Source organism: Micromonospora sp. NPDC048999, from assembly GCF_040649295.1.
Lineage (GTDB): Bacteria > Actinomycetota > Actinomycetes > Mycobacteriales > Micromonosporaceae > Micromonospora.
Map to the genome: position 1 here is coordinate 155,263 of NZ_JBEZFI010000002.1, position 56,260 is coordinate 211,522.

A 56,260-nucleotide genomic window follows, 5' to 3' on the forward strand; every position below is an offset into this window, starting at 1 on the left:
CTTCTTCACCATCCTGCGGACCTGGGCGGCGGAGAAGAAGAACGGCAACGCCACCACCGCCGAGTTCGTGGCGCTCGCCGAGCGGATCTCGCAGAAGAAGCTCGGCAAGCTCTTCGACGCCTGGCTCTACGGCACCGAACGCCCGGCCGCGCCGAAGCCGTTGTAAGGAAGGGCCCTGTCCTTCGGTAGAGCAGGGCCCCCTCTTGACCGCTGCTCAGGTCTTCACCCGCAGCTTCGGGTGCGCGGTGAGGAAGTCGTCGACGGTGCCGCCGCGTAGCGCGGCGAGAAACTGCCGGCCCATGGGCAGGAGTTGCTCGCCCTGGTAGGAACCGCCGCTGGAGACCGCGTCGCCGGGGAGCCCGACCAGGACGAAGGCGTCCGCGCTCAACCCGCCCAGGGCGTACGCGAATTCCACCAGCCGGCGCCCGCCACCGGCGTACACCAGGGTGTCGCCGAGAGCGTCCGCCACCTGCTCGACCCGCGCCGGGTCCCGGGCCAGCCCCGGGTCGAGGATCTTGCGGGCCAGCGCCCGGATCAGCTGCTGCTGGTGGCGCTGCCGGGTGTAGTCGCCGCCGGCGGTGTAGCGCTGCCGGGCGTAGTCCAGCGCCTGCCAGCCGGTCAGGTGGCGCTCGCCCTTCTCGTAGACCATCTGCGGTCCGGTGTAGCTGTCGCCGACCCGATCCCGGTACCGCCCGTCGGGCCGGCGGTGGATCGACGCGACCCGCTGGTCGACATAGAGGTCCACGCCGTCGAGGGTGTTGACCAGCTTGGTGAGGCCGGCGAAGGTGAGCACCGCGCCGGCGTCGATGCGCAGCCCGGTGTAGCGGCTGACCGTGGTGCGCAGCAGTTCGTACCCCTGGGCGGCACTCGGGTGGGCCTGGTCGCCACGGACCCGGCTGCCGTAGCTCATCGCGTGGGTCAGCTTGGTGCGGCCGCCCGGGTAGCCGGACTTCGGGTAGGCCGGAATGTCGACCACCAGGTCGCGGGGGAGTGAGAAGAGGTACGCCCGGTCCAGCCCGGCCGGCACGTGCAGGATGAGCACCGCGTCGGCGTGCGGTTCCCAACCCGGCACGCTGACCCGGGTGTCCACCCCGACCAGCAGCAGGTTGAGCGGGCCGGTGAGGTCGGCACCCGGCGGTGGGGTGGGGCTGGCCGGGGACGGGGCTGGTGTGCTGGCGGACGGGGAGGGCGTGGCCGGGTCGGCGGTCGGGCCGGGGGAGGCGACCGGGGACGGGCGGGAGACCAGCCGGATGGCGACCACCCCGCCAGCGGCGACCAGCAGCACCGCTGCCAGGGCCGCCAGCGCCAGCGGCCAACGTCGTCTCGGTCTCGTACCGGTCATCGTGGCCCCCTTCTCCCAGCGCTCTGCATGATCTGCGACGAACTCTCACTGGCGCTATGGCTACCCGTTGGTAATGATGCGTTCATGCGGTACGACGTGGTCGTCATCGGGTCCGGCTTCGGCGGCAGCGTCACCGCGCTCCGGCTCGCCGAGAAGGGCTACACGGTCGGCGTCCTGGAGGCCGGCCGGCGCTTCGCCGACGACGAATTTCCGGAGACGTCCTGGCGGGTGCGGCGTTTCCTGTGGGCCCCGAGGCTCGGCTGCTACGGCCTGCAACGGCTCGACCTGCTGCGCTCGGCCGGCCGGAAGGCCGGCGGCGCGGTCCTGGTGCTCTCCGGCGCGGGGGTGGGGGGCGGCTCCCTGGTCTACGCGAACACCCTCTACGAGCCCCTCGACGCGTTCTACAACGATCCGCAGTGGCGGGACATCACCGACTGGCGCGACGAACTGGCCCGCCACTACGACCAGGCGAAGCGGATGCTCGGGGTCACCGCGTACCCGGTGGTCACCAGGGCGGACCGGGCGATGCGGGCGGTGGCCGAGCGGATGGGGGTGGGGCACACCTTTCACGCCACCCCCGTCGGGGTGCACATCGGCCGGCCCGGCGAGCGGGCGGCCGACCCGTACTTCGGCGGGGCCGGGCCGGACCGCACCGGGTGCACCCACTGCGGCTCCTGCCTGACCGGCTGCCGGCAGGGCGCGAAGAACACCCTGGTCAAGAACTACCTCTGGCTGGCCGAGCGGCTGGGCGTCGAGGTGCACCCGCTGACCACGGTGACCGCCGTCCGGCCGGCCACCGGCGGCGGGTACGCGGTGCACACCGAGCGCACCGGGACCTGGCTGCGCCGGCACCGCCAGGTGATCCACGCCGACCAGGTGGTTTTCGCGGCGGGCGCGCTGGGCACCCAGCGGCTCCTGCACACGATGCGGGCCAGCGGGGCGTTGCCCGGGCTCTCGCCCCGTCTGGGCGAGCTGACCCGGACCAACTCGGAGGCGATCCTCGGCGCCTCGGTCGGCGCCCGCGAGGCCCGGCGGCGTGGGCTCGACTTCACCGAGGGGGCGGCGATCACCAGTTCGTTCCACCCGGACCCGCAGACCCACATTGAGCCGGTCCGCTACGGCCGGGGCTCCAACGCGATGGGCCTGCTCCAGTCGCTGCTGGTCGACGGTGGCCCGCGCCGGGCCCGGCGCTGGTTGGGCAGCATGGTCCGGCAGCCCGGGCTCGCCGTGCGCATGCTCTCCGTCCGCCGCTGGTCCGAGCGGACCGTGATCGCCCTGGTCATGCAGTCGGCGGACAACTCGCTCACCACCCGGCTCCGCCGGGGCGTGTTCGGCCGGCGGCTGGTCTCCGGCCCCGGGCACGGCGCTCCCAACCCGACCTGGATCCCGGCCGGCAACGAGGCCGTCCGGCTGCTCGCCGAGGAGATCGACGGTACGCCCGGCGGCGCGGTCACCGAGCCGTTCGACATCCCGATGACCGCGCACATCCTCGGCGGGGTGGTGATCGGGGCCACCCCTGAGCGTGGGGTGATCGACCCGTACCACCGGGTCTTCGGGCACCCGGGGCTGCACGTGGTGGACGGCGCGGCAGTCTCGGCCAACCTCGGGGTCAACCCGTCGTTGACCATCACGGCGCAGGCCGAGCGGGCCATGTCGTTCTGGCCCAACAGGGGCGAGGCGGATCCGCGCCCGCCGCTCGGCTCGGCGTACCGCCGGCTGGACCCGGTCCCGCCGCGGGAGCCGGCGGTCCCCGCCCACGCCCCCGCCGCGCTGAGGTAGGGAGGGGCCCCGGTTAACGCCTCCGGTAGGGCCGCGGCCCCCTGTTAACAACCTCGCAGCCGGGGCGCGTCCGGATCGCCGGTGACTGTCGGTAGGCTTTCTGCACATGAGCACGCCTCGCCCCGTCCTCGTGGTGGACTTCGGAGCCCAGTACGCCCAGCTCATCGCGCGCCGCGTACGCGAGGCGAGGGTCTACTCGGAGATCGTCCCGCACTCCATGCCGGTCGCCGAGATGCTGGCGAAGAACCCGGCCGCGATCATCCTGTCCGGCGGCCCGGCCAGCGTCTACGCCCCGGATGCCCCGCAGATCGACGCCGGCATGTTCGACGCCGGGGTGCCGGTCTTCGGCATCTGCTACGGCTTCCAGGCGATGGCCCAGGCGCTCGGCGGCACGGTTTCCCGGACCGGCAACCGGGAGTACGGCGGCACCCCGCTGCACGCCCGCGCCGACGCCGGCGTGCTGCTCCGCGACCTCCCGGACGACGTGCCGGTCTGGATGAGCCACGGCGACTGCGTCACCGAGGCGCCGGCCGGTTTCACGGTCACCGCCGAGTCGGCGGGCGCGCCGGTCGCCGCGTTCGAGGATCTGGCCGGCCGGCGGGCCGGCGTGCAGTTCCACCCGGAGGTCGGGCACACCGCCCACGGGCAGGAGATGCTCACCCGCTTCCTCTACGACATCGCCGGCATCGAGCCGACCTGGACGCCCGAGAACATCATCGACGAGCAGGTCGCCCGGATCCGCGAGCAGGTCGGCGACAAGGAGGTCATCTGCGGCCTGAGCGGCGGCGTCGACTCGGCGGTCGCCGCGGCGCTGGTGCACAAGGCCGTCGGTGACCAGCTCACCTGCGTCTTCGTCGACCACGGCCTGCTGCGCGCCGGTGAGGCCGAGCAGGTGGAGAAGGACTACGTCGCGGCCACCGGCATCAAGCTCAAGGTGGTCGACGCCCGGGAGCGGTTCCTCGGGGCCCTCGCCGGAGTGACGGATCCCGAGCAGAAGCGCAAGATCATCGGCCGGGAGTTCATCCGGGTCTTCGAGGCCGCCGCCCGGGAGATCGCCGCGCACGGCGACGTCGAGTTCCTGGTGCAGGGCACGCTCTACCCGGACGTGGTGGAGTCCGGCGGCGGCACCGGCACCGCCAACATCAAGAGCCACCACAACGTCGGTGGCCTGCCGGAGGACCTGAAGTTCGCCCTGGTCGAGCCGCTGCGCACGCTCTTCAAGGACGAGGTCCGCACGCTCGGCCTGCAGTTGGGGCTGCCCGAGGCGATGGTCTGGCGGCACCCGTTCCCGGGCCCGGGCCTGGCCATCCGGATCATCGGCGCGGTCGACGAGGAACGGCTCGCCGTGCTCCGCAAGGCCGACCTGATCGCCCGGCAGGAGTTGTCCGCCGCCGGCCTGGACCGGGATGTCTGGCAGTTCCCGGTGGTGCTCCTGGCCGACGTGCGCAGCGTCGGGGTGCAGGGCGACGGGCGCACCTACGGCCACCCCGTGGTGCTGCGTCCGGTCTCCAGCGAGGACGCGATGACCGCCGACTGGTCCCGGCTGCCCTACGAGGTGCTCGCCCGGATCTCCACCCGGATCACCAACGAGGTCGCCGAGGTCAACCGGGTGGTCCTGGACGTGACCAGCAAGCCGCCGGGCACCATCGAGTGGGAGTGACACCTCCTCACGCGGTGGGCGGCGTCGGCGGCGTCGGCGGCCAGCCCGGGGCGGTGTCCGCCGGGTGCGGCCAGGCGGGAGCGCCGGCCGGCTCCTCCGGCATCAGGAACCACATGACCAGGTACGCCAGCGCGGCGAGGCCGCCGCTGAACAGGGTGGCGACGGCGAAGCCGACCCGGACCAGGGTGGGGTCGACGGCGAAGTAGCGACCGAGGCCGCTGGCCACGCCGGCCACCATGCGGTCGGTGACGGGCCGGCGGAGCTGCTTGTACGGGGCCTGGGAGGGGTTTTGGTAGGTCATGGCTCAACGGTCCCGCACCAGGCGGCCGAAAACCTCGGTGACCGCCCGGACCTCTACCCTGACCAATCCCTGATACGCCAGGCTGGAGTCAGGAATCCGACTCTTCTCGATGGCGGTAACCGGGCCAGGGGAGAATTTGACCCCGTGACCACCACGCTGGAGCCGCTCCGCAGGATCGCGGCATACGCAGTTTGTGCTGATTCAGACGACCGAGTGTTGCTGGTCCGCGCATCGGAGCGCTCCGGCACACCGGGCACCTGGTCACTGCCGGGCGGGGCGGTCGACCACGGTGAGGACCCGAACCACACCGTCGTCCGGGAAACCGCGGCGGAGACCGGTCTCTCGGTCGCCGTCTCCGGCCTCCAGGATGTGATCGCCGACATGCGGGCCCTGCCCGAGCGCGGCATCACCATCCACACCGACCGCCTGCTCTACGAGGTCTCGGTGCGGGGCGGGACGCTGGCCGACCGGGAGGGCCGCCCGACGGACCTGGCCCGCTGGTTCACCCTCGACGAGGCCCGGGAGCTGCCGCTGCGCTCGTTCACCGCGCGCGCCCTGGGCCTGTCCTCCGCCACCGCCGACATCGTGCCGGAGGAGGTTCCGGAGTTCCCCTCGTTCTACGCGGTCCCCGGCCCCGACGGGCTCCACCGTGCGCAGCGCTTCGCCGCGTACGCGGTGGTGACCGATCCGGACGAGCGGGTGCTGCTCACCCGGGTCTCCGACGGCTATCCGGGCGCCGGCTGCTGGCATCTGCCGGGCGGCGGCACCGACTACGGCGAGCAGCCGGGCGCCGCGCTGATCCGCGAGCTGGTGGAGGAGACCGGGCAGACCGGCCGCCTGGTCGAGCTGCTCGGCGTCGCCAGCCACCGGGACGCCGCCTCGCTCGGCCCGGAGGGCTACCCGATCGACTGGCACGGCGTACGCGCCTTCTACCGGGTGGTCGTCGACCAGCCGGCCCCGCCCACGGTGGCCGACGTGGGCGGCTCCACCTGCGAGGCCCGCTGGTTCCGCCGCGAGGAGCTCAACGCCCTCCCCACGGACCGCCTCACAGAGGTAACCGCCGAAGCCGTCCAAGCCGCCCAACTCATCTGACCCGCCCCTCCCGGTTGATCATGAGGTTGACGGTGCGTTATGTCCGTCTCGGTGCCGCTAGCCTCATGATCGACGGGGTGTGAGCGAGCGGGAGGCGGGGCTGGTGGAGGAGCGGCGGCGGATCGGGGCGTACGGGGTTCTGCGGGACGAGTGGGGGCGGGTGCTGCTGGCCCGGGGGGCGGCCGGGTGTCCGTATCCGGGGGTGTGGCAGTTGCCCGGCGGCGTCATCGAGCACGCGGAGCATCCCGAGACCGCAGTGGTGCGCGAGTTCGCCGAGGGGACCGGGCTCGACGTCGAGGTGACCACGATCCGGGCCGCCGTCGCCGACGTGGCCGTCGTCCGGGACGCGGGCGTCGCACTGCACACCGACCGGCTGATCTTCGACATCGAGGCGCGCGGCGGCGCACTCCGCCCGGAGCCGGCCGGCGGCAGCGACGAGCTGGGCTGGTGCACGCCGGACGACGCGGCGGGCCGACCGCTGATGCCATTCACCGCCGAGTTGCTCGGGATTCCCGTCTCCCCCCTGCCGGCCGACCTGCCCCGGGCCCTGCCGCCCGCCCCGGCCGCCGCCCCCACCGCCGACCGGCGGCAGCGCTTCGCCGCGTACGGGCTGGTCACCGATCCGGCCGGGCGGGTGCTGCTCACGATGATCGCCGACGGGTACCCGGGGGCCGGTAGTTGGCACCTGCCCGGCGGCGGCACCGACCACGGCGAGCAGCCGGCGGCCGGGCTGCTGCGCGAACTGGTGGAGGAGGCCGGCCAGCTCGGCCGGGTGGTGGACCTGCTGGCCGTCGACAATCTGCACAATCCCGCCGCGCTCGGCCCCGAGGGGCGACCGCTGGACTGGCACGGTGTTCGGGTGATTTATCGGGTACGCGTCGACGCCCCGACCGATGCGGTGGTGACCGAACTCGCCGGCGGCTCCACCGCGGCGGCCGCCTGGTTCGCTCCCGAGGAGATCGACGGCCTGCCGATGACCGACGTGGCGGTCCTGGCCACCGGGCATCGAAGCGGGTGACGCCCGCTCGTTCGGCCGAGGCGGACGCCTCCGGTACAGTCGGAGGCCGGGGTTGGGCCGACGAAACGGGCGTTGACGCCCGAGATGGGAATGAGTGAGCGGTTCGCGCGGTTAAGTCGGTTACAAGTAGTGCTGACAGCTATCGCCAAGCCCCTGTCCCCTGTGCAATGGTGTACTCCCGCAAACGGGCTGCCGGGCCGGAATGGTCCGGCACGAGACAGCCGGACACCCGCCCGAGGGGCGGCCAGCCGATCCGGTGATGGAGGAAACGTGCCGAGAGCCCTATGGCGCCGGCGTCGTACGACTGACAGTCCGCGCCCCGCAGGGCGTCGCTGGGCGGGCGGCTTGCGCCGCAGCAGCACGTTCGCCCGCCAGGTGCTGCTGGTCCGGGTGGGCCGCCGGGATGGCGCTGCCGCGCCCGCGACCGACCTGATCGCCCCCGACCACCGCCGCACCGACCGCCAGCGCCGTCGCTACGGTCGGCTCGACCCGGAGGCCACCGAGGCAGTGCTGCCGGTCAGCCCGGCGCTCGCGCCGGCGGCGGCGGCCGACGAGGCGCCGGCGATGTCGATTCCGCTCCTGCCGGGTGCCCGCACCGCTGGCCGCCGGGCCAAGTTCGCCCTGGTCAACGCCTGCACCCTGAGCAGCCTGATGCTCGGCATGCTGGCGATCTTCCTGGCCATGCGGGCCGAGGTCCGGCCCGCGGCGCTCTGCCTCATCGCCTGCGTCGGGTTCGACGGCCTGGACGGCGCGTTGGCCCGCAAGCTCGGTGTGGCCAGCCCGTTCGGCGCCCAGATGGACTCGCTGGCCGATATGTGCTCGTTCGGCATCGCCGCGCCGGTGGTGGTCTACGCCTCGCTGGCCGGTTCGGTCCGGCCGGCGGCCGCCGCCGTGGCCTGCGCCCTGGTCGCGGCCTGCGCCGCGATCCGGCTCGCCCGGTTCAACGTATCGCCGAAGGACGGGCGGTTCTTCTGCGGCGTACCGACCACCATGGCGGCGGCCGTGCTGGCCCTGACCGTGGCGATCGGGCTGCCGGTGCCCGGCCTGGTGATGGTCGCCGGGGTGACGCTGCTCGCCTTCGCCATGGTCTCCAGCTTCCCGTACGCGAAGCTCGCCCGGCTGGTGAAGCTGCCGCCGTGGCTCTGGCTGGCTCCGGTGGTCGGCGCGCTGATCGACATCCGGCTCACCTTCGCCCTCGTGGTGGTGGGCTACCTGTTCAGCGGCCCGGTGCTGTGGCTGCACCAGCGCCGTACCGCCTGACCCGTTCCAGCAAAAAGGGGGCGCCGCGACGAGCGGGCGCCCCCTTTTCATGCCCGGGTCAGCTCCAGCGGGCGATCACGGACGAGCCGCCGACCACCTTGTCGCCGGGGCCGACCAGCGGCTCGGCCGCCTCCGCCGGCAGGTAGACGTCGGTACGCGAGCCGAACCGGATCAGACCGAAGCGCTCGCCCCGGGCGAGCAGCGCGCCGACCGGTGCCCGCTGCACGATCCGCCGCGCGATCAGGCCGGTACGCTGCGCGACCACCACCGTGCCGTGCTCGGTGTCGAGCACCGTGTACGCCGCCACGTTGTGCTCGGCGCCCGGCTTCATCGCGTTGACGAACCCGCCGTCCGCGACGAAGTAGTCGACCACCTTGCCGGCCACCGGGGAGCGGTTGACGTGCACGTCCAGCACGGAGAGGAAGACCGCGATCCGCAGCCACTCGCCGTCGCCGAAACGCTCGTCGTGCAGCCGCTGCACCGACAGGACCTGGCCGTCCGCCGCGGCGACCACGGCCGCCGGGTCCTCCGGGACGTCCCGCTCCGGGTCCCGGAAGAACGCGGCCACCGGCGCGGCGGCCAGCGCCGGCAGCAGCCAGAGCTTCGACTTCGGCCGGGCCAGCCGGGTCAGCGCGGCCAGGCCGAGGCTGATGCCGGCCGCCGCCACGCCGTTGGAGTCGATGTGCATGTTCCGGGTCAACGGCACGCTCGACGGCCGGTACGCGGGCGCGAGCCGGGCGGCGAGCGCGACGGGCACCGGGGTGAAGCGGAGGTGGTGCACCCGTACCGGTGGAGAGTTGCGCAGCACCAGGTCGGTGCGGACCCCGTGCAGCAGGCCGTGCCGGTCCAGTTCGGCGCCAGCGCCCTCGCCGCGGAAGAGGGGCGCGGCGACGCTCAGCACGCCGCCCTCGGCGAGGTGTTTCGACAGCCCGTCGACGGCCGCCCGGGTCTCGTCGGCGGTGCCGCCGAACGGTTCGGCGGCGATGACCACATCGGCGGCGTCCGCCTCGGCGAGGGTGTCGTCGACGCGTACCCGGTCAGCGACCCAGCGGCCCTGGGCCGTCACGTGCTCGCGCAGCGCGGCCGGTGAGCAGCCCTCCGCCGGCACGACGGTGAGCCGGTCATCGGGGAGCAGCGCGTCGATCGCGGCGGCCAGCACCGCGGACTCCGGGGTCACGCCGACCAGCAGGGCGGCCTTCGAATCGTTACGCCGGGTGAACTCGGCGACGAGGGTACGGGCGGCGCGCTCGCCGACGCGGACCGGGCCGGACGGGCCGGGGGTGCGTACGGCGGGGGACTGGGTCATGTCGGACGGGCTCCTGACGAGATAGAGACGGGACGCGGCGGGACCGCCACGGCGACCTGGCCGGCCGGGGCCGTGGGACGGTGCCCGGTGACCGGGAGTGCCGGGCGCCACGGGGTGGGCCGGCCGGCGGAGGCGAGATCTCCGCCAGTCAGCATATGCGCCGCCGCTGGTGCCCCGCACCGTCGTGGTCAGCCCGTCACCGCTCGTCGCGGCCCGGTTCGTCCCCATCGGTACGCGGGTCGCCGGTCGCGCTCCGGCCGGCCGGCCACTCGGGACTGTCGACGGTGTCGGTGACCCACTCGTCGGTGGCCGACACGCTGGGCCCGCCGCTGGTCGGGGTGCCGCTCAACCCAGGCGCGGCGACGGTGGCCGCCGACCCGGGGCCGGTCGGCTGCGGATCGGCGTGTCGCGCCGATCGCAGCGCGCCGACCAGGCTCAGCAGCCCCACCAGGATGAGCGCGCCGGCCAGGAACCAGCCCACCGGGGGCAGGACGAGCTCGAGGATCCGGGCGAGCAGCCACCAGACGGCGAGGGCGACGAAGACCAGCCCGAAGGCGAACGACACGACGTCGGTGCGGTGGGCCTTCACCGGGTCACCTCCAGTTCTCCGGCGTTGATATGGATGAGCAGTCGCAGGGTGCCCCCGCCGCGGCCGTCCGGTCCGAGATCGGTGGTCTCCCACTCGGTGCCGTTGAGGCCGCTGGAGCGTTTGCCGAAGACGGTCGCGTCCCCGGCGTTCACGCTGGCCACGGTGGTCACGTCGACCTCCGGCGGCACGTATACCGTCAGTTTGCCGAGGTTTACCTCCACAGTGACCTGCGTGTCCTTCTGGTCGAAGTCCACCGCGCGCAGGTCGAGCACCGCGTCTCCGAAGTTCTTCTTGTAGCGGACGGCCAGGGACTGATAGTCGGGCGGTGCCCAGGTGACGTTGCCGTTGATCCCGCCGACCCGGTCGTAGGACTCGGCCACCGTGGCGATGCCGAGCGCCGCCGCGATGACCAGGCCGAGCGCGATCAGCCAGCGGGCCCGGCCGAACCAGGTGCCCACCAGCAGTCCGATCCCGATGGTGGCCAGCGCCGCGGCGAAGTATCCGGCCGCCCCGATCGGGAAGACGTGCAGCAGGTCGAGCACGGCCACCACGCCGAGCGCCAGGAAGATCAGCGAGAAGGTGACCGCGCCGAGCGCGGAGCGTTCCTTCGGCCGCTTCGGCGGCCGTGTCGGCCGTGGCGGTGCCGGCGGCGGCGGTGGGTACGGACCGGCGTACGGGCCGTGCGGCGCGAAGGGCGGCCGGTACCCGCCGGGCGGCAGCGGCGCACCCACCGGCGACGGGGACGGTGCGGGGATCGGTGGCCCGAGCGGGGCGGTGGTGGGCGTGCCCGGCCAGGCCGGCTGGTGCCCGGCCATGGTCTCGGTGACCGTCGGCTCCGCGGGCATCCGGGCGGTCTGCTCCGCGCCCGGAGCGTCCGCGATCGGCTGCGTGCCCGGTTCGGGGCCGTACCCGGCGGCCGGCTGCGCCGGATTCGACCAGGCCGCGCGCTGCGCGGGTGGCGCTGCCCCGGGCCAGACCGAGCCGGTGGCGGTGCCAGTCGCCGGCCAGGCCGGCTGGGGGGCGGCGCCGGCGGGAGTCCCGCCCCAGCCCGCCGGGGCGCTCGCCGGCCCGGCGGGACCGGACATCGGGCCGCCGCCGGGCCTGCCGGTAGCGGCCGACGGCCAGGCTGCCGGCGGCACCGGACCCGGGGCCGGCCCGGCCCCGGCGGGCTGCCGGTCCGCCGTGGCCCGCGGCTGGCGGTTGAGCAGCAGCGCGCCGCCGATCAGGATCACCGCACCGAGCAGGATCGCCCGGAGCGCGTCGGTGACGATGTAGCCGAAGCCGATCGCGACCACGATGCTGAGCACGATCACGGTGGTCGGCGACATGCTCGACCGGCCTCGGCCGAGCATCGACTCCACCGGGGAGGCGGTGTCCCCCTCGCCGGGAATGATCAACCAGGCGGCGAGGTAGATCAGGATGCCGATGCCTCCGAAGAAGCCCAGCACGGCGAGGAGCACCCGCCACAGCACCGGGTCGGTGTTGGTGGCCCGGCCGATGGCGGCGCAGACGCCAGCCAGGTAGCGACCGTCCCGCGGGCGGACCAGCCCGTACCGGGAGGTGAAGCCGGCGCCGCCGGGCGGTGGGGCGTACCCGGGGGGCGGCGCGCCGAACGGCGCGGAGCCGGTGGTCGGCGCGCCCGGCGGCGGCCCGGCGGGGCCGGTCGGCGGGGGTGGCGGTGGCCCGTCCTGTGCCTCCGCCCCGGGCCGGGGCGGAGGGGCAGCTTCCTCGGTCATGCCTTCGATACTGCGGTGCGCGCCGCCCGAACGTCCTCCGGAGCCGACCCTGACGCCACCCTGAGATCCTGCCACCGTGAATGTCGGGGCCGTCCCGATGGTCGCCTGCGGTGTGGGCATGTGACGATCGAAGCGGCACCGGCACGGCCGGTCGCCAGCACCGTCCGCCCAACCCGGGGAGCCTCCCATCAGCAGCACCGCGACCCCGCATCCGCCGCGGCTCTATCGCGCCACCGAGCACCGGTTGGCCGCGGGGGTGGCCGCCGGCATCGCCGAGCACCTCGGCATGTCGGTGCTCCGCGTCCGGATCGCCTTCATGGTGCTGCTCGGGCTGAACGGTCTCGGGCTGCTGCTGTACGCCGCCTTCTGGGCGGTCGTTCCGCCCCGCCCGGGCGACACCGCCGCCCCGCCCCGCCGTGACCTCGCCCAACTCCTGCCCTTCGTGGCGATCGGGCTGGGCGTGCTGCTGGTGCAGATGATGGCCTTCCACTCGGTCGGCGCCGCCGGCACCGCCGGTTGGCTGGTCGCGATCATCGCGGTCGGCGCCGGTGTGATCTGGCACCAGTCCGCGCCGGAACGCCGCCAGCAACGGAGCGGGTCGATGGCGGTGCCGTGGCTGGGCGCGGTGGTGGAGGAGAGCGACCGGCGCTCGTTCGTGCTGCGCTTCGTCGGCGGCGGGGTGCTCGTCGCCGTCGGCATCATCGGCGTGGCCGCGGTCTACTCGCCGGTGCAGAACTTCGACGCCGTGCTCAACGGCGTGATCTTCGCGCTGGTCGGGCTGGCCGGCGTCGGCGTGGTGACGGGGCCGATGCTCTGGCGTACCTGGAACCAACTGCGCTCGGAGCGCGAGGGGCGCATCCGGGAGCAGGAACGCGCCGAGCTGGCGGCGATGGTGCACGACCAGGTGCTGCACACCCTCGCCCTGATCCAGCGCAATGCCAGCGACGTCAAGACCGTCCAACGGCTGGCCCGTGGCCAGGAGCGGTCGCTGCGGAACTGGCTCTACAAGCCGACCGCCTCGCCGACGGAGCGGTTCGCCGCCGCCCTGGAGCAGGCCGCCGCCGAGGTGGAGGACACCTTCGCCATCACGGTCGAGACGGTGGTGGTCGGCGACCGGGAGACCGACGAGCGGGTGGGCGCGCTGGTCGCCGCCGCCCGGGAGGCGTTGGTCAACGCGGCGCGGCACGCCGGGGTGCAGACGGTGTCGCTCTACGCCGAGGTGGAGCCGGACCAGGTCAGCGTCTTCGTACGGGACCGGGGCAAGGGCTTCGACCCGGCTACCGTGGAGGATCACCGGCACGGCGTCCGGGGCTCGATCATCGGGCGGATGAGGCGGCACGGCGGCCGGGCCGAGATCCGGTCCGGGCCGGGAGAGGGGACCGAGGTCCGGCTGATCCTGCCGATCAGCGGCTCCGGCTCCAACGCGGAAAGGGACAGGTGACCATGGCCGAGCAGGGACCGGTCGAGGCGGCGGCACCCCGGGACGGGCGACTGCGGGTGTTCCTCGTCGACGACCACGCCATGTTCCGGGCGGGCGTACGCGCCGAGCTCGGCGGGCACGTCGAGGTGGTGGGTGAGGCCAGCACGGTGGCCGAGGCGGTCAGCCGGATCGCGGCGACCCAGCCCGACGTGGTGTTGCTCGACGTGCACATGCCGGACGGCGGTGGCCGGGCGGTGCTGGAGGCGATGCGGCGTACCCACCCGCAGGTGCGGTTCCTGGCGTTGAGCGTCTCCGACGCGGCCGAGGACGTGATCGGGCTGATCCGGGCCGGCGCCCGGGGCTACGTCACCAAGACCATTTCCCCGGACGAGCTGACCGACGCCATCCGCCGGGTGGCCGACGGGGACGCGGTGTTCAGCCCTCGGCTGGCCGGGTTCGTGCTGGACGCGTTCGCGGCCCGGCCGGACGCGCCGGTCTCCGACCCGGAGCTGGACCAGCTCACCAACCGCGAGCGGGAGGTGCTCCGGCTGCTGGCCCGGGGGTACGCGTACAAGGAGATCGCCAAGGAGCTGTTCATCTCGATCAAGACGGTCGAGACGCACGTCTCCAACGTGCTGCGCAAGCTCCAGATGTCCAACCGGTACGAGCTGTCCCGCTGGGCGGCTGACCGCCGGCTGGTCTGACCGCCCGCTCGGCCGGCCCCGCGACCATTCTCGCCCAGGCCGCCGGGCCGGCGCGCCGCCGGCTCACTCGGTGCGCAGCACGGTGAACGCCTCGGCGAGCCGCCCGGCGGGCAGCCCGGCGTTGCCGGCGATCCCGCCGAGCAGGTCGCGCACCCAGGCCTCGACGTCCAGGTGCGCGGTCTGCGAGTGGTGCGCCCGCATCGCGGCGATCTTCTGGTCGACCCGGTCGGTCACGTCCACGACATGGTCCGGCCCGGGGCCGCCCGCGTACCAGATCTCCCGGACCACCCACGGCTCGAGGCCCTCGGCGAGCAGTTCGGGGAAGGCGAACCGGTTGCGCGAGTCGGGATAGACCGCGCAGGTGGTGGCCTCGCCGACGGCCAGGTGGTCGGGGTGGCTCGGACCGGTGAGGATCTCCCAGCGGCGCAGCGGGGAGCTGGTGAGGACCCGGTCCGGCCGGAACCGGCGGATCGCGGCGGCGATCTGGCGGCGCAGCTCCGGGCCGGAGGCGAGCAGGCCGTCGGGGTGGCCGTCGAGGAAGTCGACCCGGTGGACGCCGACCACGGCGGCTGCGGCCCGCTGCTCCGCCTCGCGCTGGGCGGGCAGTTCCTCGCGCGGGGTGTCGTCGAACCCGCCGGTGTCGCCCCGGGTCACGATCAGGTACGCCACGTCGATGCCCTCGTCCACCCAGCCGGCAATCGTGCCCGCGCAGCCGAAGTCGACATCGTCCGGATGGGCAAATACGGCCAGGGCCCGACGGACATCGGGGAGCACCGGAGCCGAGGCGGGGAAGCTCACAGCCCGAGCCTACGCGGGGTGCGCGACCGTGTCGTACCTGTTCAGAGTGGTACGACCCGCCCCTATCACGATCTTTTCTCAAGTATCGGCAACGTGGCAACCAACTAACGGCTTGATAACGGCACCTTCACGGAACGGGCCGGTGGGTGTCACAGTGGCAGCACCTCACCCCTGGTGTGTGACACCTCAGTCGGGCCTGCCGATCACACGATGTCGCCTCGATGTGACGTCGAGTGTCTGCCGGCCCTGCGTGGTGTTGTGCGCCCGGTGTGCGGTGCCCGGCGGAACGGTGCCCCTGGGGTGTGCCGACTTCCTCTGCGGTAGACCGCCGAACTGTGGTTCGGGTCGGCGGTTGGCGACACACCCCCCAGACGTGCGTGAAACTCACGACGGAACCAGGTTAGAAAGAGGAGGCCCCTCGGAATGAGAGTCTCGAAGCGGGCGAGCGGCGCGCTCGCGGTGGGCGCGGCGTTCGCGCTCGTCGCGTCCGGCTGCTCCAGCGGTGGCGGCAACGGCGACGACACCAGCGCCAGCAAGGACGGCGCGATCACCATCGGCGGCACCCAGCCGCAGAACCCCCTGGTTCCGGCGAACACCACCGAGACCGGTGGCGGCAGGATCATCGACTACCTGTGGACCGCCCTGGTCGAGTACCCGAACAACGGTGGCGCCCCGCAGAACGCCCTTGCCGAGTCGATCGAAACCAACGACTCCAAGGTCTTCACGATCAAGATCAAGCCGAACACCAAGTTCCACGACGGCACCACCGTCAAGGCCGAGAACTTCGTCAAGGCCTGGAACTGGGGCGCGTACGGCCCGAACGGCGCGCAGGGCGCGAGCTTCTTCGCCGACATCCAGGGCTTCGACGACGTCTTCTCCGAGCCGGAGAAGGAGGGCGACCCGATTCCGGAGCCGAAGGCCAAGGAGATGTCCGGCCTGAAGGTCATCGACGACAACACCTTCGAGGTCACCCTCAACGCGCCGACCGCGGTCTTCCCGACCAAGCTCGGCTACAGCGCCTTCGTGCCGCTGCCGGACGTCTTCTTCACCGAGGGCGTGGAGAAGTTCGGTCGGAACCCGATCGGTAACGGCCCGGTCAGCTTCGTCTCGTGGACTGACGACGTCGAGATCAAGCTCACCCGCTTCGACGACTACAGCCTGCGCAACAAGATGAAGATCAAGGACGTCGACGTCAAGATCTACCAGGACGACCTGGCGGAGTACAACGACCTCGTCTCCGGCAACATCGACTTCCAGCAGCAGGTCCCGGTCAGCATGCTGGCCGGTGACAAGTGGAAGAGCGACCTGGGCGAGCGGGCGATCCCCAGCGTCACCCCGTCGACGGGCATCATCGCCTTCCCGCTCTACGACAAGCGCTTCCAGGACCCGAAGCTGCGTCGGGCGATCTCGCTCTCCATCGACCGGCAGGCGATCACCGACAAGATCTTCTTCGGTAACCGCAAGCCGGCCGACAGCTGGGCCAACCCGCTGACCCCGGGCGCCCAGCCGGGCAACTGCACCGCCTGCAAGTACGACCCGGACGAGGCCAAGAAGCTCTTCGCGGAATCCAGCGGCTTCACCGGCAAGCTGACCCTGTCGTACAACGCGGACGCCAGCCACAAGGAGTGGATGGAGGCCGTCGCCCAGCAGATCAAGACCAACCTGGGCATCGACGCGGTCGCCGTCGGCGTGCCGACCTTCGCGGTCTTCCGCCAGAACATCACCGCCCACAAGATGACCGGTGCCTACCGGGCCGGCTGGCAGCAGGACTACCCCGACGTCGAGAACTGGATCATGCCGCTCTACGTGACCGGTGGCTCCTCGAACGACGGTCAGTACAGCAACCCCGAGGTCGACGCCCTCGCCAAGGCGGCCCAGGCGGCCCCCAGCATCGAGGAGTCGCACGCGAAGTTCGCTCAGGCCGTCCAGCTCATCGACCAGGACGTTCCGTCGATGCCGATCTACTTCGGTGGCCAGCAGTCCGGCCACTCCGAGAAGATCAAGAAGATGGAGCTGACCAACGTCGGCGAGCTCGACATCACCTCGGTCGAGCTCTGATCCGAACGGTCTGACCCCGGGCCGGGCTCGCCTACCGGTGGGCCCGGCCCGGGGCCGTTCCGCGAGAGGGTGTACAACATAAATCCCCTCGCACGTTGTCGCCACCGTGTCGGCCGTCCGACGCGCGCCCCTGTCTGGAGGACCACCCCATGGGCCGTTATCTCTTGAGACGGCTGCTGCAACTCGTGCCGGTGTTCATCGGCACGACGTTCCTGATCTATTGGCTCGTCTGGTCGGTGCCCGGCGACCCGTTCGCCGGCAAGTGTGGCGACCGCGCCTGCCCGCCGAACTACGTGGCCATGATGACTGAGAAATACCATCTCAACGATTCGATCTGGGTGCAGTACGCCAGCTACATGAAGAACCTTTTCCAGGGTGATTTCGGCGCCACGTTCGGTGGTCGGCCGATCAGCGACATCATCGCGACGTCGTACCCCAACACCCTGAAGCTGGCGGTGGTCGCGCTCGCCATCGAGGCCCTCATCGGTCTCGGCGCGGGCGTCCTGACCGGTCTCCGGCGCAACGGCTTCCTGGACAACCTGGTCCTGGTCTCCACCCTCTTCCTGATCGCGCTGCCGGTCTTCGTCATCGGCTTCGTGCTCCAGTGGTTCTTCGGCGTCAAGTGGGGCCTCGTCACCCCCACCGTCTCCGCCGAGATGCGGATCCACGAGCTGATCCTGCCGGGCTTCGTGCTCGGTAGCGCCTCGATGGCGTACATCGCCCGGGTGGCACGCACCAGCATCGCGGAGAACCGCCGCGCCGACTACGTCCGTACCGCCATCGCCAAGGGCCTCCCCATGCGTCGGGTGGTGGGCGTGCACCTGCTGCGCAACTCGCTCATTCCGGTTGTCACCCTGCTCGGCACCGACCTCGGTGCCCTGATGGGTGGCGCGATCGTGACCGAGGGCATCTTCGGCATCAACGGCATCGGCCGGCAGGTGCTCCGCGCCATCGTCACCAAGGAGAGCGCTACCGTTGTCGGCATCGTGGTGATCCTGGTGCTCGTCTACCTGCTGATGAACCTGCTGGTGGACCTGCTCTACGCCGCCCTGGACCCGAGGATTCGCTATGAGTGACCCGAGTGCCGCTTCGCTCGTCAACACCCCCCGCACCGAGCAGCCGGCCGAGGCCGGCGGCCCGGCCGACGCCGGCCTGCCGGAGAACGCGCCGAAGCAGCTGAAGCCGCGCGGCCTGCTCGGCGACGCCTGGTTCGACCTGCGCCGGAAGCCGCTGTTCTGGATCTCCGCCACGTTCATCGTGCTCTTCGTGCTGATGGCGGCCTTCCCGTGGCTGTTCGCCTCCGGCGACCCGGTGAACGGCTCGCTCGACAACAGCCAGGTGCGGCCGTCGGCCGACCACTGGTTCGGCTTTGACCTGCAGGGCCGGGACGTCTACGCCCGTACGATCTACGGCGCCCGCGCCTCGATCGTGGTGGCGCTGCTCTCCGTGATCGGCACCCTGCTGGTCGGCGGGACCATGGGCATCATCGCCGGCTACCGCGGTGGCTGGGTGGACGCGCTGCTCTCCCGGATCGCGGACATCTTCTTCGGTCTGCCGTTCGTGCTCGGCGCGATCGTCATCCTGACCACCTTCAACGGGGCCGGGACGGACAACAGCGAGTGGGCGATCATGGGCCTGGTGATCATGTCGCTGACCGTGCTGAGCTGGCCGGTCGTGATGCGGCTGATGCGCTCCTCGGTGCTGGCCACCAAGGAGGCCGACTACATCGTCGCGGCCCGGGCACTGGGCGCCGGCACCGGTCGGATCATCCTCAAGCACCTGCTGCCGAACTGCCTGGCCCCGCTGCTGGTCTACGGCACGATCCTGGTCGGCTCCTTCATCGGCGCCGAGGCCACGCTGTCCTTCCTGGGCATCGGCCTGAAGCACCCGGTCGTGTCCTGGGGAATCATGATCAGTGAATCGCAGAACCTGCTCCGGGTCTCGCCCTATCTGCTCTTCTTCCCCGCCGCGTTCCTCGTCACGGCCGTGCTGAGCTTCGTCATGCTCGGCGAGACGGTTCGCGAGGCCCTCGACCCGAAGCTTCGATAGGGGAACTGAGTTGTCTGACATTCTCGTGTCCGAGCAGTCCGCGTCGAGCGCCGACGGATCCGGCCGCCCCTCGGGCCGGCTGCTCGAGGTCGACGACCTGCGGGTCGAGTTCCGTACCCGGGACGGCGTCGCCAAGGTCATCAACGGCGTGACGTACCACGTCGACGCCGGGGAGACCCTCGCCGTGCTCGGCGAGTCCGGTTCCGGCAAGAGCGTCACCGCGCAGACGATCATGGGCATCCTCGACACCCCGCCCGGCTTCGTCACCGGTGGGCAGGTCCGCTTCCACGGCAAGGACATGCTCACGATGTCCCCCGAGCAGCGGCGTCGGATCCGGGGCGAAGGCATTGCGATGATCTTCCAGGACTCGCTCTCCGCCCTCAACCCGGTTTTCACCGTCGGCTTCCAGATCGCCGAGCAGTTCCGCATCCGGCGCGGCATGAGCCGCGCGGACGCCAAGAAGCGCGCGATCGAGATGCTCGACCAGGTGAAGATCCCGAACGCCAAGGGCCGGTACAGCAACTACCCGCACCAGTTCTCGGGCGGTATGCGGCAGCGCGCCATGATCGCCATGTCGCTGGCGCTGGACCCCGAGGTGCTGATCGCCGACGAGCCGACCACCGCGCTGGACGTGACCGTGCAGGCCCAGATCATGGACCTGCTCGGCGAACTCCAGCGGGAGCGGCAGATGGGCATGATCCTGATCACCCACGACCTCGGCGTGGTCGCCGACGTCGCGGACCGGATCGCGGTCATGTACGCCGGCCGGATCGTCGAGGAAGCCGACGTGTACGACCTGTACGCCAAGCCGGCGCACCCGTACACTCTCGGCCTGCTCAACTCGATCCCGCGGATGGACGAGAAGGGGCAGGAGCTCCGTACCATCAAGGGGCTTCCGCCGAACCTCATGAACATCCCGTCGGGCTGCGCGTTCAACCCGCGCTGCCCGATGGCACAGCCGGTGTGCCGGGAGAAGCTGCCCACGCTGCTGCAGCTCGGCAGCAGCCGGGCCAGTGCCTGCCACTTCGCCGAGGAGCTCGTGAACCGTGACTGAGAACATCATCGAGGTCCGTGACCTGGTCAAGCACTACCCGGTCACCCGCGGCATCGTGTTCAAGAAGACCATCGGTCACGTCAAGGCGGTCGACGGCGTCTCGTTCGACCTGAAGGCCGGCGAGACCCTCGGCGTGGTGGGCGAGTCCGGCTGCGGCAAGTCGACGCTGGCCCGGGTCCTGATGAACCTGGAGCGGCCGACCTCCGGCCAGGTGCTCTACAAGGGGCAGGACATCTCCCGGCTCTCCGGCGGGGCGCTGCGGCGCCTGCGCCGGCAGATCCAGCTGGTGATGCAGGACCCGTACACCTCGCTGAACCCGCGGATGACGGTCGGTGACCTGATCGGCGAGCCGTTCGAGATCCACCCCGACGTGGCCCCGCGCGGCAGCCGCCGGACCAAGGTCAAGGAGCTGCTCGACCTGGTCGGCCTGAACCCGGAGCACATCAACCGGTATCCGCACCAGTTCTCCGGCGGCCAGCGGCAGCGCATCGGCATCGCCCGGGCGCTCGCCCTGCGGCCCGAGGTCATCGTCTGTGACGAGCCGGTGTCGGCCCTGGACGTGTCGATCCAGGCGCAGGTCATGAACCTGCTGGAGAAGCTCCAGGCCGAGTTCGGTCTGTCGTACGTCTTCATCGCCCACGACCTGTCGGTCGTGCGCCACCTCTCCGACCGGGTCGCCGTGATGTACCTGGGCAAGATGGTGGAGGTCGGCACCGAGGACGAGATCTACGAGCGGCCGACGCACCCGTACACCCAGGCGCTGCTCTCGGCGGTGCCGGTGCCGGACCCGACGGTGCGGGAGAGCAAGGCGATCATCCGGCTCACCGGTGACGTCCCCTCCCCGATCAGCCCGCCCTCGGGCTGCCGGTTCCGGACCCGGTGCTGGAAGGCGCAGGACGTGTGCGCCCAGGAGATGCCGCTGCTGGAGATCCAGCGGGGCTCGGACCACCCGAGCGCCTGCCACTTCGCCGAGCAGCGGGAGATTGTCGCCACCCACGAGGCGTGATCCGTCCGGGCCGCCTGCCGGTGTCGATCCGACGCCGGCAGGCGGCCCGTCATTTTTGCGGGCCGTTCGACCACGGGCCGTTCGCTGCGGGGGCCGGGTCACAGCGGTCCGCGGCCGGCGCGCAGCAACAGCAGGGCGAGCTGGGTGCCGTCCGCGCCGAGCTCCGCGCGGAACCGCTCCAGGATCTCCCGCTCCCGGGAGAGCACGAGCCGGGTCCCGCCGGCGGCCAGCCGGGTGGCCCCGACCTCCTGGGACAGGGCGGCCCGCTCCTGCCAGAGCGCGATGATCGTGCGGTCTATCTCGTCGATCCGCTCCCGGATGGCCACGATCCGCTCGGCGGCCGTCGAGTCGTCGGTGCCCGTCCGGGCCGCCGCTGCCTCGGTCGGGTTCGCGTCGCCGGGCCGGCCGTGCCGTGCCGGGCCGCCGCTGGACTCCACCACGTCAGTCATCATCGTCGTACCTCTCGGGTCTCGGGTCGGGTGCCCGGATCCCGGGACGAAAAAGCCCCGGGCTCCAGGAGCCCGGGGCTTTTCGCAGGTCTTGTGCTCAGGCGCGACCTACGGCTGCCGGACTCCCGGTGCCGTAGTAAAAGTAGAAGCGCTGCTCGAACACGTCGTCGAGTATGCCGACCCGCGGGCGGGCCGCGCAAGGAAACCGCCAACCTGTGGGATGTGACGCCGGTGTCTCGTTCGGGCCGGCGCGGGCGGATGTTGTCCGACCGGCGGCATAGACTCGCCGTGCGATGCATCCTCTCTTCGACATTCCCGTGCCCCCGCCCGCGCCGGAGTCCCGGCCGACCCCGCCGTACCGGCCGTCGGCGGCCCGGTCGGACCCGCAGGCCCTCCTCGCCGGGCTGAACGGCCCGCAGCGCGACGCGGTCGCCCACGCCGGTTCCCCGCTCCTGATCGTGGCCGGCGCGGGCTCCGGCAAGACCCGGGTGCTGACCAACCGGATCGCCTACCTGCTCGCCGCGCGGGACGTGCACCCGGGCGAGATCATCGCGATCACCTTCACCAACAAGGCCGCCGGCGAGATGAAGGAGCGGGTGGCCGCGCTGGTCGGTCCGCGTGCCCGGCTGATGTGGGTGTCGACCTTCCACTCGGCCTGCGTCCGCATCCTGCGCGCCGAGCACGAGCACGCCGGTCTGAAGTCCACCTTCTCGATCTACGACGCGGACGACTCGCGCCGGTTGATGCAACTGGTCGCCCGGGAGCTGGACCTCGATCCCAAGCGCTACCCGGCGCGCGGGCTGGCGGCCCAGGTCTCCAACCTCAAGAACGAGTTGGTCGACCCGGAGGAGTTCGCCGCCCGGGCCAAGGGGCCGAACGAGCGGGCCCTGTCGGAGGCGTACCGGCTCTACCAGCGGCGGCTGCGCGAGGCGCACGCGCTGGACTTCGACGACCTGATCATGACGACGGTGCACCTGCTCCAGTCGCACCCGCACGTCGCCGAGAGCTGCCGGCGCCGGTTCCGGCACGTCCTCGTCGACGAGTACCAGGACACCAACCACGCGCAGTACGTGCTGATCAAGGAGCTGGTCTCCGGCACCGAGGGGGTCGAGCCGGCGGAGCTGTGCGTGGTCGGCGACGCCGATCAGTCGATCTACGCGTTCCGGGGCGCGACCATCCGCAACATCCTGGAGTTCGAGCGCGACTTCACCAGCGCCCGGACGATCCTGCTGGAGCAGAACTACCGCTCCACGCAGACCATCCTCAACGCCGCCAACGCGGTGATCGACCGGAACACGTCCCGCAAGCCCAAGCGGCTGTGGAGCGAGGCCGGGGCCGGCGAGCAGATCGTCGGCTACGTGGCCGACACCGAGCACGCGGAGGCGGACTGGGTGGCCCGCGAGATCGACCGGCTGGTCGACTCCGGCGACACCCGCCCGGGTGACGTGGCGGTCTTCTACCGCACCAACGCCATGTCCCGGGTCTTCGAAGAGGTATTCATCCGGGTCGGCCTGCCCTACAAGGTGGTCGGCGGGGTGCGCTTCTACGAGCGCAAGGAGGTCCGCGACGCGCTGGCCTACCTGCGCGCGGTGGTCAACGACGACGACACGGTCAGCCTGCGCCGGGTCCTCAACACCCCGCGCCGGGGCATCGGTGAGCGGGCCGAGGCGTGCCTGGAGGCGCTGGCCAGCCGCGACCGGATCTCCTTCGGGGCAGCGCTGCGCCGGGCCAAGGATGCACCCGGCATCTCCACCCGGGCCGCCAACGGCATCGCCGAGTTCGTCGCGCTCCTCGACTCCGCGCGGGAGTTGGCCACGACCGGCACCCCGGAGGAGGTGCTGGAGGCACTGCTGACCCGCTCGGGCTACCTGACCGAGCTGGAAGAGAGCCTGGACCCGCAGGACGCCGGCCGGGTGGACAACCTCCAGGAGTTGGTAAGCGTCGCCCGCGAGTACACCGAGCGGATCGAGGCGCTGGGGGCGGAGGGGGAGCGGGCCACCGTGGCCGGCTTCCTGGAGCAGGTGGCGCTGGTCGCCGACGCCGACCAGATCCCCGCCGACGACCCCGACCACCAGGGCGTGGTCACCCTGATGACGCTGCACACGGCGAAGGGCCTGGAGTTCCCGGTGGTCTTCCTGACCGGCCTGGAGGACGGCGTCTTCCCGCACCTGCGCTCGCTGGGCGACAACCGCGAGCTGGAGGAGGAGCGGCGACTGGCGTACGTGGGGATCACCCGGGCCCGGCAGCGCCTCTACCTGTCCCGCGCGGTCACCCGGTCGGCGTGGGGCCAGCCGGCCTACAACCCACCGTCACGGTTCCTTGAGGAGCTGCCGCCGGAGCTGGTCCGCTGGGAGCGCGTCGAGGGCTCGTACACCTCGTGGGCCGGCGGGGGTGGGGGCGTGGGCGGCCGCGCGGACCGCGCGCCCGGCGGGCGTGGCGGCTTCACCGGGGGTACGCCCAGGGCGACCCAGTTGGCGAAGCGGCTCGGGGTGGACGCCAGCCGGCTGTCCACCGCCAGCGAGCTGAAGCAGGCGCCGAAGGTGTCGGTGGGGGACCGGGTGAACCACCAGCGCTACGGCCTCGGCCGGGTGTTGGCCGTGGAGGGGCACGGCCCGGGTGCCCGGGCGCAGATCGACTTCGGCGACCAGTCCCTGTGGCTGGTGCTCCGGCACGCCCCGATCGACAAGCTGTGAGGCGGGCCGGCCCGGCGCGCGCTGCCGGGCCGGCCTCACCGCATTCCGTGGCGCTCTGGTAGCGCCTCAAATCTGTGAGCTCGACTTGATGGGCCTCGACCAGCCACGCGTCTTGACATGCAGCCTTTCGGCTGCCTAAATTTCATGCAGCCGGAAGGCTGCATATCGACAGGCGGCAACCCGGGTGCGAGGGCGGGCATGGACGAGGTGTTCAAGGCGCTGGCCGATCCGAGCCGGCGCGCGCTGCTCGACTCGCTCAACGCCCGCAACGGGCAGACGCTGCGCGAGCTGTGCGCCGGACTCGAGATGGCCAGGCAGTCCGTCAGCAAGCACCTCGCGGTGTTGGAGGAGGCCGGCCTAGTCGCCACCGTGCGGCGGGGCCGGGAGAAGCTGCACTACCTCAACGCCGCGCCCGTGCATGAGATCGCCCACCGGTGGATCAGCCGCTACGACCGGGCCAGGGTCCAAGCCCTGGCAGACCTGAAACTCGCCTTGGAGGAGACCCCGATGGACGCGCCGACCTTCGTCTACACCACCTATATCCGCACCACCCCGCAGAAGCTCTGGCAGGCGCTGACCGAGCCCGCCTTCACCCGCCGCTACTGGGCCATGGAGTTCACCACGGACTGGTCCGTCGGTTCGCCGATGACCTGGGACCACCACGGCGTGCTGATCAGCGACCCGGAGCAGGTCGTGCTGGAGGCCGAACCTTACAGTCGGCTCTCCTACACCTGGCACGCCATCACCCCGGAGCTCGCCAAGCGCTTCGGCTGGGACGAGGAGCTGCTCGCCCGGCTGTCCGGCGAGGCCCGCTCGAAGGTCACCTTCACGATCGAGGAGACCGCGCAGGTCGTGAAGCTCACCGTCGTGCATGACGGCTTCGAGCCCGGATCGAGCATGGCCGAGATGGTCAGCCACGGCTGGCCGAATGTGGTGGCGAGCCTGAAGACGCTGCTGGAGACCGGCGAACCGCTGCCGGACGACGCCTGACCGCCGGGATCAGGGCTCGGCGAGAACCTATTCGTCAGCAGGCCACGTCGATGCCCCGGGCGCGCAGGAAGGGCGCAGGGTCGATCTGGTTCCACATCGCGCCCTGGTGCACCTCGAAGTGCAGGTGCGGACCGGTCGCGTCCCCGGTGGCGCCCTCGTAGCCGATGATCTGGCCGGCGCTCACCTGGTCACCGACGCTCACGATCAGGCGGCTCTGGTGGGCGTAGTGGGTCAGGTAGCCGTTGTGGTGGTCGATGAAGACCGAGTTGCCGTAGCCGTCGCTCGCGTCGCCGGCTTTGACCACCGTGCCCGCCGCTGCGGCGTGGATCGGCGTGCCTTCGGGCATCGCGAAGTCGATGCCGGCGTGCAGGGTGCCCCACCGCTGCCCGTAGCAGGAGGTGATCGTGGCGCCGGCCATCGGGATGACCCACGCGGGCTTCGGCGTGGCGCTCTTGGTCACCTTCGGCTTCGGCTTGGCGGTAGCGGTCTTCGTCGGCTTCGGGCTCGCCGTGGTCGCGCCCGGCGACGGGCTGACCGGGGCGGCGGACGAGGCGACCGGTGCGGCGGACGGGCTGACCGGGTCGGCCGACGGGGTGACCGGCGCGGCGGAGTCCCGGGTCGAGCGGTCGGCGCGAGCGGCTGCCTCGGCGCGGGCCCGCGCCTCGAAGTCGACGGCGACCGGGTCGGCGGGCGGGACGCCGTGCTCGGCGGTGGCGACGGAGACGCCGCCGAGGCCGAGACCGACCAGGGCGACCGCACCGATGACGAGGTATGTGGTGCGCCGACCCGTCCGCTTGCCCAGCCGGTGCCGGCCGGGGGCGTCCGCGGTGTTCTCGTTCTGGATGGAGCTGTCTTCCTGCACGGGGACCTTCATCAGTCGAGGGGCACGTGGACCCTCGAAATACTGGTTTCGGCCCGGGCCGCGGCGGGCACTGACTCCGGGGTGACGGGTGCCGCCTCGGTGCCTGCTGGCCGGCTTCGTCCTGCCGTGAGCGGTTTTGCGATAGAAAGGATCATGGTCTTGCGTGCTGCCGGTCACAACTGGGGGTGTGACGCGGCAGACTTTTACGCCACGAAAACCGCCCGGATCGATTGATCCGGGCGGTCAATGGGCGATACGCAGCGTCAGGATGCGGCTACGTCGCTGTAGATTGCCTCGATCTGCAGCTGAATGTCCACTCCGCGGTCCTTGAGCCACGGCACCGGGTCCAACGGCTGCCCGTTGACATGCACCTCGAGATGCAGTTGGGGGCCGTAGGCGTGGCCGGTGTTTCCGACCAGGCCGAGCTGGTCGCCGGCCTTGACCTGCTGCCCCTCCTGGACGGTGACCTCGGAGGAGTGACCGTAGATCGCCTCGCTGCCGTCCGGGTGCTGGACGATCACGGCGTAGCCGTAGCCGCCGAACCAGCCGGCCTTGGTGACCGTGCCGTCGTGGATCGCGATGTACGGGGTGCCCTCCGGGGCGACCAGGTCGATGCCGGTGTGCAGCTTGCCCCAGCGCACGCCGTAGGGCGTGTTGAATTCGTAGCCGTGCAGGGGGAGCAGCCAGACATCCTGCTCGGTGGCGGCCTTGCTGTCCGTGCGGCTGTCCCGGGAGGCGCGGTCGGCGCTGTCGGCGCGGGCCGACGCGTCCTGGCTGGTGACCGAGGCCTGCTTGAGCTGGTCGAGGACCGACGGGCTGACGCTCTTGGCGTCGGGGAGGGCGTTCGCGCCGAGAGCGACGATGCCGGCACCCACGAAGGCGGTGGTGACGACCGCGGCGTAGCGGCTGCGGGGAGGGGTGGGTACGCGGCGGCGACCGCGATATCTATCGGGCTCAGACGACAGGCGCTGGCGCACGCACACCCTCCGTTGTCGGGGATCCGATGCGACCGCCAACCGTTCGGCGCAGCTCCGTCGAGCGTCCGGCGACCGCGTCGTCACCCGTCCGTAGACCTGATGACAACCGTGGACACGGTAGCCAACAGCCACTCGTGTCACAAGCCAAAGCGCCGAAATGGCGTTTCGTTATGTCCGTTTACATGCGCTCTTGTCATAGCTCATGCCGCCGGTCGGATGGCCCTGCAACTGGCCGTTCGTGGCGCAGAGTGACCGTTCGGCGGAGGTGTCCGGCTTCCAGTGTGCGTGGCCGGACGGTAGAAGCGCCGCCCGGGTACCCGGCCCCCGGCCGGCCGGGTTACCGTTCGTTCAGCTGACAGTTCCGGAGCCGGCGAAAGGTGTGCGCTGATGAGCTCTCGTATTCGGGTAGTCGTCGCGAAGCCTGGCCTGGACGGTCATGACCGGGGCGCGAAGGTTGTCGCGCGAGCCCTGCGCGACGCCGGTATGGAGGTCATCTACACGGGCCTGCACCAGACCCCGGAGCAGATCGTGGAGACCGCGATCCAGGAAGACGCCGACGCGGTCGGCCTCTCCGTGCTGTCCGGCGCGCACATGACCCTGTTCAAGCGGGTGCTGGAGCTGCTCGCTGAGCGCGACGCGGCCGACATCGTGGTCTTCGGAGGCGGCATCATTCCGGACGCCGACATCCCCGAGCTGGAGCGGCTCGGCGTCGCGAAGATCTTCACCCCCGGTGCCACCACCCAGTCCATCGTCGAGTGGGTCCGGGGGAACGTCGCCCAGCCGGTCGGCTGACCAGCGCGCCCGGTTTCCTGAGAGCAGGCAGGGGGAGGGGCCGGACGCACCCCTCACACGCCCGGCCCCTCTATGCACGATGCCCCGCCGCCACCCCTCGACCGACAGGGCATCGGCCGTCTCCCGCCATCGCGCCTGACCAGCGCTCCGACATCAGACTCAACGACGCCCCCACCGGGGGGTTACGCCCGTCCGCCAACATCCCCCGGACGACTGACATCCGGCCTGCGGGGCCCGTGGCGCGTGCGCCGGGAGGGCGGGTGGGGCGCGCGCCGGGAACGGCCGGCAGTTCGCCGGGACGGTACGGCCGGGGCAAGGGCCGTATCGTGTGCCTGCCCACACCGCGTTCCCGCGGTCGACGACTTTCAGCCGGGAGCCCGCCGTGACCCAGCCCTCCCCGCAGCCGGATCCCACCGGCGGATGGACGCCGCCGTCGGGCCAGCCGGACGCCGCCGCAGCCCCCGGCTGGGGCCAGGCCCCTCCGCAACCGCCCGCCGGCTGGCCCCCGCCCCAGCAGCCGGGCCAGGGTTGGCCCGCGCCGCCGCAGCAGGCGTATCCGGCGGGGCCGGCGTACCCCGGCGGGTTCGGCCCGGCGCCGCTGCCGCCACCGTGGCAGTCGCCCCCGACGGCCAAGCGGATTCCGGCGGACCTGCCGTTCGTGGTCCGGCCGAACCTGCGCAAGCGGGCGCTGCTCTTCGGCGGCCTGTTCCTGTTCATCGGCCTGGTGATGGCCTGCCCGCTGGGCCTAGCCGCGTCGTCCGCGGGCGACGCCGGGCTGCTGTTCGTCGTCGTCCCGATGGTCATGCTGTTCGTCGCGGTGCCGGTGGGCCTCCAGCTCTGGCTCATCTCCTCCGGCGGCCCGGTGCTCGCGGTCGGGCCGGACGGGCTCTGGATCAAGACCCGGCCGACCCGGGGGCAGGCGATCTGGCTCCCCTGGACGGCAATCGACCGGATTTACCTGCGACGCTGGTCGCTGGAGAAGATGCTCTGCGTCAAGCCGCGCGACCCACGCGTCGGCACCGGCCTGGGCGCCTTCACCGCGCTGGACTCGGGGCTGCAGCAGGCGTTCTTCGGCACCGGCTTCACCGCCACCGTCAATTTCGCCGACCGCTCAGAGGAGGAGATCATGCGGGCGGTCGTCGGGTATGCGGCCGGCCGCTGCCGGGTGGGCTGACCCGACGCGCCGGGTGGCTGTGCATTACCACACACGCCGCACCCGCTTGATTGCCGCCGGTGGCCGCCTCGTTAGGCTGCGGCAAATGGCCTGTCTCATCTGATGACAGGCGTCAAACTGATTTTCCAACGCTGGTGGCGGCGCGACGGCGCGCCGCGGAGACGGGACGGGACGCGCAAACGTGGACCTGTACGAGTACCAGGGGCGGGACCTGTTCGAGCGGCACGGGTTGCCCGTGCTCGCCGGCGGCGTCGCCACTACCCCGGAGGAGGCCCGCGCGATCGCCGAACGCCTCGGCGGCCGAGTGGTCGTCAAGGCGCAGGTGAAGGTCGGCGGCCGTGGCAAGGCGGGCGGCGTGAAGCTGGCCGAGGGCGCGGAGGAGACGGTGGCCCGGGCCACCGACATCCTCGGCATGGACATCAAGGGCCACACGGTTCACAAGGTCATGATCACCGTGACCGCGGACGTGGCCGAGGAGTACTACTTCTCGTACCTGCTCGACCGGGCGAACCGCACCTTCCTCTGCATCGCCAGCGTCGCCGGCGGCATGGACATCGAGCAGGTCGCCGCCGAGACCCCGGAGAAGGTCGTCAAGGCCCCGATCGACGCCAACATCGGCGTGGACGAGGCGAAGGCGCGCGAGATCGTGACCGCTGCCGCCTTCCCGGCCGAGGTGGCCGACCAGGTCGTCGACGTCGCGGTGAAGCTGTGGCAGGCGTTCCTCGCCGAGGACGCCACGCTGGTCGAGGTGAACCCGCTGGCCAAGACCAAGGACGGCAAGCTGCTGCTGCTGGACGCGAAGGTCAGCCTCGACGAGAACGCCGGGTTCCGGCACCCGGACCACGAGGCCCTGGTCGACCAGGCCGCGGTCGACCCGCTGGAGCAGGCCGCCAAGGAGAAGGACCTCAACTACGTCAAGCTCGACGGCGAGGTCGGCATCATCGGCAACGGCGCGGGCCTGGTCATGTCCACCCTCGACGTGGTGGCGTACGCGGGCGAGCGGCACGGCGGCGTCAAGCCGGCCAACTTCCTCGACATCGGCGGTGGCGCGAGCGCCGCGGTGATGGCGAACGGCCTGGAGATCGTCCTCTCCGACCCCTCGGTCAAGAGCGTCTTCGTCAACGTTTTCGGCGGCATCACCGCCTGTGACGCTGTCGCCAACGGCATCGTGCAGGCGCTCGCCCTGCTCGGGCAGCGCGGCGAGCAGGTCACCAAGCCGCTCGTCGTCCGTCTCGACGGCAACAACGCCGAGGCCGGTCGGGCGATCCTCGACGGCGCGAACAACCCGTTGATCGAGCGGGTCGACACCATGGACGGCGCGGCCGAGCGGGCCGCTGAGCTGGCAGCTGCGGGGGTCTGACAATGGCTATCTGGCTGACCAAGGACTCCAAGGTCATCGTGCAGGGGATGACCGGTTCCGAGGGTTCCAAGCACACCCGGCGGATGCTGGCCGCCGGCACCAACGTGGTCGGCGGCGTCAACCCGCGTAAGGCGGGCCAGACGGTCGACTTCGACGGCACCGAGCTGCCGGTCTTCGCGACCGTCGCCGACGCCATGAAGGAGACCGGGGCCGACGTCACGGTCATCTTCGTGCCGCCGCAGTTCACCAAGGCCGCGGCCGTCGAGGCGATCGACGCCGGCATCGACCTGGCCGTGGTGATCACCGAGGGCGTGCCGGTGCACGACACCGCCGCGCTCTGGGCGTACAACGTGGCGAAGGGCGAGCGGACCCGGATCATCGGCCCGAACTGCCCGGGTATCGCCTCGCCGGGCGCCTCCAACGCCGGCATCATCCCGGCCGACATCACCGGCAGCGGCCGGATCGGCCTGGTCAGCAAGAGCGGCACGCTGACCTACCAGATGATGTACGAGCTGCGCGACATCGGCTTCTCGACCTGCGTGGGCATCGGCGGTGACCCGATCATCGGCACCACCCACATCGATGCCCTGGCCGCGTTCGAGGCGGACCCGGAGACCGACGCCATCGTGATGATCGGCGAGATCGGCGGCGACGCCGAGGAGCGGGCGGCCGAGTTCATCAAGGCCAACGTCACCAAGCCGGTCGTCGGCTACATCGCCGGCTTCACCGCCCCGCCCGGCAAGACCATGGGTCACGCCGGCGCGATCATCTCCGGCTCGGCGGGCACCGCCGACGCGAAGAAGGCGGCGCTGGAGGCGGTCGGCGTCAAGGTCGGCAAGACCCCGACCGAGACCGCCAAGCTGATGCGGGAGATCATGTCCGGCCGCTGAGCGGTCGTGTGTGTGGTGCCGAGGGGGTCGACCGGATCCGGTCGACCCCCTCGTTGTCTCAGCGGTACCAGTACGGGTACCAGTAGGTGCCCCGGGCCCGGGCGATCGCGCTGCCGATGAGGTTGATGACGCCGAACGCGATGGCCAGCCAGCCGGCCAACTGGGATCGCTGGAAGCGCCGCGCGTCCCGGATCGACAGGTAGCCGAAGACGATGCCGAGGACGCCGCAGCAGAACAGGCCGAGGATGATCCCCACGATGCCCCAGAAGACGGTCCGGTCCCGGCCGGCGGGCGGTGGCGGCGGATACGGAGCGTTCACGGCTTCCTCCGAGCGGTCGCTGCCGCGACAAGACGGTCGCGCCTCCTCGGCCGAGGCTAGACCGTTACGGGGCCGCCGGCCGCGTGATCACGCAACTCGCCGCGGCGCGAGGCGGTATCGGACTGCCGCCGTTCGCGCGGCATGCCAGAGTAGAGCCGATGCCACCCGTCACCCCTGACCAGCCCCGCCTGCCCGCCGCCGATGTCGTCGACGGCCGGCCGATCGGCCGTGCCGGTCCCCGGGTGCCCGCGCCCCGGTCGGGGGAGGCGCCCCGCAGCCGGGCCCCGCTGCCCGTCGCCGCCGGGGTGGCGGCCACCTGGGCCGCCGTGACGTCCTGGCTACCGGTGACCCTGGTGCTCGGCCTGGCGCAGCTCAGCGCGGATGCCGGCTCGCTTTCCGGCGCGCTGCGTGCCGGCCTCGCCGGCTGGCTGCTCGGCCACGGGGTGCCGCTGCAGACCGCCGCCGGGCCGCTCGGCCTGGCGCCGCTCGCCCTGACCGCGCTCGCCGTCTGGCGGCTCACCCGCGCCGGTGTGCACGCCACCCGGGCCATCGGCGCCCGCGGTGGTCGCTCGCCCCGGCAGGCGCTCACCGTCGCGATCGCCGTCGGCATCGGGTACGCGCTGCTCGGCGCACTCGCCGCAGTCGCGGTCAGCGCCGGCGGGCCGCGGGTGTCCCCGGTCCGGGCCGGGCTGACCTTCGCGCTGCTGGGCACCCTCGCCGCGCTGGTCGGGGCGGCGCGTACCACCGGTGTGTCGGTGCTGCTGGCCCGGCGCTCCCCGCCGCCGTTGCGGGACGGGCTGCGGACCGGGCTGGTCGCCGGGCTGCTGCTGCTCGGCGCGGGCGCCGGGGCGGCCGGGCTCGCCGTGGCGACCGGGGGCGGCGACGCGGCCGACATGATCGGGGCGTACCGGACCGGGGTGGCCGGCCAGGCGGGCATCACCCTGGTCAGCCTCGCCTACGCCCCGAACGCCACCATCTGGTCGGCCAGTTACCTGCTCGGGCCCGGGTTCGCCGTTGGCACCGACACAGCCGTACGCACCAGCGAGGTGTCCGTCGGCGCGCTGCCGGCCGTACCGCTGCTGGCCGGACTGCCGCGTGGGCCGATGGACGGGCTCGGCGCGGGACTGCTCGCGGTGCCGGTGCTGGCCGGGATGACCGCCGGCTGGCTGCTGGCCCGGCGGCTGGCCCGGGTCGCGGCCGAGGACCGGGCGAGGGCCGGCTGGCCGGCGCTGCTTGTCCCGGCGCTGCTCGCCGGCCCGGTTGCCGGGGCGGTGCTCGGCGTGGCCGCCGCGATCTCCGGTGGGCCGCTCGGTGGTGGCCGGCTGGCCGAGATCGGCCCGGTGTGGTGGCAGGTGGCCGGGGTGGCCGCGGCGGTCGTCGCCGTCGGCGCGCTGCTCGGGGCCGCCGCCACCAGGATCCTCACCCGTGAGGCCGGCGGCGGCCGGGGGCGGATGCGGGCGGAAACGGCGAGGGGCGCCCCGGATGCTTCGGGGCGCCCCTGAGCTGCCGATGGATCAGGGGGAGGTCGGCAGGGCGACGTTGGCCACCATCCCCAGGATGAACAGCACGATGCCCAGCCCGGCCCCGATGCTGCCGCAGATCAGGCCGGCCTTCGCCTGGCCGTCGTTGTTGGCCAGCCCCTGCGCGGCCTTCTGCCGGCCCAGGTAGCCGGTGACCGCTCCGGCGATGCCGATCGGGATGCCGATGTACAGGCAGCAGATCAGCGGGATCGACGCGATACCGAGGATCATCGACACCAGGCCCAGCGTGTTCTGCTGGCCCTGCGGCTGCGGGTAGCCGGCGTTCGGGTACGTCGGCGCGCCGTACGCCGGCTGCTGCTGCGCGTACGGGTCCTGGTAGGGCTGCTGCCCGTACGGCTGGCCGGCGGTGGGCTGCTGCCCGTACTGCGGTGCCGCGGGCGGCTGGGCGTACGGGTCCTGGGGCTGCTGCGGGGCGGTCGGGTCCTGCGGCGGCTGCTGGCCGTACGGGTCCTGACCGGGGTAACCGGGCTGCATTGCGGGGTGCTCCTTGGACTGGAGGTCGGTTGTCAGTGGTTAGTTCGTGGTGCTGGTGAAGAAACTTCCCAGGGCGCCGAAGAGGCAGCACACCACGACGATGCCGATCCAGACGAGGCCGATGATCAGGGCCAGCTTGGACCACTTCTTCGACTCGGCGGCGGCGGCCTGGGCGCCGGCGTAGTCACCCTGCTGGAGCAGCGGGTTGACCTTGGATGCGTTGATGATCGCCGGGATGGCGAGCGGCCAGAACAGGAAGATCGCAACGATTGACATGGTCATGTTGTTGTCGATCTGCGGCTGCTGCTGGGGGTATCCGGGCTGCATCGGACGTCCTCCTCATTCCAAGCACCGCTGCGGTGCTCACTCGCTTAAGGGGTGCGGGGCCCAGGCGCGCGGCCGGACTCCGAGCGATCGGCAGCGTATCGTGCCGGCGCCACCCCGAGTGATCAGCAGCGAGGCCGCCGCCCGAGCACTGGGACTCCTGAGCTGCCCGATAGGGTGGCCGGGTGACCGAGCCCGCGTCCGTTGCCCGTCTCGTCGTCCTCATCTCCGGCTCCGGCAGCAACCTCCAGGCACTTTTGGACGCCAGCGCCGACCCCGGCTACGGCGCGCGGGTGGTGGCCGTGGGCGCCGACCGCGATGGGATCGCCGGTCTGGACCGGGCCGCCGCGGCCGGGGTGCCGACCTTCGTCGAGCGGGTGAAGGACCATCCGACCCGCGCGGACTGGGACGTCGCACTCACCGCCCGGGTCGCCGCGTACCAGCCTGACCTGGTGCTCAGCGCCGGGTTCCTGAAGCTGGTCGGCCCGCACTTCCTGGCCGCGTTCGGTGACCGCTACCTGAACACCCACAACACTCTGCTGCCGGCCTTTCCCGGCATCCACGGGCCCCGCGACGCTCTCGCCTACGGCGTGAAGGTCACCGGCGCCACCCTGTTCTTCGTCGACGCCGGAATGGACACCGGCCCGATCGTCGCCCAGGTCGCCGTGCCGGTGCTCGACGATGACGACGAGGAGACGCTCACCGAGCGCATCAAGGAGGCCGAGCGGCGCCAGCTCGTCGACCAGGTCGGTCGGCTGGTCCGTGAGGGTTGGACGATCACCGGCAGAAAGGTCACCGTTCCGTGAGCACCACAGAGGACACCCGCCGCTCGATCCGGCGGGCGCTGGTCAGCGTCTACGACAAGACCGGTCTGGTCGAGCTGGCCCGGGCCCTGCACCAGGCCGGGGTGGAGATCGTGTCGACCGGCAGCACCGCGTCGACGATTTCCGGCGCGGGCGTGCCGGTGACGCCGGTCGAGCAGGTGACCGGCTTCCCGGAGATCCTCGACGGCCGGGTGAAGACCCTGCATCCGAAGATCCACGGCGGGCTTCTCGCCGACCTGCGCAAGAACGCGCACGCCGATCAGCTCGCCGAGCACGGCATCGCCGGCATCGACCTGCTGGTCTCCAACCTCTACCCGTTCCAGGCCACGGTCGCCTCCGGCGCGAGCCAGGACGAGTGCGTCGAGCAGATTGACATCGGCGGGCCGGCGATGGTCCGGGCCGCGGCCAAGAACCACGCCTCGGTCGCCGTGGTGACCGACCCGGCGGCGTACCCGGCGCTGCTGGCCGCGCTCGCCGAGGGCGGTTTCACCCTGGCCCAGCGCCGGGCGCTCGCCGCCCGGGCGTTCGCCGACATCGCTGAGTACGACGTGGCCGTCGCCGAGTGGTTCGCGGCCACCCTGGCCCCGGCGGCCGACGGGTGGCCGGAGTTCGCCGGGCTGGCGCTGCGGCGGCAGGCGGTGCTGCGCTACGGCGAGAACCCGCACCAGGCGGCCGCCCTCTACGCCGACCCGGCCAGCCCGGCCGGTCTGGCCCAGGCCGAGCAGCTGCACGGCAAGGAGATGTCCTACAACAACTACGTCGACGCGGACGCCGCGTGGCGGGCCGCGAACGACTTCCCGGAGCAGCCGGCGGTGGCGATCATCAAGCACGCCAACCCGTGCGGCATCGCGGTCGGGACGGACGTGGCCGAGGCGCACCGCCGGGCGCACGCCTGCGACCCGGTCTCCGCGTACGGCGGGGTGATCGCGGTGAACCGGCCGGTCTCGGTCGAGCTGGCCCGGCAGGTCGCGGAGATCTTCACCGAGGTGCTGGTGGCCCCGGGCTACGAGCCCGGCGCCGTCGAGATCCTCCAGGCCAAGAAGAACATCCGGCTGCTGCACGCCCCGGAGTTCAATCCGCTGTCGGCCGAGTTGCGGCAGGTCACCGGCGGCATGCTGGTGCAGTTGCGGGACCGGATCGACGCCGAGGGCGACGACCCGGCGCACTGGCGGCTGGCCACCGGGGAGGCGGCCGACGAGGCGACCCTCCGTGACCTCGTGTTCGCCTGGCGCGCGGTCCGCGCGGTGAAGAGCAACGCGATCCTGCTGGCTCAGGAGGGTGCCACCGTCGGTGTCGGGATGGGCCAGGTGAACCGGGTCGACTCGGCGCGGCTCGCGGTCAGCCGGGCCGGCACCGACCGGGCCCGCGGGTCGGTCTGCGCCTCGGACGCGTTCTTCCCGTTCGCCGACGGCCCGAAGATCCTCATCGAGGCCGGGGTGCGGGCGATCGTCCAGCCGGGCGGGTCGATCCGCGACGACGAGACCATCGCGGCCTGCAAGGAGGCCGGCGTGACGATGTACCTCACCGGCACCCGGCACTTCTTCCACTGAGCTCGGTCGCACGCCGGGCGCGGCCGACCGGCCGACGCCCGGCGGCTGACCAGCCACAGGTACGACACGCTGCCGTTGCCCGCCCGCAAATGTTGTTGCTACCGTGGCCCCGGCAGCAAGCGATCGATCCTCCCCATTGTCTCCCCGAGCGGTTCTCCTCCTACCGACAGGTGCACTCCATGCGCGTGCTCGACCGGTTGGCCGCCGTCGTCGTCGCGTTGGCGTTCGTCCTGGTCGGCCTGGGTGCGCCCGCCCGAGGGGAGGCTCCCGAGCCCGGCGCGGTGGTCACCGCCGCGCACCGGTCGATCGTCAACGCTCCGGTCGCCACGCCGGACCGTCCCGCCCCTCCCCCCGGCGACCCCCGAGCCGTCGTGGCCCGCCCCGACGCTCCGTCGGACGCGCGGACTGATTTCTCCGGCGGAGACCGTGGTGACCACCGCGCCGGCGTAGTTCTCACCGATGGACCGGACGATCTCCTCCCGGCCGCGCCCGGGTGCCTCGACGGCCCGCCCGACCGGGTGGTCGCCGCGACCCGCTACCGCCCGCCGGCCGTAGCGCTGTCGCCGCGCGGCGCCCGGCCCACCCGGGCCCCGCCGTCCGCCGCCTGACTCTCCCCGTCCACCCGGCTGGCCGCCGCGCTCGGTGGCGTCGTAGCCGCAACGCGGGGGCCCCGCCCCCTCTTCCTCCGGGGGCGGGGCCTGCCTCGTTTCCACCCCGTCGGTCGGCCGTCGTGCGATCGCCGGATCGGCGTCGGCCGGGAGCGGGGTGCCTCACCGTCCCCTGTCGAGCTGACATCACGAACGAATCGCAACGAGAGCGGCAGGGACCGGGAACCGGGTGCCCGGGGTGGCGCGTCCGAGGGGCTGGAGTCAGCGGCACCGGTCCCGACCCGAACGGCGAACGGAGGCAGGACGATGAGGACGATGGCGGCTGCGGTGGCCGTGAGCGGGTTGCTGCTGGTGGCAGGGTGTGCACCGACCCGGGCGGAACGTACCGCCGCGCCGGCCGGGCCCGCCGCCGTGCCTGAGCCGGAGCCGGTCGACGTGCGGTGCGGGCCGGACGGCGTGACGGTCTCCGGGACGACGGTCCGCGCGGGCCGGGCCGGCGTCCCGGTCCGCGTCGGCGGCACCGCCCCGGCGGGCACCTACCTGAACATCGGCTGGACCCACGGCGGCGAGGGAAACCCGGTACCCGCGTCACCGACGGTCTGGACGCTGGCCGTGCCGCCCGGGCAGCTGCGGCTGAGCTGCTCGAACGTGGAGAAGCGAGAAGCGGTGGTGACGGTCGTCGACCCGTCCAGCTTCTGGCGTCCGGGCACGACCGCCGACCATTCCTGCCCGCCCGGCGGGATCCCGTCCTGGAAAGTCGGTCCCGGGCGGGGCACGAGTGCGAACGCCGCCCTGGCGGACCTGACCCGCCAGCTGTCGGAGTACCAGGGCCAGCCGACGAGCTGGCGAAAGTTGCCGGTCGGCTACCTCGACGCTCCGGTCTCGACGTGGCTGCTGGCGGTCCAGGGCGAGCCCCGGATCACCGCACTGGTCCGGCGTACCGGATCGGAATTCAAGGCCGACCCCGACGCGCTGTGCGGGCCGCTGCTGCGTTGACCGGGACGAACCGGAGCGGCCGCCCCCGGACGGGGACGACCGCTCCGGTGTCAGCTCAGGCGGCGGGGCGTACCTCGGCGAAGTGGCAGGCCGAGGGGTGCGGGTCCGCCGCGCGGAGCACCGCGTACGGCTCCTTGGTGGCGCAGAGGTCCTGCGCCTTCCAACACCGGGTGCGGAACCGGCAGCCCGACGGCGGGTCGGCCGGGCTCGGCACGTCGCCGGTGAGCCGGATGATCCGCCCGTCGTCGCGGGCGTCGGGGTCGGGCACCGGCACCGCCGAGAGCAGCGCCTGGGTGTACGGGTGGGTGGCCCGCTCGTAGATCTCCTGCTCGGTGCCCATCTCCACGATCTTGCCGAGGTACATCACCGCGACCCGGTCGGAGATGTGCCGGACCACCGACAGGTCGTGCGCGATGAAGATGTACGACAGCCCGAACTCGTCCTGAAGCTGCTCCAGCAGGTTGATCACCTGGGCCTGGATGGAGACGTCCAGGGCCGACACCGGCTCGTCGCAGACGATGATCTCGGGCCGCAGGGCGAGCGCCCGGGCGATGCCGATGCGCTGGCGCTGGCCGCCGGAGAACTGGTGCGGGTAGCGGTTGACGTGCTCGGGGTTGAGCCCGACGACGTCCAGCAGCTCCTGCACCCGCAGCCGCTTGCTGCCCTTCGGCGCCGCCTCCGGGTGGATGTCGAACGGCTCGCCGATGATGTCGCCGACCGTCATCCGCGGGTTCAGCGAGGTGTACGGATCCTGCATCACCATCTGCATGTTGCGGCGCAGCCGGCGCAGCTCCGCCCCGGAGGACTTGAACAGGTCCTTCCCCTCCAGGGAGGCCCGGCCGGCGGTCGGCTTCTCCAGCCGCATCAGCAGCCGGGCCAGGGTGGACTTGCCGCAGCCGGACTCGCCGACCACGCCGAGCGTCTCGCCGCGGCGCAGCTCGAAGCTGACCCCGTCGACCGCCTTGACCGCGCCGATCTGCTTCTTGAACAGCACGCCCTGGCTGATCGGGAAGTGCTTGACCAGGTTGTCGACGGTGAGGAGGGTCTCGCCGCGGACCTTCGTCGGGCTAGCGGGCGCTGTCATCACGAACCTCCTGGGCGAAGTGGCACGCGCTGGTCCGGCCCCCACCCAGGGTCAGGTCGCGTGGCACCTCGTCCACGCAGACCTGCTGGGCGTACGGGCACCGGGGGTGGAACGGGCAGCCGGAGGGGATGCGCATCAGGTTCGGCGGCAACCCCTTGATCGTCGACAGCGCCTGGCCGCGCACGTCCAGCCGCGGGATCGAGGCCAGCAGTCCCTTGGTGTACGGGTGGGCCGGCGTCCGGTACAGCGAGCGCACGTCGGCGTGCTCGACGATCCGGCCGGCGTACATGACGGCGATCCGGTCCGCGACCCCGGCGACCACGCCGAGGTCGTGGGTGATCAGGATCATCGCCATGTCGAGGTCGCGGCGCAGGTCGGCCAGCAGGTCCATGATCTGGGCCTGCACGGTGACGTCCAGCGCGGTGGTCGGCTCGTCGGCGATGAGCACCCTCGGGTTCAGGGCGAGCGCCATCGCGATCATGACGCGCTGCCGCATGCCCCCGGAGAACTGGTGCGGGTAGTCGCCGAGCCGCTTCGCCGCGGCCGGGATCTTGACCAGGTCCATCAGCTCGACGGCGCGGCGGCGGGCGTCGGCGCGGGACATCCCCTCGCGCTGGCGCAGCGTCTCGCCGATCTGCCAGCCGACCGGGAAGACCGGGTTCAGCGCGGAGAGGGCGTCCTGGAAGATCATCGCGATCTCCTTGCCCCGCACCTGCCGGCGCTCCTCCTCGGACCGGGTCAGCAGGTCCCGGCCCTGATAGAGGATCTGGCCGGAGCGGATGTGCGCCGGCGGGGTGTCGAGGATGCCCATGATCGCCTGGGCGGTCACCGACTTGCCGGAGCCGGACTCGCCGAGCACGGCCAGGGTCTCGCCCGGGTCGAGGTGGTAGGACACCCCGTTGATCACCTTGGCCACGCCCTCGTTGGTGCGGAACTCGATGTGCAGGTCCCGTACCTCGAGCAGGTGGCCACCGGGCGGGGCGGGGGTGGCCGGCACCGGCCGGACGGCGGATTGAGTCATGGCGGTCACCGCAGCTTCGGGTCGAAGGCGTCGCGGATCGCGTCGCCGAGCATGATGAAGGCGAGCACGGTCAGCGCGAGGAAGGCGGAAGGCACGGCCAGCGGGGTCGCCGACTCGCGCATGTGCACCCGGCCGGCGTCGATGTCGATGCCCCAGGAGATGGTCGGGGCCTTGAGGCCGATGCCGAGGAAGCTCAGCGTCGCCTCGGCGGCGATGAACGAGCCGAGCGCGATGGTGAGCACCACGATCGCCGGTGCGAGGGCGTTCGGCAGGATGTGCCGGAACATGATTCGACCATTGCCGGCCCCGAGCATCCGGGCCGCGGCGACGTAGTCCTGCTCCTTGGCGGTCATCACCGAGGAGCGGACCACCCGGGCCGCGGTCGTCCAGCCCAGCGCCGCCAGCACGAAGATCACTGCAGCGATCCGGATCGTGGAGCTGTCGCTGTGGACCCGCTTGAGCAGCACGATCGCGGCGAGCAGCAGCGGGATGCCGAGCACGATGTCGATCACGCGGGACAGCGCCGCGTCGACCCAGCCGCCGAAGTAGCCGGCGAACATCCCGACGGTCAGCGCGATCAGGCCGGTGAACAGCGCGGAGAGCGCGCCGACCAGCAGCGAGGCCCGGGCCCCGTAGACCGCCCGGGAGTACGTGTCGCAGCCCTGGAAGTCGTACCCGAAGAGAGCCCCGCCGGACGGCCCGGCGTGCTGCCGGGAGAGCACACAGTCGCGCGGGTCGTTGGCGGTGAACAGCGACGGGAACGCGGCCATCGAGGCGACCAGCACGACCAGGGTCAGGCTGATCCAGAAGATCGGGTTGCGGCGCAGGTCGCGCCAGGCGTCGCCGGCCAGGCTGCGCGGCTTCTGCGGCGCGTTCGCCTGCTGGAGTGTGCCGGTGTCACTCATAGCGAATCCTCGGGTCGAGTACGGCGTACAGGACGTCCACCACCAGGTTGGAGACGAGGTAGACCACGACCAGCACGCTGACGATGCCCACCACCAGGGGGCCGTCCTCGGTGCGGATGCCGCGGAAGAGGTTGAAACCGACACCGGGGATGTTGAACACACCCTCGGTGATGATCGCGCCGCTCATCAGGTTGCCCAGCTCGACGCCGAGGAAGGTGACCACCGGGATGAGCGAGTTGCGCAGCACGTGCACGCTGACGATCCGGCGCTTGAGCAGCCCCTTCGACCGGGCGGTGCGGACGTAGTCGGCGCGCAGGTTCTCCGCCACCGAGGTACGGGTCAGCCGCAGCGCGGTGGCCAGCGAGAGCGAGCCGAGCACGAGGCCGGGCAGCAGGAGCGCGTACATGCTCGGCTCGGCGCCGGCGGTCGGCGGGAAGAGCTGCCACTTGACGCCGAGCAGGTACTGGGCCAGCGGGGCGAGCACGATGGTCGGAATGCCGAGCACCAGCAGGGTGAGCACCAGCGTCGAGTTGTCGAAGATGCTGGCCCGGCGGATGCCGGCGATCACGCCCGCGGTGACGCCGAAGACCACCGCGACGGCCATCGCGATCAGCGCCAGCTTCATGGTGACCGGCCAGGCGGTGGCGAGGATGTCGCTGATCTGCCGTCCGGTCAGCGACTGCCCGAGGTCGCCGTGGAGCAGGTTCTTGAGGTAGTCGAAGTAGCGGTAGAAGAAGCCGCCGACGCCGGTGGCGTCGAGGTGGTACTTCTCGGTCAGATATGCCCGCTGGGCCGCGGTGACGGGTCGTTCCCCCGCGAGCGCCTGGATGGGGTCGCCCTGGCCGGCGAACATCAGCGCGTAGACGATCAGCGTGGTCCCGAAGAACGCGAGAACCATCTGGAGCAGTCGCCGCAGAATGAAGCGGAACATCCTGAAGTCTCTCTGGGAGGGGCGGAAGGTTCGCCGCTCACGGGTCGGGCCACCGGCGTGGGCGGCCCGACCCGTCGGGCGGGTGTTACTTGACGGCCTCGATCTTCAGCAGGTTGACCCGGTCGAAGAGGTCCACCTCGACGTTCTTGACCTTGGTCGAGTAGCCGAAGTTGTTCTGGCCGAACCGGAGCGGGATCACCGGCATGTCCTTGGCCAGGAGGTCCTCCGCCGCCTGGTACTTCTTGATCGCCTCGTCCTCGGTCGGGGCGCTGGCACCCTCGGCGAGGAGCTTGTCGAACTCCGGGTTGCTGTAGCCGTAGTAGTTCGACGAGCCGTTGGTGCTGTACAGCGGGCCGAGGTAGTTCTCCATGGACGGGTAGTCCATGACCCAGCCCATCCGGAACAGGCCGACCGACTGCTTGTCCTTGAGCTTGGTCAGCAGGTCCGCGAACTTCGGCTCGGCGGTGCCGACGCACTCCACGCCCAGGTTGGCCTTGAGCTGGTTGCAGGTGGCGTCGATCCAGTCCTTGTGGCCACCGTCGCCGTTGTAGGACAGCTCGATCTTCTTCGGGCCGCCCGCGGCCTCGTACATGGCCTTGGCCTTGACCGGGTCGAACTCACCGGCCGCGCCGATGGTGTTGTCCCGGTAGCCGGCGACGACCGGCGAGACGAACGAGCGGGCCGGCTGCTGCGAGCCCTTGAAGATCGACTTGGTGATCTCGTCCCGGTCGATCGCCATCGAGATGGCCTTGCGCACCTCGGGGTTGCTGAACTCCTTCTGGTAGGTCGGGAAGGACAGCACCTGGAGCGAGGAGGCCGGGCTCTGCTGGAACCGGTCGCCGAGGTCGGCGGCGGCGGTCGACAGGTTCTCGGTCGGGATCGACTTGATCACGTCGAGGTTGTCCGACAGGACGTCCGCGTACGCGGCGGTCGGCTGCTGGTAGATCCGGAACTCGACGCCGTGCACCTTCGGCTGCTCGCCGGGGAAGGCGTCGTACTTCTCGACCTCGACCTTGGCGTCGTGCTGCCAGGTGCCCTTCATCTTGAACGGGCCCTGGCCGATCGGCGCCTGCTCGTAGCCCTCGGCGAGCACGCCCGGAGCGGAGAAGGCGGCCTTGGGCAGCGGGTAGAAGGCCGTGTAGCCGAGCATGCTCTTGAAGTCGATGTACGGCTGGGAGAGCGTCACGGAGAAGGTCAGGTCGTCGATCTTCTTCAGGCCGCTGAGCGTGTTGGCCTTCGGCTTGTCGCCCTGCATGTCGTCGTAGCCGGCGATCTTCTCGAAGAAGTAGCTGGAATCCTGGCCGTTGGGGGCGTACGCGCCGTAGTTCCAGGCGTCGATGTAGTTGTCGGCCGTGACCGGCTCCCCGTTGTGGAAGGTGTAGCCGGGCTTCAGCTTGATCGTCCAGACCTTGTTGTCCGGCGAGGTCACCGATTCGGCCGCCACCTCGTACGGCAGGTTCGCCTCGTCGTAGCCGATCAGCGGGCTGAACAGCGCGGCCAGCACCTGGGAGCCGCTCGTCTCGGTGACATTGGTCGGCACCAGGTGCTGCGGCTCGGCGATCTCGATCCGCACGGCCGCGTTGGGGTCGCTCTTGCCGCCGCTGCCGCCGCCCGTGCCGCAGGCCACCAGGCCCAGGGTCACCGCGAGCGGGAGAGCGGTCCAGGCGGCGAGCCTACGAACACGCATTGAGTCTCCTCATCTCCTCACGCTGCGCAGTCAGGCCCGGCGTTGGGTAACGCTGCGCAACGATCGGCAACGGTAGGTCGTCGCGGGCCGTCTCGGCAACGAGAGTGTTGCGATGTGATAACGGAGCGCACCCCCCGGTCTTGGCGACGCGGCAGGTCTCTGCTATAGGGGTTGGGAAAGAAGAGCTGGTCAATGCCGCTTTTGGGGGCCGCATGTCGCGCCGGGGGCGCACTCTCGATGCCTTCACGGCCTTGCCCGCCGGCTGTCGGCTCCGCCCCGGTTCACTATCCGGTGTCCGTCTCACGGTGTGGCGCGATGCACATTTCGTAACGGTCAGTGACGAACGCCACGTAACGGAGGGTCACGGTTGCCCGTCGGCGGTCGGGCGGCCGTGCGCCGTGAGACGATCCATGCGTGACGGCGATGATCCTGGACGGCAAGGCCACGGCGGCGGAAATCAAGGACGAGCTGCGGACGCGGGTCAAGGCGCTGGCGGAGCGCGGGACCATCCCGGGGCTCGGCACGGTCCTGGTCGGCGCCGACCCGGGCTCGCAGGCGTACGTCAACGGCAAGCACCGCGACTGCGCCGAGGTGGGCATCGCCTCGATCCGCCGCGAGCTGCCCGCCGACGCCACGCAGGAGCAGCTGGACGCCGTCCTCGCCGAGCTGAACGCCGACCCGGCGTGCCACGGCTACATCGTCCAGCTGCCGTTGCCGGCCCACCTGGACACCCAGCGGGCGCTGGAGATGATCGACCCGGCCAAGGACGCCGACGGGCTGCACCCGGTCAACCTGGGCCGGCTGGTGCTCGGCTACGACGGCCCGCTGCCCTGCACCCCGCGTGGCATTGTCGAGCTGCTCCGCCGGCACGACGTCGCGCTGCGCGGCGCCAAGGTGGCGCTGATCGGTCGGGGCAACACCGTCGGTCGCCCGCTCGGCCTGCTACTCACCCGGCGCAGCGAGAACGCGACCGTGACCCTGTGCCACACCGGCACGCTGGACCTCGCCGAGCAGACCCGCGCCGCCGACATCGTCATCGTCGCGGCCGGGGTGCCGGGCCTGCTCACCGCCGAGATGGTCACGCCCGGCGCGACGGTCGTCGACGTCGGCATCACCCGCGTGATCGGCCCGGACGGCAAGGGCCGCTACACCGGCGATGTCGACCCCGAGGTGGCCGAGGTGGCCGGCAAGCTGGTGCCGATGCCGGGCGGCGTCGGCCCCATGACCCGCGCCATGCTCCTCACCAACGTGGTCGAACGGGCTGAGCGGCAGGGGTGACCCACCCAAGCACGTCATAACCGTCCGCCCCTGGCCCGATCGGTGCCAGGATGGCTGATACGGTCCGGAAAACCGACTGGTATCAGGGAGTGGGACGACCATGGGTAAGAAGGTCACTGTCGTCGGGGCCGGCTTCTACGGCTCCACCACCGCGCAGCGCCTGGCCGAGTACGACGTCTTCGACACCGTCGTGATCACCGACATCGTGGAGGGCAAGCCGGCGGGTCTCGCGCTGGACCTCAACCAGTCCCGCGCCGTCGAGGGCTTCGAGACCAAGGTCGTCGGTGTCACCACCGGCCCGAACGGCGAGGGCTACGAGGGCATCGAAGGTTCGGACGTCGTCGTCATCACCGCCGGCCTGCCCCGCAAGCCGGGGATGAGCCGGATGGACCTGCTGGAGACCAACGCCAAGATCGTTCGCCAGGTCTCCGAGAACGTCGCCAAGTACGCCCCGAACGCCGTCGTCATCGTGGTCTCCAACCCGCTCGACGAGATGACCGCGCTGGCCCAGATCGCCACCCAGTTCCCGAAGAACCGGGTGCTCGGCCAGGCCGGCATGCTGGACACCGCCAGGTTCACCAACTTCGTCGCCGAGGCGCTGAACGTGCCGGTGAAGTCGGTGAAGACCCTGACCCTGGGCTCGCACGGCGACACCATGGTCCCGGTCCCCTCGAAGAGCACCGTCGACGGCAAGCCGCTGCGCGAGGCCATGCCGGCCGAGCAGATCGAGGAACTGGTCGTCAAGACCCGCAACGGTGGCGCCGAGGTCGTCGCGCTGCTGAAGACCGGCTCCGCGTACTACGCCCCGTCGGCCGCCGCCGCGCGGATGGCCAAGGCCGTGGCCGAGGACTCCGGCGAGGTCATGCCGGTCTGCGCCTGGGTCGACGGCGAGTACGGCATCTCCGGGGTCTACCTGGGCGTCGAGGCCGCGATCGGCGCCGAGGGCGTCAAGCGGGTCGTCGAGACCGACCTGGACGCCGACGAGCTGGCCAGCCTCAAGGAGGCCGCCGAGGCCGTCCGCGCCAAGCAGTCCGACGTGGCCAACATGTGATTCGCCCCACCGGAAACGCCCCGCGACCTCAGTCGCGGGGTGTTTCCGCATTCCGGGCCCGGGCGGCGTCGACCAGGACGCCCAAACCGTCCAGGACCCGTCGGAGACCGAACTCGTACGCGTGCTCCGGGTCGTAGGCCGCGCCGTGGGCGGCGCCGGCCGCGCTGCCGACCCGGACCGCGGTCGGATATTTCGACTCGTCGAACACCCGGGCCAGCAGCGGACCGTTCGCCGCCCACCACTGCTCCTCGCTCTGTGCGCTGTCCCGCTGGACGGCCCGCGCCTCGGCCGTCGACCGCGCCGCGGCCCGTACGAAGTCGAGCAGATACGTCAGGGACGCGTCGCGTTCCACGTCGTCCAGGTCGGTGTCGTCGAAGGCGCGCAGCTCGTACTCGTACTTCGCCATCAGGCCCGGCCCCAGCGGCGGCCGCACCGTCGCGACCTCGGCCGCCCACGGGTGCGCGGTGAAGAGGTCACGGTTGTCCCGGGCGACGGCCGTCACCCGGGCACGCCAGGATTTCCGGGAGCGGTCCGGCCGGGGCATGTCGGCGTAGAGCCGGTCCAGCATCAGGTCGAGCAGTTCCGCCTTGCCCGGCACGTACGTGTAGAGGGTCATGGGTGCCACGCGGATCGCCTGGGCGACGCGGCGCATCGTGAGCGCGTCGAGCCCTTCGGCGTCCGCCAGTTCGATGGCGGCGCCGACGATCGCGTCTACCGACCGTCCCTGCCGAGGGCCCCGGCGTGGGCCCTCGGCGGGCTGACGCCACAGCAGTTGCAGGGTGCGGGCCGGGTCGCCGGCCCCGCTTCGGTACGTGGGCACGGTGTCATCCTGTCAGGTCAGAAACTCCGTACGGCGTACGTTGTACAATGTACGGAGTGATTGTCCACGACCCGCGCCACGGAGGCTCCCTTGCAGATCACCGCATCGGCCATCTCGCTCAACGTTGACGACGTGTCGGCCTCGGCCGCGTTCGCGCGGCAGCACTTCGGGTTCCAGGAGGAGATGGCCGCCGACGGCTTCGTCTCGCTGGCTCATGAAGGGGTCGGTTTCAACCTGGTCTTCCTGCGTACCGGCCTGGCGATCCTCCAGCCGGAGAGTCTGCGTCACCAGCGTGCCGGCGGGCTCATCGTGGCCTTCGTGGTTGACGACATCGACGATCAGTACGCCCGGATCCAGGCCGCCGGCGTCCCCGTCACGACGGAGATCCAGACCGAACCCTGGGGGGAGCGCTTCTTCCAGATCACCGACCCGAACGGAGTGATCTACCAGTTCGTGCAGTGGGTGCACGCGGCGACGGCGGTGGACCCGGCCGTGTGAGGCCACGGCATCCGGGAAAGGACGCAATCGGAGGCCGGCTGGGGCGCCCCGACCAGTTTCCAGTACGCTCGTACTGCTTGAGTACGTGTCCCCCGAGAGGAGCGCCGGCCGATGGCGAAGATCAAGGTAAACAACCCGGTCGTGGAACTCGACGGCGACGAGATGACCCGGATTATCTGGAAGCAGATCCGGGAGCAGCTGATCCTGCCGTACCTCGACGTCGACCTGCACTACTACGACCTGTCGATCGAGCACCGCGACGCCACCGACGACCAGGTCACCATCGACGCCGCCAACGCCATCAAGGAGCACGGCGTCGGCGTCAAGTGCGCCACCATCACCCCGGACGAGGCCCGGGTGGAGGAGTTCGGCCTGAAGAAGATGTGGCGGTCGCCGAACGGCACCATCCGCAACATCCTCGGCGGCGTCGTCTTCCGCGAGCCGATCATCATGTCGAACGTGCCGCGGCTCGTGCCGGGCTGGACCAAGCCGATCGTCATCGGCCGGCACGCGCACGGCGACCAGTACAAGGCCACCGACTTCGTCGTCCCCGGCCCGGGCACGGTGACCATCACCTACACCCCGGCCGACGGGGGTGCGCCGATGGAGATGGAGGTCGCCAACTTCCCGGGCGGCGGCATCGCCATGGGCATGTACAACTACGACGAGTCGATCCGGGACTTCGCCCGCGCCTCGTTCCGGTACGGCCTGGACCGCAACTACCCGGTCTACCTGTCGACCAAGAACACCATCCTCAAGGCGTACGACGGCCGGTTCAAGGACATCTTCGCCGAGGTGTTCGAGAACGAGTTCAAGGCAGAGTTCGAGGCCGCCGGCATCACCTACGAGCACCGGCTGATCGACGACATGGTCGCCGCCGCGTTGAAGTGGGAGGGCGGCTACGTCTGGGCCTGCAAGAACTACGACGGTGACGTGCAGTCCGACACCGTCGCGCAGGGCTTCGGCTCGCTCGGCCTGATGACCTCGGTGCTGCTCTCCCCGGATGGCCGCACCGTCGAGGCCGAGGCCGCGCACGGCACCGTCACCCGGCACTACCGGCAGTACCAGAAGGGCGAGAAGACCTCGACCAACCCGATCGCGTCGATCTATGCCTGGACCCGGGGCCTGGCCCACCGGGGCAAGCTGGACGGCACCCCGGCGGTCACCGAGTTCGCCAACACCCTGGAGCGGGTCATCATCGACACCGTCGAGGGTGGCCAGATGACCAAGGACCTCGCGCTGCTCATCTCGCGCGACGCCCCGTGGCTGACCACCGACGAGTTCATGGCCGCGCTCGACGGGAACCTGGCCCGCAGGCTCGCCGCCTGATTCCGGGTACGCGTCACGACGGGGCCCGCCGGCCGACGCCGGCGGGCCCCGTCGTCTCTGCCGGCCGGTGTCCGGCGCCGGCCTCCTGCCGGCCGCGTCACCGCAGGTCACGCCCCTCGTTGAGCAGAGTGGACGGGATCCAGTCCCGCCCAGGAAGGTTGACCGCGGTCGCCTCGCGGCACGAGTGCCGATCAGCCAGCCTTCCCGGCTGTCGCGCACAGCCGGCCGTCCCTTCCCTTGCGGGGGGCCCTGTCCCGGGCCCCCCGCGCCCTGTTGCCCAAGGTGTGTCAACCGGGGACCCCTGCTCTACCGGAGGCGTTAAACGGGTGCCCTCCCTTGCGCAGCAGCTCCGCTGCCCGCTCGGGGGCGATGTCGTTGATGAAGACGCCCATGCCGGATTCGGAGCCGGCCAGGTATTTCAGCTTGTCCCGGTCCCGCCGGATGCTGAACAGCTGCACATGCAGATGCCCCAGTTCGCGGTCGACGCGCACCGGTGCCTGGTGCCAGGCGGCGACGTACGGCATCGGCAGATCGAACAGCCCGTCGAAGCGGCGCAGCAGGTCGAGGTAGAGCGGCCCGAAGGCGTCCCGCTCGGCGTCGTCCAGCGCCGGGATGTCCGGCACCGGCCGGTGCGGGGCAACATGCACCTCGAACGGCCACCGGGCGGCCGCCGGCACGTACGCCGTCCAGTGCTCGTTGCTCGCCACCACCCGATCCCCGGCGGCGCGCTCGGCGGCGAGCACGTCCGCGTACAGGTTGCCGCCGCCGGTGCGCTCGGCGTGCCGGCGGGCGGCGGCGAGCATCGTGCGCGTGCGGGGCGTCACGAACGGGTACGCGTAGATCTGGCCGTGCGGGTGGTGCAGGGTCACCCCGATCTCCACACCCCGGTTCTCGAACGGGAAGACCTGCTCCACTCCGGGCAGTTCGCCGAGGGCGCTGGTCCGGTCGGCGAGCGCGTCCAGCACGGTCCGCACCCGCCGTGGGGAGAGGCTGGCGAACGAGGCGTGGTGGTCGTCGGTGAAGCAGACCACCTCGCACCGGCCCTGCCCCGGGCGTATCGGGGTGAACGGGGTGATCCCGACCGGCTCCTCGGCGACCCGCTGGCTCAGCGACGGGAAGCGGTTCTCGAAGACGGCCACGTCGTAGTCGGGGGCGGGGATCTCGCTGAGCCGGCCGTCCCGGGAGGGGCAGAGCGGGCACTGGTCGGCCGGGGGCAGGAAGGTGCGGGTCTGCCGGTGCACCGCCACCGCCACCCACTCGTCGGTCAGCGGATCGTACCGGAGCTGGGACGCCTGCGGTGGCGGGGGCAGCTCGCGCCGGTCCGGCTGGTCGCGTACCGCGTCGTCCCGCTCGTCGAAATAGATCAACTCGCGGCCGTCGGCCAGCTCGACCCGCGTACGCCTCACCGCGCCGCCTCCTCGGTGCCCAGCACGGTCAGGCGGACTGGAGGCGGGACTCCACCCAGCCGGTCTCGGTCAGGTGTTCGATCACCCGCTGGACCGCCTCCTCGACGGTCAGGTCCGTGGTGTCCACCACCAGGTCGGCGTCGGTCGGCTCCTCGTACGGGTCGTCGATGCCGGTCATCCCGGTGATCAGGCCGGCCCGGGCCCGCGCGTACAGGCCCTTGCGGTCACGCTGCTCGCACACCTCGAGCGGGGTCGCGACGTGTACCAGCAGGAAGCCGGCCCCGGCGGCCTGCGCCATCTCCCGGGCGACGGCCCGGGCCGCCGCGTACGGGGCGATCGGGCAGCAGATGCCGACCCCCCGGTGCCGGGCGATCTCGGCGGCCACCCAACCGATCCGGCGCACGTTGGCGTCCCGGTCGGCCTTGCTGAAGCCCAGCCCGGCGGAGAGCTCCCGGCGCACCACGTCACCGTCGAGCAGCGTGATGCTGCGCTCGCCGCCCTCACGTAGCAGGTCGGCCAGGCCGCGGGCGATGGTCGACTTGCCCGAGCCGGACAGCCCGGTCAGGAAGATCACCAGACCGCGATGCCGGCGCGGCGGACGGGCCCGGGCCAGCTCCTTCGCCACCGCCGGCGGGGTGTGCCACTCGGGCAGCGGGAAGCCCCGGTCGAGCAGGTCGTCGATCTCCTCCTGGCTGAGCGCCAACCGCCGGTTGCGCGGTGGGATGTCCTCCCGCCAGCGCCACTGCCCGTCCCGGTTGTCGTACGCCAGCTCGCGCGGCACCAACACCCGCAGCCCGGCACCGGAGATCATCCCCTCGGTGGAGAGCAGGTGGGTCACCCCGTACGCGCCGGCGACCCGGGCCCGCAGCAGCGCGTCGCTGACCTCGTCACGCCGGCGGGCCAGCGGCACCGCCACCAGGGTGGCCGGGGGCATCCGGTCGCGAGCGGCGAACACGGCGCGGACCAGCGCCTCGGACGGCAGCCCGCCGGTGCCCTCGTCGCCCGCCGGGATCATCACCAGCAGGTGCGCGCCCAGGGTGCGGGCGGCGTGCGCGATCTGCGCGAGCTGCGGCCGGTGCAGCGGCCGGTCGGCGAAGACGCCGAGCACCCGGCCCGGTGGCAGCAGCGCCCGAATCTCCTCGGGGCTGCGTCGTAGCCGCTGGAACGGCCCGTGACCGCCGTCGCCGAGCCGGCGTACCGCGCCGCCGACGCCCACCAGCCCCTCGCGGACCGGCCAGACGTCGGTCACGTCCATCGCGGCCACCGGGGCGCCCTCGCCGTCGGTGAGCACCAGCGCCCGGCGCAGCGGGTCCTCCAGCCGCAGCTCGTCGGCGAGTGACGCCGGCACCTGCAGGGTCACCGGCACCGGCCACGGCGTGTCGTCAGCCAGCCGGCCGCGCCGGCCCAGCGCGACCAGGTCGGCGCGGGTCATGAAGCCGGTCAGCGGCGCGTACGCCCCGGTCAGCAGCAATTGCAGATCGGCCAGTTCACCGGTGTGAGGCGCGTACGCCGGCGCGTCGCGCAGCACGTCCTCGGGCAGCACCCACCCGTTGCTCATCGAACCCCCAACTCACGGCCGGCACACAGTTTCTCAGCCGGCTGCCGATCGGTCGAGAGCGCCAACTCCCCCCTCCGGTGCCCCGGCCGACCCCGGCCGGCGGTCACCGTGCCGCAACCGGTTCCCGGGAGGTGGCCGGGCGGGGGATGAGCCGACGGGCCACCCGGCGGAGCCGGGACCAGAGGGTCCGGTTGGTGTTCAGGTGGGGCTTGGCGCCGTCCGTGGCACACCTTACGGGCAGCGCCAGGCTGACGTCCCTCGTCCAGCCCGCGCTGCTCACCCGCGCCCGCAACCGCCAGGTTCCCCGGGTAAGGCCACCGTTCACCGTGGTGAAGTCCACCCTGGCGGTCGCCCGGTAACGGATTTCCAGATGGTCCCCGACGGGCACCCGCTCAACCTCCACGGTGACCGGCAGGAAGATCTCCTCCTGGGTCTCCTTGCGACGGGCGACGAGGTCCACCTTGCCGTGGGTGGCCGCAACCTCGACGCCCGGCGGCGCATCCACCCCGTCCACGGGGAAGATCGGCAGGTCCCGGCCGTCGGCGCCGAACCGCATCGGCTCGTCGCCGACCATCAGTTGGGCGGAGAAGTTCACGGTCAGCTTGCGGCCGCTCACCTTGCGGCGGTGCACGGTGGCTTGCGCGCGTACGCCCGACTCCCACTCGGCCAACCGGCGCAGGTCCGCGACCCGGCCCTGCTCGGCCAGGTACGCGATGGTCCGGAGCAGTGGGGGCAGACCGGCGGCCACGCCCGGGGCCAGGCGGTCCCGCAGGATCTGCTGGATCTCCGCCGCGACCTGGTCAAGCCACGCCGGCGGAGCCTCGGTCAGCCGACTTCCGCGCAGCCGGTCAATCATCTCGTGGCGCAGCCAGCGCCGGTGCACCCGGTCCCGCAGCGGCCCGGGTGGGATGTGCGCGTCGACGATGTCGAGGGCCTCGCGCAGGCCGGCGTAGTACTCCGCCGGGTCCAGCCGGGTGGCCGTCACGTTACCCGCGTCCGTCCGGCGGAAGTGGTGGTAGCAGGTGTAGTCCGACAGCACGCAGGTCCGCTCGGAGAGCAGATAGGCCCGGATCACCATGCGGTGGTCCTCGAGCCGGCGGGGCATCCCCTCCGGAAACCGCAGCTCGTGCTTGTCGAGGAACGACCGCCGGAACAGCTTGTGACAGGTCATGCTGTCGACCAGCGGCGCGTTCGCCAGGGTGGCGTCGAACCGGTTCTGCCGGAACAGCTCGCGGGGCACGGAACGCCCGTGCCCGGCCATCTTGCCCACCACGATGTCGGCGTCGTTCGTCCGGGCGCAGGCGTACAGGCGCTCCAGCGCCTCGTCCGCGAACCAGTCGTCGTCGTCCGCGAAGAAGACGTACTCGCCCCGGGCCTGTCCGACGCCGACGTTGCGGGGGCGGGATGGCCAGCCCGAGTTCTCCAGGTGCAGCACCCGGAAGTGCGGGTGCCGGGCGGCCAGCTCGTCCAGCAGTTGCGGGGTGTCGTCGGTCGAGCCGTCGTCGGCGAAAATCACCTCGAACTCGCCGGGCGGCAGGGACTGGCGCTCCAAGGATGTGACGAGCTGGTCGAGGTGGGGACCACAGTTGTGGGTGGGCACCACCACACTCACCTTGGGACTGTCCGCGCCGATGGCCATGCTCTCTCCGAAAGGATCGGTCGGCGTCCGCCCCGGGCGGGGCACCGGCTCTCGTGCGGACGCCGGTACGACAGGCGAGATTCTAGCCCCGGCGGACCCCTCAGGAGCGCCCGTCGATCAGAAGCCACGAACCACCCCCCGCCAGTTAACCTGGCCGTCACCTTAGGGGCCGGGCCAGCGGAGATCAGGGAATCGCCGGGGTCACAGCGCACCCCGGGAAGTGCCCCGACTGCCTACGCTGGTCGGTGTGACACTGCTCGCGACCGAGTCGCTGACCAAGACGTACGGAGGTCGGGTCACCGCGTTGGCCGACCTCACGGTGTCGGTCGAGCCGGGGATCATCGGGCTGGTCGGCGCCAACGGCGCCGGCAAGTCCACGCTGATCAAGATCCTGCTGGGCCTGCTCGCCCCGACCAGTGGCCGGGTCCGCGTGCTCGGCCTCGACCCCACCACCGACCCGGCGGCGGTCCGCGCCCGGGTCGGCTACATGCCCGAACACGACGCCCTGCCGCCCGACCTGTCCGCCGCCGAGCTGGTCACCCACCTGGGTCGGATCAGCGGGCTGCCGCGTACGGTCGCTCGGGAGCGGGCGTCCGAGGCGCTGCGCCACGTCGGCCTCCACGAGGAGCGCCACCGGGCCGTCGGCGGCTACTCCACCGGCATGAAGCAGCGGGTGAAACTTGCCCAGGCCCTGGTGCACGACCCCGACCTGCTGCTGCTCGACGAGCCCACCAACGGCCTCGACCCGGCCGGCCGGGACGCCATGCTCGCCCTGATCCACCGGATCGGCACCGAGTTCGGCATCTCCGTGCTGGTCTGCTCGCACCTGCTCGGCGAGGTGGAGCGAATCTGCGACACGCTCGTCGCCATCGACGGCGGGCGGCTGTTGCGCGCCGACCGGGTCGCCGCGATGACCTCCGCCACCGACGTGCTCGCCGTCGAGGTGAGCGAGGGTACGGACGAGCTGGCCGCCCGGCTCGCCGCGCTCGACCTGCCGGTGTCCCGGGAGGGGCGGCTGCTGCTCGTCCCGCTCGCCGACGACGCCACCTACGACCTGATCCTCGGCGCGGTCGCCGAGCTGGACCTGCCGCTGCACCGGCTCGACCAGCGGCGGCACCGGGTGGCCGAACTCTTCGCCACGAGGGAGCCCAGCCATGCCTGAGCCGACCGGCGTCATCCACGACATCGGATACCAGCGTTACACCGGCCCCCGGCTGGGCCGCCGGCACGTCTTCGGCGCGCTCTACCTGCACGGCCTGCGGACCGCGTTCGGCCTGGGCCGGTCCGCCAAGGCGAAGATCTTCCCCTGGCTGGTGCTCGGCATCGTGGTGATCGTCGCCGCCGGGGTGACCGCGGTACGCACCCAGACCGGCCAGGTCGTCATGACGTACGCCCAGTTCGCCGACGCGATGAGCTGGCTGGTCATCTTCTTCGTCGCGGTGGTCGGGCCGGAGCTGGTCTCCCGCGACCTACGCAGCGGGGTGCTGCCGCTCTACTTCTCCCGGCCGTTGCCCCGCGGCGACTACGCGCTGGCCAAGCTCGGCGCGCTGGTGACCGCGCTCTGGCTGCTGCTCGGCGCGCCGCAGCTGGTGATGTTCCTCGGCGCCGCGTTCACCACCGAGGACGGGATGCGCGGGGTCTGGGACGAGCTGCTCGACCTGCTGCCCGGCCTGCTCTACGCGGCCCTGTGGGCGGTGGTCTTCGCCTCGGTCGGGCTGCTCATCGCCTCGCTCACCGGCAAGCGGGCGTTCGCCGCCGGCGGCATCGTGGCCGCGTTCCTGATGACCACGCCGATTGTCGGCACCCTGTCGATCATGCCGTCCCGGGCGGTCAACGAGCTGGCGATGCTCGGCTCGCCGTCCACCCTGGTCCAGGCCGTCGGCATCTACACCCTGGGCGACCGGCTGGCCCCCGGCATGGCCACGAACCGCGTGCTCGGCGACTTCGGCCCGGTCTACCTGGCCGCGGCCGTCCTGCTGGTGGCCGGCTGCGTCGCCCTGCTGTTGCTGCGATACCGGAAGGTGGCCGCCCGATGACCACGATCAGCGCGGAGGCGGCGGCCCCGACCACGCCCGCGTCCACCCTCGACCTCGCCGGGGTCTCCCGCTGGTACGGCAACGTGGTGGCGGTCAACGACGTCACCATGCGGCTCGGGCCCGGGGTGACCGGCCTGCTCGGGCCCAACGGCGCCGGCAAGACCACCCTGCTGCACATGATGGCCGGCTTCCTCAGCCCGTCCCGGGGCGCGGTCACCCTCGACGGGGAGTCGACCTGGCGCAACCCGGGCGTCTACCGGCGGCTCGGCCTGGTCAGCGAGCGGGAGGCGGTGCACAGCTTCCTCTCCGCGCACGAGTTCGTGCTGGCCAGCGCGAAGCTGCACCGGCTGCCCGACCCGGAGGCCGCGGCCCGCCGGGCGATCGACCTGGTCGAGATGGCGGACGCGCAGGACCGGCGGATCGGCACCTACTCCAAGGGCATGCGGCAGCGCACCCGGGTGGCGGCCGCGCTGGTCCACGACCCGCAGGTGCTGCTGCTCGACGAGCCGTTCAACGGGATGGACCCGCGGCAGCGGCTGCACATGATGGACCTGCTGCACCGCCTCGGGGACGCCGGCCGGACCATCCTGTTCAGCTCGCACATCCTGGAGGAGGTCGAGCAGGTCTCCGGCACCGTGCAGGTGATGGTCGCCGGTCGGCTGGCCGCCTCCGGCGACTACCGGACCATCCGCCGGCTGATGACCAACCGGCCGCACGTGTTCGCCGTCCGCTCCACCGACGACCGGGCGCTGGCGGTGGCGCTGATGGCCGAGCCGTCGGTGACCGGGGTGGAGTTGGGGCGCACCGAGCTCACCGTCCGGGCCGGTGACTACGGCGCCTTTACCCGGGCGCTGCCGAAGATCGCGCTGGCCCGGGGCATCCGGGTCCGATCGCTGACGCCCGAGGACGAATCGCTGGAGAGCGTCTTCTCCTATCTGGTGGAGGCCTGAGATGTCGACCGTTACCTGGATCACCGCCCGTGGCCTCTTCGGCCGGCGCCGGTTCCTGCTCCTGCTCCCGCT

General features: G+C 71.6%; 52 protein-coding genes and 1 pseudogene (2 of these 53 running past the window's edge). 32 read left to right on the top strand and 21 right to left on the bottom strand.

All coding sequences use genetic code 11. From position 1 onward, the window contains the following. Positions 1-166 carry the 3' portion of a M1 family metallopeptidase gene (locus tag AB0C02_RS05155; protein WP_357541324.1) on the top strand. It extends 1,307 nt beyond the left edge of the window, so 166 of the gene's 1,473 nt are visible here — the last part of the coding sequence; the start codon falls outside the window, past its left edge; the stop codon is at positions 164-166. A 48-nt stretch (positions 167-214) separates the two neighbouring features. Here the strand turns inward: AB0C02_RS05155 and AB0C02_RS05160 are convergent, their stop codons facing one another. Beyond that, a complete protein-coding gene (locus tag AB0C02_RS05160; protein ID WP_357541326.1) occupies positions 215-1,342 on the bottom strand; it encodes an LCP family protein in 1,128 nt (375 codons plus the stop codon). A gap of 84 nt (positions 1,343-1,426) precedes the next feature. Here AB0C02_RS05160 and AB0C02_RS05165 point away from each other — a divergent pair, with 84 nt between their 5' ends. Continuing rightward, positions 1,427-3,121, top strand: coding sequence for a GMC family oxidoreductase (locus AB0C02_RS05165; protein WP_357541328.1), 1,695 nt, complete (start codon positions 1,427-1,429; stop codon positions 3,119-3,121). Positions 3,122-3,227: 106 nt separating this feature from the next. Next, positions 3,228-4,781 carry a glutamine-hydrolyzing GMP synthase gene (guaA, locus tag AB0C02_RS05170; RefSeq protein WP_357541330.1) on the top strand — a complete coding sequence of 518 codons (1,554 nt, stop codon included), beginning with the start codon at positions 3,228-3,230 and terminating at the stop codon, positions 4,779-4,781. A 7-nt stretch (positions 4,782-4,788) separates the two neighbouring features. On the opposite strand, the gene AB0C02_RS05175 is transcribed toward guaA, so the two are convergent. Beyond that, positions 4,789-5,082: a PspC domain-containing protein gene (locus tag AB0C02_RS05175; RefSeq protein ID WP_357541332.1), complete on the bottom strand. Its 294-nt coding sequence runs from the start codon at positions 5,080-5,082 to the stop codon at positions 4,789-4,791. A gap of 144 nt (positions 5,083-5,226) precedes the next feature. Here AB0C02_RS05175 and AB0C02_RS05180 point away from each other — a divergent pair, with 144 nt between their 5' ends. The 3 genes from AB0C02_RS05180 to AB0C02_RS05190 all read left to right on the top strand — a co-directional run bounded on the left by AB0C02_RS05180 (position 5,227) and on the right by AB0C02_RS05190 (position 8,452). Further along, entirely contained in the window at positions 5,227-6,174 is a 948-nt protein-coding gene (locus AB0C02_RS05180; protein WP_357541334.1) for an NUDIX domain-containing protein, read from the top strand. Positions 6,175-6,277: 103 nt separating this feature from the next. Then, positions 6,278-7,192, top strand: coding sequence for an NUDIX domain-containing protein (locus tag AB0C02_RS05185; RefSeq protein WP_357541800.1), 915 nt, complete (start codon positions 6,278-6,280; stop codon positions 7,190-7,192). 345 nt (positions 7,193-7,537) lie between these two features. After that, complete coding sequence (locus AB0C02_RS05190; protein ID WP_357541336.1) at positions 7,538-8,452, top strand: CDP-alcohol phosphatidyltransferase family protein; 915 nt, start codon at positions 7,538-7,540, stop codon at positions 8,450-8,452. Positions 8,453-8,510: 58 nt separating this feature from the next. Here AB0C02_RS05190 and AB0C02_RS05195 read toward each other — a convergent pair whose 3' ends face one another. The 3 genes and pseudogenes from AB0C02_RS05195 to AB0C02_RS05205 form a co-directional block, all read right to left on the bottom strand. After that, complete coding sequence (locus AB0C02_RS05195; protein WP_357541338.1) at positions 8,511-9,758, bottom strand: phosphatidylserine decarboxylase; 1,248 nt, start codon at positions 9,756-9,758, stop codon at positions 8,511-8,513. Positions 9,759-10,152: 394 nt separating this feature from the next. Then, positions 10,153-10,347 (bottom strand): annotated as a pseudogene (locus AB0C02_RS05200) (hypothetical protein); the annotation flags it as partial. Next, complete coding sequence (locus AB0C02_RS05205; RefSeq protein ID WP_357541340.1) at positions 10,344-12,083, bottom strand: PspC domain-containing protein; 1,740 nt, start codon at positions 12,081-12,083, stop codon at positions 10,344-10,346. The gene AB0C02_RS05205 and the pseudogene AB0C02_RS05200, both read right to left, overlap by 4 nt. A 187-nt stretch (positions 12,084-12,270) precedes the next feature. Between AB0C02_RS05205 and AB0C02_RS05210 the strand changes: the two genes are divergently transcribed. Together AB0C02_RS05210 and AB0C02_RS05215 are read left to right on the top strand one after the other, a co-directional pair. After that, the gene (locus tag AB0C02_RS05210) at positions 12,271-13,524 is read left to right on the top strand and encodes a PspC domain-containing protein (RefSeq protein ID WP_357541802.1); all 1,254 of its coding nucleotides are present in this window, start codon (positions 12,271-12,273) and stop codon (positions 13,522-13,524) included. A gap of 2 nt (positions 13,525-13,526) precedes the next feature. Beyond that, the gene (locus AB0C02_RS05215; protein WP_357541342.1) at positions 13,527-14,207 is read left to right on the top strand and encodes a response regulator transcription factor; all 681 of its coding nucleotides are present in this window, start codon (positions 13,527-13,529) and stop codon (positions 14,205-14,207) included. Positions 14,208-14,270: 63 nt separating this feature from the next. Here AB0C02_RS05215 and AB0C02_RS05220 read toward each other — a convergent pair whose 3' ends face one another. Then, the gene (locus AB0C02_RS05220; protein ID WP_357541344.1) at positions 14,271-15,005 is read right to left on the bottom strand and encodes a PIG-L deacetylase family protein; all 735 of its coding nucleotides are present in this window, start codon (positions 15,003-15,005) and stop codon (positions 14,271-14,273) included. Between the two features lie 423 nt (positions 15,006-15,428). Between AB0C02_RS05220 and AB0C02_RS05225 the strand changes: the two genes are divergently transcribed. From AB0C02_RS05225 to AB0C02_RS05245, 5 genes are all read left to right on the top strand, one after another. After that, positions 15,429-17,063 (top strand): ABC transporter substrate-binding protein, encoded by a 1,635-nt coding sequence (locus tag AB0C02_RS05225; RefSeq protein ID WP_357541346.1) that lies wholly within the window; start codon positions 15,429-15,431, stop codon positions 17,061-17,063. Between the two features lie 149 nt (positions 17,064-17,212). Further along, on the top strand, positions 17,213-18,139 hold the full coding sequence (locus tag AB0C02_RS05230; protein WP_357541348.1) for an ABC transporter permease: 927 nt from the start codon (positions 17,213-17,215) through the stop codon (positions 18,137-18,139). Next, a complete protein-coding gene (locus AB0C02_RS05235) occupies positions 18,132-19,112 on the top strand; it encodes an ABC transporter permease (RefSeq protein WP_357541350.1) in 981 nt (326 codons plus the stop codon). The genes AB0C02_RS05230 and AB0C02_RS05235 overlap by 8 nt, the downstream gene beginning before the upstream one ends. Before the next feature lie 25 nt (positions 19,113-19,137). Then, the gene (locus AB0C02_RS05240; RefSeq protein WP_357541804.1) at positions 19,138-20,166 is read left to right on the top strand and encodes an ABC transporter ATP-binding protein; all 1,029 of its coding nucleotides are present in this window, start codon (positions 19,138-19,140) and stop codon (positions 20,164-20,166) included. Further along, a complete protein-coding gene (locus AB0C02_RS05245) occupies positions 20,159-21,172 on the top strand; it encodes a dipeptide ABC transporter ATP-binding protein (RefSeq protein ID WP_357541352.1) in 1,014 nt (337 codons plus the stop codon). The genes AB0C02_RS05240 and AB0C02_RS05245 overlap by 8 nt, the downstream gene beginning before the upstream one ends. A 98-nt stretch (positions 21,173-21,270) precedes the next feature. Here AB0C02_RS05245 and AB0C02_RS05250 read toward each other — a convergent pair whose 3' ends face one another. Then, positions 21,271-21,624, bottom strand: a complete 354-nt coding sequence (locus tag AB0C02_RS05250) for a chorismate mutase (RefSeq protein ID WP_357541354.1) — start codon at positions 21,622-21,624, stop codon at positions 21,271-21,273. 290 nt (positions 21,625-21,914) lie between these two features. Here AB0C02_RS05250 and pcrA point away from each other — a divergent pair, with 290 nt between their 5' ends. Both pcrA and AB0C02_RS05260 read left to right on the top strand, forming a co-directional pair. Continuing rightward, positions 21,915-24,314, top strand: coding sequence for a DNA helicase PcrA (gene pcrA, locus AB0C02_RS05255; RefSeq protein ID WP_357541359.1), 2,400 nt, complete (start codon positions 21,915-21,917; stop codon positions 24,312-24,314). Positions 24,315-24,512: 198 nt separating this feature from the next. Continuing rightward, positions 24,513-25,304 (top strand): metalloregulator ArsR/SmtB family transcription factor, encoded by a 792-nt coding sequence (locus AB0C02_RS05260; protein WP_357541361.1) that lies wholly within the window; start codon positions 24,513-24,515, stop codon positions 25,302-25,304. A gap of 34 nt (positions 25,305-25,338) precedes the next feature. Here the strand turns inward: AB0C02_RS05260 and AB0C02_RS05265 are convergent, their stop codons facing one another. After that, a complete protein-coding gene (locus tag AB0C02_RS05265; RefSeq protein WP_357541363.1) occupies positions 25,339-26,178 on the bottom strand; it encodes a M23 family metallopeptidase in 840 nt (279 codons plus the stop codon). A 251-nt stretch (positions 26,179-26,429) separates the two neighbouring features. Continuing rightward, on the bottom strand, positions 26,430-27,143 hold the full coding sequence (locus AB0C02_RS05270; protein ID WP_357541365.1) for a M23 family metallopeptidase: 714 nt from the start codon (positions 27,141-27,143) through the stop codon (positions 26,430-26,432). Positions 27,144-27,530: 387 nt separating this feature from the next. On the opposite strand from AB0C02_RS05270, the gene AB0C02_RS05275 reads away from it, so the two are divergent. The 4 genes from AB0C02_RS05275 to sucD all read left to right on the top strand — a co-directional run bounded on the left by AB0C02_RS05275 (position 27,531) and on the right by sucD (position 31,359). Beyond that, entirely contained in the window at positions 27,531-27,935 is a 405-nt protein-coding gene (locus AB0C02_RS05275) for a cobalamin B12-binding domain-containing protein (protein ID WP_357541367.1), read from the top strand. Between the two features lie 382 nt (positions 27,936-28,317). Next, on the top strand, positions 28,318-29,109 hold the full coding sequence (locus AB0C02_RS05280; protein ID WP_357541369.1) for a hypothetical protein: 792 nt from the start codon (positions 28,318-28,320) through the stop codon (positions 29,107-29,109). A gap of 181 nt (positions 29,110-29,290) precedes the next feature. Further along, positions 29,291-30,469, top strand: coding sequence for an ADP-forming succinate--CoA ligase subunit beta (gene sucC / locus AB0C02_RS05285; protein WP_357541371.1), 1,179 nt, complete (start codon positions 29,291-29,293; stop codon positions 30,467-30,469). A gap of 2 nt (positions 30,470-30,471) precedes the next feature. Then, on the top strand, positions 30,472-31,359 hold the full coding sequence (gene sucD / locus AB0C02_RS05290) for a succinate--CoA ligase subunit alpha (protein WP_357541373.1): 888 nt from the start codon (positions 30,472-30,474) through the stop codon (positions 31,357-31,359). A 58-nt stretch (positions 31,360-31,417) separates the two neighbouring features. On the opposite strand, the gene AB0C02_RS05295 is transcribed toward sucD, so the two are convergent. Continuing rightward, on the bottom strand, positions 31,418-31,678 hold the full coding sequence (locus AB0C02_RS05295) for a DUF4190 domain-containing protein (protein ID WP_357541375.1): 261 nt from the start codon (positions 31,676-31,678) through the stop codon (positions 31,418-31,420). 158 nt (positions 31,679-31,836) lie between these two features. On the opposite strand from AB0C02_RS05295, the gene AB0C02_RS05300 reads away from it, so the two are divergent. Further along, complete coding sequence (locus tag AB0C02_RS05300; RefSeq protein ID WP_357541377.1) at positions 31,837-33,180, top strand: DUF6350 family protein; 1,344 nt, start codon at positions 31,837-31,839, stop codon at positions 33,178-33,180. 12 nt (positions 33,181-33,192) lie between these two features. Here AB0C02_RS05300 and AB0C02_RS05305 read toward each other — a convergent pair whose 3' ends face one another. Both AB0C02_RS05305 and AB0C02_RS05310 read right to left on the bottom strand, forming a co-directional pair. Further along, complete coding sequence (locus tag AB0C02_RS05305; protein WP_357541379.1) at positions 33,193-33,693, bottom strand: hypothetical protein; 501 nt, start codon at positions 33,691-33,693, stop codon at positions 33,193-33,195. A 39-nt stretch (positions 33,694-33,732) separates the two neighbouring features. Continuing rightward, positions 33,733-34,020, bottom strand: a complete 288-nt coding sequence (locus AB0C02_RS05310; protein ID WP_357541381.1) for a CD225/dispanin family protein — start codon at positions 34,018-34,020, stop codon at positions 33,733-33,735. A 182-nt stretch (positions 34,021-34,202) separates the two neighbouring features. On the opposite strand from AB0C02_RS05310, the gene purN reads away from it, so the two are divergent. The 4 genes from purN (at position 34,203) to AB0C02_RS05330 (ending at position 37,995) form a co-directional block, all read left to right on the top strand. Further along, complete coding sequence (gene purN / locus AB0C02_RS05315) at positions 34,203-34,823, top strand: phosphoribosylglycinamide formyltransferase (protein ID WP_357541383.1); 621 nt, start codon at positions 34,203-34,205, stop codon at positions 34,821-34,823. Beyond that, positions 34,820-36,391 carry a bifunctional phosphoribosylaminoimidazolecarboxamide formyltransferase/IMP cyclohydrolase gene (purH, locus tag AB0C02_RS05320; RefSeq protein ID WP_357541385.1) on the top strand — a complete coding sequence of 524 codons (1,572 nt, stop codon included), beginning with the start codon at positions 34,820-34,822 and terminating at the stop codon, positions 36,389-36,391. The genes purN and purH overlap by 4 nt, the downstream gene beginning before the upstream one ends. A gap of 179 nt (positions 36,392-36,570) precedes the next feature. Next, the gene (locus AB0C02_RS05325) at positions 36,571-36,999 is read left to right on the top strand and encodes a hypothetical protein (RefSeq protein WP_357541387.1); all 429 of its coding nucleotides are present in this window, start codon (positions 36,571-36,573) and stop codon (positions 36,997-36,999) included. Positions 37,000-37,314: 315 nt separating this feature from the next. Beyond that, positions 37,315-37,995, top strand: a complete 681-nt coding sequence (locus AB0C02_RS05330; RefSeq protein WP_357541389.1) for a hypothetical protein — start codon at positions 37,315-37,317, stop codon at positions 37,993-37,995. Between the two features lie 55 nt (positions 37,996-38,050). Here AB0C02_RS05330 and AB0C02_RS05335 read toward each other — a convergent pair whose 3' ends face one another. The 5 genes from AB0C02_RS05335 to AB0C02_RS05355 all read right to left on the bottom strand — a co-directional run bounded on the left by AB0C02_RS05335 (position 38,051) and on the right by AB0C02_RS05355 (position 43,623). Beyond that, a complete protein-coding gene (locus AB0C02_RS05335; protein WP_357541391.1) occupies positions 38,051-39,079 on the bottom strand; it encodes a dipeptide ABC transporter ATP-binding protein in 1,029 nt (342 codons plus the stop codon). Next, a complete protein-coding gene (locus AB0C02_RS05340) occupies positions 39,063-40,100 on the bottom strand; it encodes an ABC transporter ATP-binding protein (RefSeq protein WP_357541393.1) in 1,038 nt (345 codons plus the stop codon). Before AB0C02_RS05340 ends, AB0C02_RS05335 begins: the two co-directional genes overlap by 17 nt. A gap of 5 nt (positions 40,101-40,105) precedes the next feature. Then, entirely contained in the window at positions 40,106-41,005 is a 900-nt protein-coding gene (locus AB0C02_RS05345; RefSeq protein WP_357541395.1) for an ABC transporter permease, read from the bottom strand. Next, positions 40,998-41,936 carry an ABC transporter permease gene (locus AB0C02_RS05350; RefSeq protein ID WP_357541397.1) on the bottom strand — a complete coding sequence of 313 codons (939 nt, stop codon included), beginning with the start codon at positions 41,934-41,936 and terminating at the stop codon, positions 40,998-41,000. Before AB0C02_RS05350 ends, AB0C02_RS05345 begins: the two co-directional genes overlap by 8 nt. An 85-nt stretch (positions 41,937-42,021) precedes the next feature. Then, on the bottom strand, positions 42,022-43,623 hold the full coding sequence (locus AB0C02_RS05355) for an ABC transporter substrate-binding protein (protein ID WP_357541399.1): 1,602 nt from the start codon (positions 43,621-43,623) through the stop codon (positions 42,022-42,024). Positions 43,624-44,037: 414 nt separating this feature from the next. Here AB0C02_RS05355 and AB0C02_RS05360 point away from each other — a divergent pair, with 414 nt between their 5' ends. Then, positions 44,038-44,901, top strand: a complete 864-nt coding sequence (locus AB0C02_RS05360) for a bifunctional methylenetetrahydrofolate dehydrogenase/methenyltetrahydrofolate cyclohydrolase (protein ID WP_357541401.1) — start codon at positions 44,038-44,040, stop codon at positions 44,899-44,901. Between the two features lie 100 nt (positions 44,902-45,001). After that, entirely contained in the window at positions 45,002-45,952 is a 951-nt protein-coding gene (gene mdh, locus AB0C02_RS05365; RefSeq protein WP_357541403.1) for a malate dehydrogenase, read from the top strand. A 28-nt stretch (positions 45,953-45,980) separates the two neighbouring features. On the opposite strand, the gene AB0C02_RS05370 is transcribed toward mdh, so the two are convergent. Next, positions 45,981-46,772 carry a TetR/AcrR family transcriptional regulator gene (locus AB0C02_RS05370; protein ID WP_357541405.1) on the bottom strand — a complete coding sequence of 264 codons (792 nt, stop codon included), beginning with the start codon at positions 46,770-46,772 and terminating at the stop codon, positions 45,981-45,983. A 90-nt stretch (positions 46,773-46,862) separates the two neighbouring features. Here AB0C02_RS05370 and AB0C02_RS05375 point away from each other — a divergent pair, with 90 nt between their 5' ends. Then, positions 46,863-47,270: a VOC family protein gene (locus AB0C02_RS05375; protein WP_357541407.1), complete on the top strand. Its 408-nt coding sequence runs from the start codon at positions 46,863-46,865 to the stop codon at positions 47,268-47,270. Between the two features lie 111 nt (positions 47,271-47,381). Beyond that, positions 47,382-48,599 (top strand): NADP-dependent isocitrate dehydrogenase, encoded by a 1,218-nt coding sequence (locus tag AB0C02_RS05380; protein WP_357541409.1) that lies wholly within the window; start codon positions 47,382-47,384, stop codon positions 48,597-48,599. A gap of 287 nt (positions 48,600-48,886) precedes the next feature. Here the strand turns inward: AB0C02_RS05380 and galT are convergent, their stop codons facing one another. The 3 genes from galT to AB0C02_RS05395 all read right to left on the bottom strand — a co-directional run bounded on the left by galT (position 48,887) and on the right by AB0C02_RS05395 (position 53,175). Continuing rightward, positions 48,887-50,005, bottom strand: coding sequence for a galactose-1-phosphate uridylyltransferase (galT, locus tag AB0C02_RS05385; RefSeq protein WP_357541411.1), 1,119 nt, complete (start codon positions 50,003-50,005; stop codon positions 48,887-48,889). A gap of 28 nt (positions 50,006-50,033) precedes the next feature. Further along, complete coding sequence (cysC, locus tag AB0C02_RS05390; protein WP_357541413.1) at positions 50,034-51,563, bottom strand: adenylyl-sulfate kinase; 1,530 nt, start codon at positions 51,561-51,563, stop codon at positions 50,034-50,036. Between the two features lie 103 nt (positions 51,564-51,666). Beyond that, a complete protein-coding gene (locus AB0C02_RS05395) occupies positions 51,667-53,175 on the bottom strand; it encodes a glycosyltransferase family 2 protein (RefSeq protein ID WP_357541415.1) in 1,509 nt (502 codons plus the stop codon). A 274-nt stretch (positions 53,176-53,449) separates the two neighbouring features. Between AB0C02_RS05395 and AB0C02_RS05400 the strand changes: the two genes are divergently transcribed. The 4 genes in view from AB0C02_RS05400 to AB0C02_RS05415 are tightly spaced (at most 1 nt apart) and all read left to right on the top strand, a layout consistent with a single transcriptional unit that may run on beyond the window. Further along, a complete protein-coding gene (locus tag AB0C02_RS05400) occupies positions 53,450-54,364 on the top strand; it encodes an ABC transporter ATP-binding protein (protein WP_357541418.1) in 915 nt (304 codons plus the stop codon). Next, positions 54,357-55,238 (top strand): ABC transporter permease, encoded by an 882-nt coding sequence (locus AB0C02_RS05405; protein WP_357541420.1) that lies wholly within the window; start codon positions 54,357-54,359, stop codon positions 55,236-55,238. Before AB0C02_RS05400 ends, AB0C02_RS05405 begins: the two co-directional genes overlap by 8 nt. Beyond that, positions 55,235-56,188, top strand: coding sequence for an ABC transporter ATP-binding protein (locus AB0C02_RS05410; RefSeq protein WP_357541422.1), 954 nt, complete (start codon positions 55,235-55,237; stop codon positions 56,186-56,188). The genes AB0C02_RS05405 and AB0C02_RS05410 overlap by 4 nt, the downstream gene beginning before the upstream one ends. Before the next feature lies 1 nt (position 56,189). Then, positions 56,190-56,260: the beginning of an ABC transporter permease gene (locus tag AB0C02_RS05415; RefSeq protein WP_357541424.1), read on the top strand. Its footprint extends 640 nt past the window's final position; 71 of the gene's 711 nt are visible here — the first part of the coding sequence; it begins with the start codon at positions 56,190-56,192; its stop codon lies beyond the right edge, outside the window.

Coding starts and splice junctions, on each gene's coding strand:
- AB0C02_RS05160 (WP_357541326.1), bottom strand. CDS start 1,342: ATGACCGGTACGAGACCGAGACGACGTTGGCCGCTGGCGCTGGCGGCC.
- AB0C02_RS05165 (WP_357541328.1), top strand. CDS start 1,427: ATGCGGTACGACGTGGTCGTCATCGGGTCCGGCTTCGGCGGCAGCGTC.
- guaA (WP_357541330.1), top strand. CDS start 3,228: ATGAGCACGCCTCGCCCCGTCCTCGTGGTGGACTTCGGAGCCCAGTAC.
- AB0C02_RS05175 (WP_357541332.1), bottom strand. CDS start 5,082: ATGACCTACCAAAACCCCTCCCAGGCCCCGTACAAGCAGCTCCGCCGG.
- AB0C02_RS05195 (WP_357541338.1), bottom strand. CDS start 9,758: ATGACCCAGTCCCCCGCCGTACGCACCCCCGGCCCGTCCGGCCCGGTC.
- AB0C02_RS05205 (WP_357541340.1), bottom strand. CDS start 12,083: ATGACCGAGGAAGCTGCCCCTCCGCCCCGGCCCGGGGCGGAGGCACAG.
- AB0C02_RS05215 (WP_357541342.1), top strand. CDS start 13,527: ATGGCCGAGCAGGGACCGGTCGAGGCGGCGGCACCCCGGGACGGGCGA.
- AB0C02_RS05225 (WP_357541346.1), top strand. CDS start 15,429: ATGAGAGTCTCGAAGCGGGCGAGCGGCGCGCTCGCGGTGGGCGCGGCG.
- AB0C02_RS05230 (WP_357541348.1), top strand. CDS start 17,213: ATGGGCCGTTATCTCTTGAGACGGCTGCTGCAACTCGTGCCGGTGTTC.
- AB0C02_RS05235 (WP_357541350.1), top strand. CDS start 18,132: ATGAGTGACCCGAGTGCCGCTTCGCTCGTCAACACCCCCCGCACCGAG.
- AB0C02_RS05250 (WP_357541354.1), bottom strand. CDS start 21,624: ATGATGACTGACGTGGTGGAGTCCAGCGGCGGCCCGGCACGGCACGGC.
- pcrA (WP_357541359.1), top strand. CDS start 21,915: ATGCATCCTCTCTTCGACATTCCCGTGCCCCCGCCCGCGCCGGAGTCC.
- AB0C02_RS05260 (WP_357541361.1), top strand. CDS start 24,513: ATGGACGAGGTGTTCAAGGCGCTGGCCGATCCGAGCCGGCGCGCGCTG.
- AB0C02_RS05265 (WP_357541363.1), bottom strand. CDS start 26,178: ATGAAGGTCCCCGTGCAGGAAGACAGCTCCATCCAGAACGAGAACACC.
- AB0C02_RS05275 (WP_357541367.1), top strand. CDS start 27,531: ATGAGCTCTCGTATTCGGGTAGTCGTCGCGAAGCCTGGCCTGGACGGT.
- sucD (WP_357541373.1), top strand. CDS start 30,472: ATGGCTATCTGGCTGACCAAGGACTCCAAGGTCATCGTGCAGGGGATG.
- AB0C02_RS05300 (WP_357541377.1), top strand. CDS start 31,837: ATGCCACCCGTCACCCCTGACCAGCCCCGCCTGCCCGCCGCCGATGTC.
- AB0C02_RS05305 (WP_357541379.1), bottom strand. CDS start 33,693: ATGCAGCCCGGTTACCCCGGTCAGGACCCGTACGGCCAGCAGCCGCCG.
- AB0C02_RS05310 (WP_357541381.1), bottom strand. CDS start 34,020: ATGCAGCCCGGATACCCCCAGCAGCAGCCGCAGATCGACAACAACATG.
- AB0C02_RS05325 (WP_357541387.1), top strand. CDS start 36,571: ATGCGCGTGCTCGACCGGTTGGCCGCCGTCGTCGTCGCGTTGGCGTTC.
- AB0C02_RS05330 (WP_357541389.1), top strand. CDS start 37,315: ATGGCGGCTGCGGTGGCCGTGAGCGGGTTGCTGCTGGTGGCAGGGTGT.
- AB0C02_RS05335 (WP_357541391.1), bottom strand. CDS start 39,079: ATGACAGCGCCCGCTAGCCCGACGAAGGTCCGCGGCGAGACCCTCCTC.
- AB0C02_RS05340 (WP_357541393.1), bottom strand. CDS start 40,100: ATGACTCAATCCGCCGTCCGGCCGGTGCCGGCCACCCCCGCCCCGCCC.
- AB0C02_RS05345 (WP_357541395.1), bottom strand. CDS start 41,005: ATGAGTGACACCGGCACACTCCAGCAGGCGAACGCGCCGCAGAAGCCG.
- AB0C02_RS05350 (WP_357541397.1), bottom strand. CDS start 41,936: ATGTTCCGCTTCATTCTGCGGCGACTGCTCCAGATGGTTCTCGCGTTC.
- AB0C02_RS05355 (WP_357541399.1), bottom strand. CDS start 43,623: ATGCGTGTTCGTAGGCTCGCCGCCTGGACCGCTCTCCCGCTCGCGGTG.
- mdh (WP_357541403.1), top strand. CDS start 45,002: ATGGGTAAGAAGGTCACTGTCGTCGGGGCCGGCTTCTACGGCTCCACC.
- AB0C02_RS05380 (WP_357541409.1), top strand. CDS start 47,382: ATGGCGAAGATCAAGGTAAACAACCCGGTCGTGGAACTCGACGGCGAC.
- cysC (WP_357541413.1), bottom strand. CDS start 51,563: ATGAGCAACGGGTGGGTGCTGCCCGAGGACGTGCTGCGCGACGCGCCG.
- AB0C02_RS05405 (WP_357541420.1), top strand. CDS start 54,357: ATGCCTGAGCCGACCGGCGTCATCCACGACATCGGATACCAGCGTTAC.
- AB0C02_RS05410 (WP_357541422.1), top strand. CDS start 55,235: ATGACCACGATCAGCGCGGAGGCGGCGGCCCCGACCACGCCCGCGTCC.